The organism is Photobacterium satsumensis (assembly GCF_050336935.1).
Lineage (GTDB): Bacteria > Pseudomonadota > Gammaproteobacteria > Enterobacterales > Vibrionaceae > Photobacterium > Photobacterium satsumensis.
Genome location: NZ_JAKJSK010000023.1, coordinates 1 through 53,862 on the forward strand (window position 1 = coordinate 1; position 53,862 = coordinate 53,862).

At 49.5% G+C, this 53,862-nt stretch carries 48 protein-coding genes and 5 tRNA genes; 31 read left to right on the forward strand and 22 right to left on the reverse strand.

Annotation, left to right across the window (positions count from 1 at the left end):
- Positions 1 to 40 precede the first annotated feature (40 nt).
- From flgN to flgA, 3 genes are all read right to left on the reverse strand, one after another.
- Positions 41 to 475 carry a flagellar export chaperone FlgN gene (gene flgN / locus L4D79_RS28640; protein WP_428657052.1) on the reverse strand — a complete coding sequence of 145 codons (435 nt, stop codon included), beginning with the start codon at positions 473 to 475 and terminating at the stop codon, positions 41 to 43.
- Positions 476 to 539: 64 nt separating this feature from the next.
- Positions 540 to 848: a flagellar biosynthesis anti-sigma factor FlgM gene (gene flgM / locus L4D79_RS28645; protein ID WP_428657054.1), complete on the reverse strand. Its 309-nt coding sequence runs from the start codon at positions 846 to 848 to the stop codon at positions 540 to 542.
- A gap of 69 nt (positions 849 to 917) precedes the next feature.
- Complete coding sequence (gene flgA, locus L4D79_RS28650; RefSeq protein WP_428657056.1) at positions 918 to 1,682, reverse strand: flagellar basal body P-ring formation chaperone FlgA; 765 nt, start codon at positions 1,680 to 1,682, stop codon at positions 918 to 920.
- Positions 1,683 to 1,893: 211 nt separating this feature from the next.
- Here flgA and flgB point away from each other — a divergent pair, with 211 nt between their 5' ends.
- The 14 genes from flgB to L4D79_RS28720 all read left to right on the forward strand — a co-directional run bounded on the left by flgB (position 1,894) and on the right by L4D79_RS28720 (position 14,070).
- Positions 1,894 to 2,259 carry a flagellar basal body rod protein FlgB gene (gene flgB / locus L4D79_RS28655; RefSeq protein WP_428657058.1) on the forward strand — a complete coding sequence of 122 codons (366 nt, stop codon included), beginning with the start codon at positions 1,894 to 1,896 and terminating at the stop codon, positions 2,257 to 2,259.
- Positions 2,260 to 2,265: 6 nt separating this feature from the next.
- Positions 2,266 to 2,688, forward strand: a complete 423-nt coding sequence (gene flgC, locus L4D79_RS28660) for a flagellar basal body rod protein FlgC (RefSeq protein WP_428657060.1) — start codon at positions 2,266 to 2,268, stop codon at positions 2,686 to 2,688.
- Between the two features lie 10 nt (positions 2,689 to 2,698).
- Positions 2,699 to 3,415: a flagellar hook capping FlgD N-terminal domain-containing protein gene (locus L4D79_RS28665; RefSeq protein WP_428657062.1), complete on the forward strand. Its 717-nt coding sequence runs from the start codon at positions 2,699 to 2,701 to the stop codon at positions 3,413 to 3,415.
- 38 nt (positions 3,416 to 3,453) lie between these two features.
- Positions 3,454 to 4,656 (forward strand): flagellar hook protein FlgE, encoded by a 1,203-nt coding sequence (gene flgE, locus L4D79_RS28670; protein WP_428657064.1) that lies wholly within the window; start codon positions 3,454 to 3,456, stop codon positions 4,654 to 4,656.
- A 10-nt stretch (positions 4,657 to 4,666) separates the two neighbouring features.
- Positions 4,667 to 5,398 (forward strand): flagellar basal body rod protein FlgF, encoded by a 732-nt coding sequence (locus L4D79_RS28675; protein ID WP_428657066.1) that lies wholly within the window; start codon positions 4,667 to 4,669, stop codon positions 5,396 to 5,398.
- Between the two features lie 10 nt (positions 5,399 to 5,408).
- Positions 5,409 to 6,194 carry a flagellar basal-body rod protein FlgG gene (gene flgG, locus L4D79_RS28680; protein ID WP_428657068.1) on the forward strand — a complete coding sequence of 262 codons (786 nt, stop codon included), beginning with the start codon at positions 5,409 to 5,411 and terminating at the stop codon, positions 6,192 to 6,194.
- A gap of 3 nt (positions 6,195 to 6,197) precedes the next feature.
- Positions 6,198 to 6,896, forward strand: a complete 699-nt coding sequence (gene flgH / locus L4D79_RS28685; protein WP_428657070.1) for a flagellar basal body L-ring protein FlgH — start codon at positions 6,198 to 6,200, stop codon at positions 6,894 to 6,896.
- A 9-nt stretch (positions 6,897 to 6,905) separates the two neighbouring features.
- Positions 6,906 to 8,027: a flagellar basal body P-ring protein FlgI gene (locus L4D79_RS28690; RefSeq protein WP_428657072.1), complete on the forward strand. Its 1,122-nt coding sequence runs from the start codon at positions 6,906 to 6,908 to the stop codon at positions 8,025 to 8,027.
- 9 nt (positions 8,028 to 8,036) lie between these two features.
- On the forward strand, positions 8,037 to 8,534 hold the full coding sequence (locus L4D79_RS28695; protein WP_428657074.1) for a rod-binding protein: 498 nt from the start codon (positions 8,037 to 8,039) through the stop codon (positions 8,532 to 8,534).
- On the forward strand, positions 8,531 to 9,907 hold the full coding sequence (flgK, locus tag L4D79_RS28700; protein WP_428657076.1) for a flagellar hook-associated protein FlgK: 1,377 nt from the start codon (positions 8,531 to 8,533) through the stop codon (positions 9,905 to 9,907). Before L4D79_RS28695 ends, flgK begins: the two co-directional genes overlap by 4 nt.
- Positions 9,908 to 9,917: 10 nt before the next feature.
- Complete coding sequence (flgL, locus tag L4D79_RS28705) at positions 9,918 to 10,823, forward strand: flagellar hook-associated protein FlgL (protein WP_428657078.1); 906 nt, start codon at positions 9,918 to 9,920, stop codon at positions 10,821 to 10,823.
- 53 nt (positions 10,824 to 10,876) lie between these two features.
- Positions 10,877 to 11,932 carry a hypothetical protein gene (locus L4D79_RS28710; RefSeq protein ID WP_428657080.1) on the forward strand — a complete coding sequence of 352 codons (1,056 nt, stop codon included), beginning with the start codon at positions 10,877 to 10,879 and terminating at the stop codon, positions 11,930 to 11,932.
- 77 nt (positions 11,933 to 12,009) lie between these two features.
- Complete coding sequence (locus L4D79_RS28715; protein ID WP_428657082.1) at positions 12,010 to 12,612, forward strand: hypothetical protein; 603 nt, start codon at positions 12,010 to 12,012, stop codon at positions 12,610 to 12,612.
- A gap of 348 nt (positions 12,613 to 12,960) precedes the next feature.
- The gene (locus L4D79_RS28720; RefSeq protein ID WP_428657084.1) at positions 12,961 to 14,070 is read left to right on the forward strand and encodes a flagellin N-terminal helical domain-containing protein; all 1,110 of its coding nucleotides are present in this window, start codon (positions 12,961 to 12,963) and stop codon (positions 14,068 to 14,070) included.
- Positions 14,071 to 14,204: 134 nt separating this feature from the next.
- Here L4D79_RS28720 and focA read toward each other — a convergent pair whose 3' ends face one another.
- Positions 14,205 to 15,653, reverse strand: a complete 1,449-nt coding sequence (gene focA / locus L4D79_RS28725) for a formate transporter FocA (protein ID WP_428657086.1) — start codon at positions 15,651 to 15,653, stop codon at positions 14,205 to 14,207.
- Between the two features lie 801 nt (positions 15,654 to 16,454).
- On the opposite strand from focA, the gene fliD reads away from it, so the two are divergent.
- Genes fliD through L4D79_RS28765 form a run of 8 tightly spaced genes read left to right on the forward strand, consistent with a single transcriptional unit; the run spans position 16,455 to position 22,662 of the window.
- Positions 16,455 to 17,810: a flagellar filament capping protein FliD gene (fliD, locus tag L4D79_RS28730; protein WP_428657088.1), complete on the forward strand. Its 1,356-nt coding sequence runs from the start codon at positions 16,455 to 16,457 to the stop codon at positions 17,808 to 17,810.
- A gap of 11 nt (positions 17,811 to 17,821) precedes the next feature.
- Entirely contained in the window at positions 17,822 to 18,217 is a 396-nt protein-coding gene (gene fliS, locus L4D79_RS28735) for a flagellar export chaperone FliS (protein ID WP_428657090.1), read from the forward strand.
- Positions 18,207 to 18,521 (forward strand): hypothetical protein, encoded by a 315-nt coding sequence (locus tag L4D79_RS28740; RefSeq protein WP_428657092.1) that lies wholly within the window; start codon positions 18,207 to 18,209, stop codon positions 18,519 to 18,521. The genes fliS and L4D79_RS28740 overlap by 11 nt, the downstream gene beginning before the upstream one ends.
- Positions 18,518 to 19,600: a flagellar hook-length control protein FliK gene (locus L4D79_RS28745; RefSeq protein WP_428657094.1), complete on the forward strand. Its 1,083-nt coding sequence runs from the start codon at positions 18,518 to 18,520 to the stop codon at positions 19,598 to 19,600. The genes L4D79_RS28740 and L4D79_RS28745 overlap by 4 nt, the downstream gene beginning before the upstream one ends.
- 11 nt (positions 19,601 to 19,611) lie before the next feature.
- Positions 19,612 to 20,079, forward strand: a complete 468-nt coding sequence (locus tag L4D79_RS28750) for a flagellar basal body-associated FliL family protein (RefSeq protein WP_428657096.1) — start codon at positions 19,612 to 19,614, stop codon at positions 20,077 to 20,079.
- A gap of 12 nt (positions 20,080 to 20,091) precedes the next feature.
- Entirely contained in the window at positions 20,092 to 20,826 is a 735-nt protein-coding gene (locus L4D79_RS28755; RefSeq protein ID WP_428657098.1) for a FliA/WhiG family RNA polymerase sigma factor, read from the forward strand.
- Between the two features lie 10 nt (positions 20,827 to 20,836).
- Positions 20,837 to 21,694 carry a flagellar motor stator protein MotA gene (gene motA, locus L4D79_RS28760; protein WP_428657100.1) on the forward strand — a complete coding sequence of 286 codons (858 nt, stop codon included), beginning with the start codon at positions 20,837 to 20,839 and terminating at the stop codon, positions 21,692 to 21,694.
- Positions 21,691 to 22,662, forward strand: coding sequence for a flagellar motor protein MotB (locus L4D79_RS28765; RefSeq protein ID WP_428657102.1), 972 nt, complete (start codon positions 21,691 to 21,693; stop codon positions 22,660 to 22,662). Before motA ends, L4D79_RS28765 begins: the two co-directional genes overlap by 4 nt.
- A 191-nt stretch (positions 22,663 to 22,853) precedes the next feature.
- On the opposite strand, the gene L4D79_RS28770 is transcribed toward L4D79_RS28765, so the two are convergent.
- Both L4D79_RS28770 and L4D79_RS28775 read right to left on the reverse strand, forming a co-directional pair.
- Positions 22,854 to 24,386 (reverse strand): hypothetical protein, encoded by a 1,533-nt coding sequence (locus tag L4D79_RS28770; protein ID WP_428657104.1) that lies wholly within the window; start codon positions 24,384 to 24,386, stop codon positions 22,854 to 22,856.
- A 114-nt stretch (positions 24,387 to 24,500) separates the two neighbouring features.
- Positions 24,501 to 25,046, reverse strand: coding sequence for a CBS domain-containing protein (locus L4D79_RS28775; RefSeq protein WP_428657106.1), 546 nt, complete (start codon positions 25,044 to 25,046; stop codon positions 24,501 to 24,503).
- Between the two features lie 613 nt (positions 25,047 to 25,659).
- Between L4D79_RS28775 and L4D79_RS28780 the strand changes: the two genes are divergently transcribed.
- Positions 25,660 to 26,568, forward strand: a complete 909-nt coding sequence (locus L4D79_RS28780) for a LysR substrate-binding domain-containing protein (protein WP_428657108.1) — start codon at positions 25,660 to 25,662, stop codon at positions 26,566 to 26,568.
- A gap of 305 nt (positions 26,569 to 26,873) precedes the next feature.
- On the opposite strand, the gene pflA is transcribed toward L4D79_RS28780, so the two are convergent.
- The 7 genes from pflA to ycaO all read right to left on the reverse strand — a co-directional run bounded on the left by pflA (position 26,874) and on the right by ycaO (position 39,521).
- Positions 26,874 to 27,617 carry a pyruvate formate lyase 1-activating protein gene (gene pflA, locus L4D79_RS28785; RefSeq protein ID WP_428657110.1) on the reverse strand — a complete coding sequence of 248 codons (744 nt, stop codon included), beginning with the start codon at positions 27,615 to 27,617 and terminating at the stop codon, positions 26,874 to 26,876.
- Between the two features lie 107 nt (positions 27,618 to 27,724).
- Positions 27,725 to 28,918: an EAL domain-containing response regulator gene (locus L4D79_RS28790; RefSeq protein WP_428657112.1), complete on the reverse strand. Its 1,194-nt coding sequence runs from the start codon at positions 28,916 to 28,918 to the stop codon at positions 27,725 to 27,727.
- The gene (locus tag L4D79_RS28795) at positions 28,915 to 31,437 is read right to left on the reverse strand and encodes an ATP-binding protein (protein ID WP_428657114.1); all 2,523 of its coding nucleotides are present in this window, start codon (positions 31,435 to 31,437) and stop codon (positions 28,915 to 28,917) included. The genes L4D79_RS28790 and L4D79_RS28795 overlap by 4 nt, the downstream gene beginning before the upstream one ends.
- Complete coding sequence (locus L4D79_RS28800) at positions 31,371 to 32,921, reverse strand: transporter substrate-binding domain-containing protein (protein WP_428657116.1); 1,551 nt, start codon at positions 32,919 to 32,921, stop codon at positions 31,371 to 31,373. The genes L4D79_RS28795 and L4D79_RS28800 overlap by 67 nt, the downstream gene beginning before the upstream one ends.
- A gap of 331 nt (positions 32,922 to 33,252) precedes the next feature.
- Positions 33,253 to 35,529: a formate C-acetyltransferase gene (gene pflB / locus L4D79_RS28805; RefSeq protein WP_428657118.1), complete on the reverse strand. Its 2,277-nt coding sequence runs from the start codon at positions 35,527 to 35,529 to the stop codon at positions 33,253 to 33,255.
- A 204-nt stretch (positions 35,530 to 35,733) separates the two neighbouring features.
- Entirely contained in the window at positions 35,734 to 37,248 is a 1,515-nt protein-coding gene (locus L4D79_RS28810; RefSeq protein ID WP_428657120.1) for a DUF3360 family protein, read from the reverse strand.
- A 515-nt stretch (positions 37,249 to 37,763) separates the two neighbouring features.
- Complete coding sequence (gene ycaO / locus L4D79_RS28815; protein ID WP_428657122.1) at positions 37,764 to 39,521, reverse strand: 30S ribosomal protein S12 methylthiotransferase accessory factor YcaO; 1,758 nt, start codon at positions 39,519 to 39,521, stop codon at positions 37,764 to 37,766.
- 379 nt (positions 39,522 to 39,900) lie between these two features.
- Here ycaO and L4D79_RS28820 point away from each other — a divergent pair, with 379 nt between their 5' ends.
- Together L4D79_RS28820 and L4D79_RS28825 are read left to right on the forward strand one after the other, a co-directional pair.
- Positions 39,901 to 41,256 carry a M20 family metallopeptidase gene (locus L4D79_RS28820; protein WP_428657124.1) on the forward strand — a complete coding sequence of 452 codons (1,356 nt, stop codon included), beginning with the start codon at positions 39,901 to 39,903 and terminating at the stop codon, positions 41,254 to 41,256.
- The gene (locus L4D79_RS28825) at positions 41,253 to 42,734 is read left to right on the forward strand and encodes a YfcC family protein (RefSeq protein ID WP_428657126.1); all 1,482 of its coding nucleotides are present in this window, start codon (positions 41,253 to 41,255) and stop codon (positions 42,732 to 42,734) included. Before L4D79_RS28820 ends, L4D79_RS28825 begins: the two co-directional genes overlap by 4 nt.
- Before the next feature lie 48 nt (positions 42,735 to 42,782).
- On the opposite strand, the gene L4D79_RS28830 is transcribed toward L4D79_RS28825, so the two are convergent.
- A complete protein-coding gene (locus L4D79_RS28830) occupies positions 42,783 to 44,501 on the reverse strand; it encodes an ABC transporter substrate-binding protein (protein ID WP_428657128.1) in 1,719 nt (572 codons plus the stop codon).
- 287 nt (positions 44,502 to 44,788) lie between these two features.
- Here L4D79_RS28830 and L4D79_RS28835 point away from each other — a divergent pair, with 287 nt between their 5' ends.
- From L4D79_RS28835 to L4D79_RS28850, 4 genes are all read left to right on the forward strand, one after another.
- Positions 44,789 to 45,559: an ABC transporter ATP-binding protein gene (locus L4D79_RS28835; RefSeq protein WP_428657130.1), complete on the forward strand. Its 771-nt coding sequence runs from the start codon at positions 44,789 to 44,791 to the stop codon at positions 45,557 to 45,559.
- 145 nt (positions 45,560 to 45,704) lie between these two features.
- Entirely contained in the window at positions 45,705 to 46,481 is a 777-nt protein-coding gene (locus L4D79_RS28840) for an ABC transporter substrate-binding protein (RefSeq protein ID WP_428657132.1), read from the forward strand.
- A gap of 76 nt (positions 46,482 to 46,557) precedes the next feature.
- Positions 46,558 to 47,298 (forward strand): ABC transporter permease, encoded by a 741-nt coding sequence (locus tag L4D79_RS28845; protein WP_428657134.1) that lies wholly within the window; start codon positions 46,558 to 46,560, stop codon positions 47,296 to 47,298.
- A gap of 2 nt (positions 47,299 to 47,300) precedes the next feature.
- A complete protein-coding gene (locus L4D79_RS28850; protein WP_428657136.1) occupies positions 47,301 to 47,978 on the forward strand; it encodes an ABC transporter permease in 678 nt (225 codons plus the stop codon).
- Between the two features lie 68 nt (positions 47,979 to 48,046).
- Here L4D79_RS28850 and grxB read toward each other — a convergent pair whose 3' ends face one another.
- Positions 48,047 to 48,697: a glutaredoxin 2 gene (gene grxB / locus L4D79_RS28855; protein WP_428657138.1), complete on the reverse strand. Its 651-nt coding sequence runs from the start codon at positions 48,695 to 48,697 to the stop codon at positions 48,047 to 48,049.
- A gap of 89 nt (positions 48,698 to 48,786) precedes the next feature.
- A complete protein-coding gene (gene xthA / locus L4D79_RS28860; RefSeq protein WP_428657140.1) occupies positions 48,787 to 49,593 on the reverse strand; it encodes an exodeoxyribonuclease III in 807 nt (268 codons plus the stop codon).
- Positions 49,594 to 49,797: 204 nt separating this feature from the next.
- On the opposite strand from xthA, the gene L4D79_RS28865 reads away from it, so the two are divergent.
- Both L4D79_RS28865 and L4D79_RS28870 read left to right on the forward strand, forming a co-directional pair.
- Positions 49,798 to 50,049 carry a GlsB/YeaQ/YmgE family stress response membrane protein gene (locus L4D79_RS28865; RefSeq protein ID WP_428657142.1) on the forward strand — a complete coding sequence of 84 codons (252 nt, stop codon included), beginning with the start codon at positions 49,798 to 49,800 and terminating at the stop codon, positions 50,047 to 50,049.
- 149 nt (positions 50,050 to 50,198) lie between these two features.
- A complete protein-coding gene (locus L4D79_RS28870) occupies positions 50,199 to 51,161 on the forward strand; it encodes a glutathione S-transferase family protein (RefSeq protein WP_428657144.1) in 963 nt (320 codons plus the stop codon).
- A 30-nt stretch (positions 51,162 to 51,191) separates the two neighbouring features.
- Here L4D79_RS28870 and L4D79_RS28875 read toward each other — a convergent pair whose 3' ends face one another.
- From L4D79_RS28875 to L4D79_RS28900, 6 genes are all read right to left on the reverse strand, one after another.
- Positions 51,192 to 52,904 (reverse strand): response regulator, encoded by a 1,713-nt coding sequence (locus L4D79_RS28875; RefSeq protein WP_428657146.1) that lies wholly within the window; start codon positions 52,902 to 52,904, stop codon positions 51,192 to 51,194.
- 194 nt (positions 52,905 to 53,098) lie between these two features.
- Positions 53,099 to 53,183, reverse strand: a tRNA-Tyr gene (locus L4D79_RS28880).
- A gap of 79 nt (positions 53,184 to 53,262) precedes the next feature.
- Positions 53,263 to 53,347: transfer RNA gene (locus L4D79_RS28885), tRNA-Tyr, on the reverse strand.
- A gap of 81 nt (positions 53,348 to 53,428) precedes the next feature.
- Positions 53,429 to 53,513, reverse strand: a tRNA-Tyr gene (locus L4D79_RS28890).
- Between the two features lie 83 nt (positions 53,514 to 53,596).
- Positions 53,597 to 53,681: transfer RNA gene (locus tag L4D79_RS28895), tRNA-Tyr, on the reverse strand.
- Between the two features lie 83 nt (positions 53,682 to 53,764).
- Positions 53,765 to 53,849, reverse strand: a tRNA-Tyr gene (locus L4D79_RS28900).
- Positions 53,850 to 53,862: the final 13 nt, after the last annotated feature.

Consider the following 53,862-nt stretch of genomic DNA (forward strand, 5'->3'; position numbering starts at 1 on the left):
GGGGGGGGGGGGCATACCCATCAACATCAAGTCATAGGTATTAAGCCGGTTGGTAGGTGGCATCGCTGTCTTGGTGTAGTACCTGAGTGAGGATGTCTTGCTGCATCATCAATAAACGGCTGTTGCGCTCGTTTTGTGCCATGCAGGAATGGACCAAGTCCTTGAGCTGTATCCACTTACGCTCGACGGGTTGGCGATACTGATCGGGTAGGGCAGAGATCAGCCGATTGACGCTAGTCGGGGTGTTGTCCATGCCAAGTTGGTTTAGTAACCCTGTACGCTGATCAGCACGTTGTTGTAATTGCTGAATCAGTTGCTGATGGGGCTCAGCCATCGCGGTGAGCTTGTCGCCATTGCGGTGCAGCATATTATGATGCTGCACCTTCAATAGTTGATGAAGCTGTTGGTAATCCGTCAGATCCCGCTGGATATCTTGAATGAAGCACTTGATGACTGATGCTGACTTTGGGTTCATGGTATTCGTTCCGTGATGTTACTGCCGTAATGTTAAACGGGGGGCTAAACGTCGTGTCAGACAATCAATCGCGGCGGTGGGCGCCGCGGATACTTGCAGCCAAACCATCAAGATCGACTTCATAGCTACCGCTGGCCAGTAAAGTGCGGATTTCATTGACCTTGACCATGTCTACATCCGGAATGCGTTTTAGCTCTTGCTGTAAGTTATCCAGGCTTTGCGCTTGTGGGCTGACATCAGCACTTGGCTTTTTCACTGAAGAGACCGGCGCTGGTGAAGTGGATACCTCACTGCTGGTCGCTTCTGGGGTTTTCTGATGTTTATTTTGGATGGCAGTGGCTAGCTGCAAACCCGCCTTGGTTGACTCGATCATGATAAATCTCCTGACTTCTTCTCTGATACTAAGATTAAACGACCAGCCATTAGCCTTGATTAAATCAATTTAGAAAAGCGTTGTGACCAGTCCGGGCTTGGTGATAGTCGCTGTGATTTCCTTACCTGAGCTGGTGTTTCTCACCCGTATTTGCTGTTCGGCATAGCCTCCTTCTAAAGCGATGCCCTGCATGTTGGCGCTGAACTGTTCATTGCTGGCTTGAATGATCACCTTATCGCCGGCTGAAACCAGGTAAGCAGGACTTAAATGCGAGGGCGAAAGTTGCTGGTCGCGGCGAATTTGCCGTAAGGCACGAAGGCCGGTATAGCCTTGCGGTGAGGCAAAGAACTCCCGGTTGATATTTGCAATATCAGTCGGTTTGAGGGCGATGTCACCGGCGGTGACTACCGCATCCTTGCTTACGGTTCGGGTTGCAAAAGCCACGGGAACGATGACGCTGACATCGGCTTGAACCGTCAATTGCCACGTTGTTGAGCCAGGACAGGTGACGGCAAAGCGCAAGCGGCCTGCAGGGTAACGGCGACGGTCTATGCGCTCTACGATAAGGGGGGAGTCACACTCGGCTAAGCGATGGCTACCACTTGGTAGCCGGATTGAAATCTCAGGTTGGGTGAGTGGCCAGTGATGCTGTTTTGCTGCTCGGCTGACTTCCTTTCCGATAGTGCTTGTTACTTGGCTTTCAATCTGTGCTTCGACCGCCGTATTCGTTGGGGCCGAAGCGGTTTGGGCTGAGGCGGCTTGGGCCGAGGTCGTCAGTGATAGCAGCAAGGCAATGACAAAAGCCGTCGCTGAATTGCGGGTCAATCTAATCATTTGATGTCTTCCATTCTTCTTTTTCCTGTGCACGGAACGGCTTCCGCCTGCTGTTTCCGCTTACCTTCCTGTATCGGAAGTGTTGGTTCCGCTTTAAATCCATATCTTGTTCTGGTTGCTTTTATTTTACCTTAAATCAACAACTTAAAAGTTGGCATGCAATTTGATTGTAAGTGGCCAGTTTACGATTTCTTGCATTCAAGGACACCAAATGGGGATCAACTTTGACAAAGCCCTCGGGATTCACCCGCACACTTTAAACCTTCGTACCGAACGTGCCAAGGTGCTGGCCGGTAACTTGGCGAATGTGGATACACCGGGATTCAAAGCGCGAGATTTTGATTTTCAGGCTGCGATTGCCGCTGTGGAAGCGCAGAGCTTGGGAGGGCAGGTACAGCCCCAAGCTGCAACTGCATTGCAGTATCGCAACCCTTACAACAATACGATGGATGGCAATACCGTAGAACTGGGGGTTGAGCAGGCGCATTACGCTCAAAATGCCATGGATTTCGAAACCAGCCTGACTTTTTTGAACATGAAATTCCAAGGGCTGGCGACAGCCATTCAAGGACAGTAATTCATTATGTCATTTAGTGATATCTACCAAATTGCCGGCTCGGCAATGACCGCGCAAACTCTGCGCCTTAATACTATTGCCAGTAACTTGGCCAATGCCGATGCAGGTTCAACTACCGAAGCGGGCACGTATCGCAGCCGCAAGCCCGTATTTTCGACGGTGTATGAAAACAGCCAGTTTCAGACTAACCAGAGCGCCGGTGCTCGGGTAAAAGTGATGGATGTGGTACCGGTCGAAGGTGAGTTGTCACGCCGCTATGAGCCAAGTAACCCAATTGCTGATGCCGATGGTTACGTGTTCTATCCCAATGTGGATGTGGTGTCGGAAATGGCCGACATGATGTCAGCGTCGCGCAGTTTTGAAACCAGTGTTGATGTCCTTGGGCGTGCTCGCAGCATGCAACAGGGCCTGTTGAAGCTAGGCCAGTAAGGATCCCCCGATGAGCACTCCCTATGTGACCAACAGCAATGGCGCGACAACGACAAGTGGCCAAGACCCGATAGCCAGCAACGGCCAGCAGGACAATACCTTCCTGACCCTGATGATTGCGCAGATCCAAAATCAGACGCCATTGGATCCACTTGATACCACCCAGTTCATGACCCAGCTGGCACAGATGACCCAGGTGGAAACGATGCAGAACATGAATAGCACCGTCGTCAACCAGATGGTGCTGCTCGACAACATTCAGGTACTGACCACGGCCGGTATGGTTGGCCAAGACGTCCGTGTGACGACCGATACCCTGGAGCTGGAAGGCAATCCATTGAATGCAGTGATAGAGCTCGACAGTGCGGTCGACGATCTCAAAGTGGAGATCCGCAATGATGCCGGTGAACTGGTGGAAACCATTGAACTGGGCGCGAACAGTGAAGGTGAAGTGGCCTTTGCCATTGATCCTAAATCATTGGGTCTGAAAGACGGCCAGTACGATCTCACTGTGGTGACCAATGACAGCGACTATAAACCGGATGTCATGGTGGCAGGCACCATCGAGAAAATGCGCATTCCACCGGGCGGTGGCTCACCAGAATTTTTGATCTCTGGCGTGGGCTATGTGCCGTTTTTCAATGTTAACCAGTACGGCGATACGCAAGGTTCGGATTCTCAGTCTCCGGAACCGACCCCTTTATTTACGTTGGCTGGCCGCCGTTAGAGCGGTTTGCAAATATCTAGGTTAGAAGAGAAATAATAATGAGCTTTAACATTGCAATGAGTGGTTTGAATACCACCTCTCAGGAATTGAACACCATCAGTAACAACATCGCTAACGTCTCGACGGTGGGTTTTAAGTCATCACGCGCAGAATTCTCGGCGCTGATGAACGGTGGCATGGGCGGCGGTGTTGAGCTAGCCAGCTTATCCCAGTCCTTCAATGAAGGCGGCTTTAGCATGACAGGCCGCAACACCGATTTGGCGATTGGTGGCAATGGCATGTTTGTCCTTCAGGGGGATGACGGTGCCTACACCTATTCCCGTGCGGGTATGTTCAACCAAGACAAAGACAACTTCTTGGTGAATAGCGCAGGTCTGCGCCTGCAAGGCTACACCACAGATAGCAATGGCAACCTGCTAACCGGCTCTATGGGCGATATTCAAGTATCGAATGGCTCGGTAGCGGCACAAGCGACTGACCGTGTGGATTTCGCCGCTAACCTCGATGCTGGCGCGTCTGAGATTGTCGATGAAAATGGCGATCGTATTCCGTTTGACCCAGAAGATAGCGACAGCTTCAACTCGTCATACACGACTACCGTTTATGACTCTCTGGGCAATGAGCACACCTTGACCCAGTACTTTGTCAAAACCGGTGAAAACGAGTGGGAAGTGCACTACGCCATGAACGGTGAAGTGATGGAAGACGAAAGCGGTCAAGCTTTGGAGTTCGATGAGAGCGGCAAGCTGGTTGAACCAACGGGCAACATCAGCCTGTCTTTTGCCCCGGAAGGCGCTGCTGAGATGAACATTGCTCTTTCTATGTCCGGTACCACCCAATACGGAAGCGAATTTGCGGTATCGACCAACCGCAGCAATGGCCATACCGCCGGTGAACTGACCGGCATCACTATCGATGACAGCGGTATGGTCTTTGCTAACTACAGCAACGGTGAGCAGATGATGCAAGGCCAAGTCGTATTGGCTGATTTCCCGAATACCGGTGGCTTAATGCAGGTCGGCAATACCGGTTGGTCGGCCACACAAGCATCGGGTCAGCCACTGATTGGCGTTCCGGGTACTGGTACGTTGGGTGGCCTGTACTCGGGCTACATTGAGGAATCCAACGTTGACTTGACCGGTGAGCTGGTAGGCCTGATGACGGCGCAGCGTAACTATCAGGCCAATGCCCAATCACTATCAACCCAGCAGCAGCTCACCCAAGTGCTGTTCAATATGTAAGGGCGATAGTGTGGATCGTTTGATTTATACCGCAGCAAGCGGCGCAGGGCGTGTTTTCAACGCCCAGCAGGTACGGGCGAATAACCTTGCCAACATCAATACCCATGGTTTCCGTGCCGATATGGAGCGTGCCCAGGCTTTCTCTGTACCGGGCAATGGCTTTGACAGCCGTACCATGGTTGAAGCCCAGTCGGCGGGTACCCGTTTTGATGCTGCGGAACTACAAACCACTGGTCGCGATCTGGACTTGGCTATTCGTGGCGGCGGTTTCTTTACTGTCCAGTTACCTGAGGGTGATGAAGCTTATACCCGCTCGGGGGCGATTGAGCGCACCGAAAATGGAGATCTGATGATTGGCGGTCTCCCCGTGCTTGCTGATGGCGGCGATATCATGAATGTCCCGCTTTATAGCAGCATCGAGTTTGGTGATAACGGGCTGGTTAATATTGTGCCTGAAGGTGAGGTACTGGCGGTTGAAGTCGGCCGTTTGAAATTGGTGAACCCGCCGGTGCAGGACTTGGGTAAGTTGGAAAACGGCCTGTTTGTGACCAACGGACGTGAACCGCTTAATGACGATGAAAGCGTAATGATGGTATCGGGCTTTCTTGAGCAGAGTAACGTGGTAGCGGTTGAGGAAATGGTGGCATCCATGCAGCTGAGCCGTAACTTCGAAATGCAGCTGAAGATGATGCAGACCGCAGAAAAAATTGCAGAAGCAGGCAATCGCCTGATCAGAGCGTAAGGGATAAGAGATGAACGCAGCACTATGGATCAGTAAAACCGGTTTGGCCGCTCAAGACACCAAAATGGCGACCATTTCCAACAACCTCGCCAACGTGAACACCGTGGGCTACAAACGCGATCGCGTGGCATTTGAAGATCTGTTCTATCAAATCCAGCGCCAGCCAGGCGCCATGGCCGATGAAGTCAATGAATTACCAACCGGTATCCAGCTAGGTTCGGGTGTCCGCGTTGTGGGTACCCAGAAGGTCTTTACCGAGGGAATGTACCAAACCACGAATCAGAGCTTGGATGTGGCCATTGATGGTCAAGGCTTCTTTGAGTTGGAAACCCCAGATGGTGAGCAGGCGTTTACCCGTAACGGCCAGTTCCATATGAACTCTGATGGCTTGCTCGTGAATACTCAAGGCTTGCCGCTGGCACAGCAAATCCAAGTACCGGAAGATGCAGAAACTATCACTATCGGTAGCGACGGTATCGTAACGGCCAAGATTGCCAATGACGATATGCCACAGGAAATCGGCCAGATCACCTTGGCAAACTTTATCAATCCGGCCGGCCTTGAAGCGCTTGGCGGTAACCTATTCCGTGCCACAGCATCGAGCGGTGATGTGATTGACGGTATCGCCGGTGAAGGGGCATTTGGTCAGCTTAAGCAAGGGGTACTGGAAGGCTCGAATGTGCAGGTGGTCGAGGAGATGGTCGATATGATCACCACCCAGCGCGGCTACGAGATGAATGCAAAGGCACTGTCTTCGTCGGATGAGATGTTGCAGTACATTTCTCAGGTACTGTAAGCCATGCCAAGACTGACGAAGGTTAAAACCGTGAGGCGTTTGGGAGCATGGCTGGCCGCCATGCTTCTGGCCGGTTGTTCATCCACTCCCTCGTTGATGGACGAGCGACCGGCACCGGATGACTTGGATTATGCGCCGCCGATGCTTGATTACTCATTGCCGGATGCCCGCAGTGGGTCGGTTTATCGTGACGGCTATATGTGGACTCTGTTTCAGGATCGCCGTGCCTACCGCGTTGGTGACATGCTGACGGTATCACTGGATGAAGATACCCGCTCGAGCAAGCAGGCTAATACCAACTTTGGTAAAAACGCCAGTGGTGGCTTGATGGGCAGTTTTGCGACTGGATCCAGCAGCGGCAGCGCCAGTGGCGATATTTCGGGTAACCGGGATTTTCGCGGCAGTTCAGCCAGCTCGCAACGGAATTCCCTGAGTGGCTCCATTACTGTCATGGTACATGAAGTGCTGCCTAACGGTGTGTTGCGGATTAAAGGGGAAAAGTGGATCCGCCTTAACCAAGGTGATGAATTTATTCGTCTTGATGGCTTGGTGCGGGGAGACGATATCGATAACGGTAACCAGATCTCTTCCCAGCGCGTCGGTGATGCACGGATCACCTATTCTCAAAGCGGTGTACTGGCCGATGCCAACGACGCAGGTTGGTTAACTAAGCTGTTTGTTAATCCGCTGTTCCCACTCTAACGAGGCATTATGTTTAAGCAACTTATCATCTTATTGACGGTGCTGGTCGTGCCTTTCCTATTTGTCGAAGCAGCCAGTGCCGAAGCCAATGAGCGTCACTTGATTGACTTGGTCGATATTCAGGGGCTGCGGGAAAACCAATTGATCGGTTATGGCCTTGTTGTCGGCCTTGATGGTACCGGTGATCGTAACCAGGTGAAGTTCACCAGCCAGTCGGTGACCAACATGTTGCGTCAGTTTGGCCTGCAGCTACCGGAAAAAATTGACCCCAAACTGCGTAATGTCGCGGCGGTCAGTGTCCACGCGTCTATTCCGCCATTGGCCGGGCCGGGCCAAACCATCGATGTAACGGTATCGTCTATCGGTGATGCCAAGAGCCTACGCGGCGGCAGCTTGGTCATGACCCCACTGCGGGCGATTGATGGCCAAATCTATGCGGTTGCCCAAGGCAGCTTGGTGGTCGCTGGCGTGAAAGCCGAAGGCCGTTCTGGCTCGAGTATTACGGTTAACGTGCCGACCACCGGCCGTATTCCCGGTGGCGCGATTGTCGAAGATGAGATCCCGTCAGACTTTAGCTCTCAGTCGAAAGTCACCTTGAACCTACTACGACCGAACTTCACTACCGCGCGCAATATCTCCCGTCAAATTGACGAGGTATTTGGCCCGGATACAGCAATGGCATTGAGTAACGCCCGGGTCGAGGTTTATGCGCCGCAGGACTTTGAGCAACGGGTGATTTTCATGTCGATGTTGGAAGATATGACCGTCGATATCGGTCGCCAGCGGGCAAGAGTGGTGTTTAACAGCCGCACCGGTACGGTTGTCGTTGGCAATGGCGTGCGTATTGGTCGGGCTGCCGTCAGTCACGGCAACCTGACGGTGACCATTGCCGAATCGTTCAACGTCAGCCAGCCCAATGCGTTTGGCGGAGGGAATACTGTCGTTACTCCGGATAGTGAGATCGATATCAATTACGAACGCAACCCAATGTTCATCTGGCCGGAAGGCGTTGAGTTGGAAACCATTGTTTCCGCCGTTAACAGCCTAGGAGCCTCGCCCGATGACTTGATTGCCATTCTTCAGGCTCTGCATGCTTCAGGTGCCTTGGATGCAGAATTGGTTGTGATTTAAGGACAACGAATGACAGTAACTGTTTTACCGGTCAACACCATGGCACTTCAGCCAATGGCGACCAGCCGCATTGCGGCAAATTCCACGATGGGAACGGTGACCACATTCGACAGCCGCCAGTTGGCGGATCTGAAAGGCAGTGATGACGCGCAGCAGGCCATCCAAACGGTGGCCGAGCAGTTTGAATCGCTGTTCTTGCAGATGGTACTCAAGCAAATGCGTCAAGCCAGCGAGGCACTCAATAGCGATGATGACAATGCCTTGTTCGGAAGCCGTGAACATAAGACTTACCAGGCGTTTTTCGATGGCCAAGTGGCGATAGAAATGTCAAAAAGCCAGCTTGGCCTGGCGGAAGTGATTGTCCGCCAGCTTGGTGGTGAGTCGGCGTTTAAGGAAGCAGAAAATGAGGTCGCTTTAACTTCAAGTAAGGCAGAGCAAGGTCCGATAGCGGGCAGCGCATTTAGCCAGTCTTTGCTGCATTTTAACCGTGAGGGCTCTAACGTATGAGTTTGATGAATATCGGCTTGTCTGGACTTCAGGCAAGCCAAGTGGGCATGAATGTTACCGCCCAAAACGTGGCTAACATCAATACCCCAGGCTATAGCCGCCAGCAGATGCATCTATCGGCGATTGGCTCAACCAGCATGAGTATGAAAGATTCGGGTAACGGGGTGTCGGTCAGTGCGATCCGCCGGGTCACTGACCAGTACCAGACCAACCAGGTTTTCCGTGCCGGATCGATGCTGGGGGCGGCCTCGACCTCTGCCCAGCAGCTCAAGCGTTTGGAGACCTTGCTATCAGGCGATTCAATGGATCTCAGCCAAGGTTTTGACAGCTTTTTCTCGGCGCTCAATGGTGCCAGTGTGTCACCTTATGGCTCGGCCCACCGCTCGCTGATCATCAGTGAAGCGGAAGCCTTGGGTAATCGCTTCAACCAGTTGAGCAGCTCGCTGGATGGCCAGTACAGTGATCTATCCCAGCAGCGAAGCAGTGCGGTCGCCAGTGCCAACAGCATGCTGTCCAACATCAGCAAACTCAATGATGAAATCCGCAAAGGCGAAGCCTCTGGCGCGAATACCTCCGCCCTTCAGGATGAGCGAGATGTGTTGATTGCCGAGTTGTCGGAAATTGTTGATGTCCGGATTACCGATGCCGGTGACGGCACTCTTGATATTGCCCTGCCCAATGGCCAGCCGTTGGTGATGGGCAATCAAGTGGCTCAGTTCAGCTTGGAATCGGATCCGAACAATCCGCGCAGCGAGGTATTGTCGCTGTCACTCAATGGTCAAAGCTTCCCGCTGGATGATGATATCGGTGGCAAGCTGGGGGCGCTGGCGGAATATGAAAAGGATGTACTGATCCCAACCCAAGAGGCGATCAATGATATTGCCTTTGAGTTCGCCCAAGCCTTTAACGATCAATTGGCCGAAGGTTTTGATTTAAACGGCGATCCGGGCAAACCGTTGTTTGTCTTTGACCCGGAAAACCCAGCGTCAACACTTTCGATTAACCCAGACTTCAAACCGGAAGACTTGGCGCTGTCTGGTGATGGCACCCCAGGTAATACCGACAACCTGCTTAAACTTATTGAAATTAAAGACCAAGAGTTTGAAATTGGTGATCTGGGATCGCAAACACTGGGCAGTGCGTTCAATTCCTTGCTGGGTGATATCGCAGTGAAAAGCCGTCAGGCGCAGTCGGACCACGATGCTGCCAGTAATATCTACCTGCAGGCAACGATTGAAAAATCGGCGACCAGCGGGGTTAACCTCGATGAAGAAGCGGTGAGCCTGATGATGTATCAGCAAGCCTATCAGGCCAACATGCAGGTGATTAACGCATCGAACCAAGTGTTTGCGTCAATCATGCAGCTATTCTAAGGAAACCGTCATGCGTGTAAGTACCAACCAATATAGCCAGATGATGTCTGGTAGCCTGAGCCAAAACTCCTTGGGCATCAATAAAATCATGCAGCAGATGGCTACCGGCAAGCGCTTGTTGGTGCCCTCTGATGATCCGATGGCCTCGACGCGGGTGATGAACCTAAAGCGTGAACAGGCAGCCATCGAACAATACATGGGTAACATTGAACAAGCGGATGTGGCACTCAAAAAGCAGGAAACCTACCTAAGTAGCGGGGTGGATGTACTGCATCAAATACGAGATTTGATGCTATGGGCCGGTAACGGTGCCAATGGCCCCGATGAGCTAGCCGCGATGGCGAACGAACTAGAGCACTTGCAAGACAGCTTGGTGAGCTTGGTTAATGCTAAAGATGAAAACGGTAAGTACATCTTTTCGGGTAACGAAGTTAACACTCAGCCGCTGGTGAAGGACGAGGAAGGCAACTGGATTTACCAAGGTGATACCGGTGTGCGTGAAGTGGTGGTTGGCGATGGCGTGACGATTCAGCTCAACGTCAATGCCCAAGATATGTTCTTCTCGGGTGGCATGGATATCTTCAACCAGCTGGATGAGCTGGTTGATGCGTTGCGTGACCCGGACTATGTGCTGGAAGATAGCGATTTGATCGGTCGTAGTCTGGATGTTCTGGATGAGACGATGTTGTCGGTATCGGGCACGGTCACTAGCTTGGGTAGCCGCCAGAATGCCTTGACGACCATGCAGGACGGCCACAGTGAGGTTGAGTTATTCAATAATGATTTGATTGGCCAGCTGGAAGATCTCGATTATGCGGATGCCATGGTGCAATACAACAATTACCTGTTGGCACTGCAAGCAACCCAGTCAACCTATGCCAAAACAGCCAGCTTGTCTTTGTTTAGTATTATGTAATATTGGCCCTGCCGTTTACCACTGCAGGGCATTTTTGGATTGATGGAAAACACATGGTTTCTCAGGTAAATGATCTTCGCTCGGCAGCGGCCGGTGCCAGTCGCCAGCAGCAGATAATTGCAAGGCCAGCCAACAAAACGGTCGCGGTACCTGATAACAAGCAGCCGGATCCATTGCGCCTGTCGCAAACCCTGACCCCTGAACATACCCGTCAGCACAGTTTGATCCAGCGCGCCCAGCACAAGGTCGCGGCTTCCCGGGTGGCGGAATCGAGTCTCAATGACATTGGAAAAAATCTTGCCCAGCTGAGCAAACGGGTAGAGTTTGCCATGCGTGCTGGTAGTGCATCGCCAAAGATCACCGCGGATATTGAGCAACTCGCGTCTCGGATGGAGCAGCGGCTGGAGCAGGCGACGTATAAAGATCAGCCGGTAATTAGCCGTCAGCTTAAACCGGTTTTTCACGGTGAGCCGCGTACTGCTTTCCAAATCAAGGGGCTGGATACCAAGCGCGGCAGTCCGCGTGATGAGACCTTGATATTTAGTCTTGCTAAAGGGGGCGCCAATGCCGTACCGGTCAAATTGGGTGCTAATGCCACACCAGAGCAGCAAGCGATGCAGTTTCGCCAGGCGCTCAATGAGCACGGCATCGGGGTATCGCTCAACAAGCAGCGCCAATTGGTTTTCTCGACCAATGAAGCAGACTGGCAGCATTTATCGCAGAAAATGCGGGTAGTCGGCCAGGGCGATCGTTTTCCGGCAGGTCAGCCAAATCGGGTCAAATTAGAGACGATTGAAGCTAGGTTCGAGCCGCAGAAATGGCAGACTGATAAAGAGCACTTGCGTCAGACGTTGGTACAAACCCAGCAGATGATGAAGCAAATCAAATCCAGCATTCAAGAACTCCGAATGCATAACCAGGATGTAATGCAGCGGATAGATACCATTAACCAGCGTAACCGCTATTTGAGCGATCAGGTATTGGATAATGCTGATGCCGATTTGTCGCAAATCCTGCCAACCGGTGATAACTTTACCTCGGCGTTCCAAAACCTGAAGGTACAAGCCAATGCCCATCGCCAAACCGTGGTATCTTTACTTCGCGAATAAGTAAGCGATGGTAAGAAAAGGAATTTGCCACTAGGTACCCATAACAGCTAGTGGCAAGCTGATATCGAGGGAGCACCATGTTGTCACCTATTTCTGCGGCGATAAACAAATTACTGCGAATTGAGCCCCAGCAACTAAAAGCAGAGCAATTTACCCCGCCACTGGCGCAAGAAACCAAGCAAGGCGCTAATCAACAGCCCTCTAGCCAAACCAATACCTCGACTCCTCAAACGATGCCACAAGCCCAGTGGCAAGTTGTCCGTATGCTGGCAAATTCATCAGGTCTCTCTCTGGGACAAACTCAAGCCTATAGCGTGCAAGCATTGCAATCGCCGAGCTTCCGCCTTGCCGGCGGGGAAGGGGAGCTGCAACTGCGCCTGCAGGTTGAAGGGCAGCCTCATACTATCCGCTGGCAAGTTAACCAAGGAGAAGCGCAACTGCTGAGCTCGACGTTGCCTGCTGCCTTATCTCTGGCGCTGCTGCCAACCATCGATCAAGGTTGGCGCCTGGTCGCCAAAGGTTTTTTACACCACGAACCATTGCAGTTACTGTGGACCCCCTATGGCAATACGGCCAAAGAGGGCGCAACCACTCAATCCGCTATTTCCCTCAAGGTGTGGTTGCGCACCGGCTTTATTATCATGGTTATCGTATTCTCTCTCTGTTACTGGCTTTTTTAATGTCGCCTACCGCCGTATTAATCTTTTTGGCCTGTCTTTAATTGCGTTATATCGCATTCACGTCTTTATAGAAGCATTTTTAAATAAATTAGTAGTAATGACGCAGGGAATAATAATTTGCCTATTGCCTATTGCCTATTGCCTATTGCCTATTGCCTATTGCCTATTGCCTATTGCCTATTGCCTATTGCCTATTGCCTATTGCTATTTTTAATTTAAGAAAAAATTATTTTTGTCGATGTCGAGGAAATAATAAAAAATTGGCAAAAGACGGTTTAAGGGGAGAGGTAAGGTGTCGTTTTATAGAGGTGTAGACACTAAGCCGAATATTAAACAGAGGGCAATAACATGCTATCGATGCACACGAACTACACGTCTCTAATTACTCAGAACAACCTTAACAAAACATCAGGTGCAATGGATCAGGCGATGCAGCGCATCTCTACTGGCTTCCGTATTAACTCAGCGTCTGACGATGCTGCGGGCCTACAGATTGCCACTCGCCTACAATCTCAAGTGAACGGTTTAGGTGTTGCTCAGCGTAACTCACAAGATGCTATCTCTATGCTGCAAACGGCAGAAGGTGCATTCGACGAGATGACCAACATCGGTCACCGCATGAAAGACCTAGCAACGCAAGCAGCGAACGGCACCAACTCTGAAAACGAGCATGATGCAATGCAATCAGAGTGGAACCAGTTGGTTAACGAGCTAGAAAGCGTTATCGACAACACTCAATACGGTTCAGGCAACAACCTGTTTGGTGCTGGTGGCCTGTTCGACCAAGACATCACATTCCAAATCGGTGCAACTACTGACGAAACACTGACTATCAACATTGCTCAGTCTCTTTCTGATGTGCGCGATACGATTGGTGATCTTAAAGGACTTGATCTAGGCGCTGGACCTGTAGGTGACCTAGATGGCCACACAAATTACGCTGATGCAAGTGCTGCTGGTTGGGAAGCAAGTGTTGATCAAGCCCTAGCTGGTGGTTGGGAGCCAACTGACCCTGCTGAAGCAGCTACTGAATGGGCTGCGCTTATTGCTGCTGGCGGTGCTGCTTTTGAAACTGCAAACGAAGCGGCTTTCGATGTCGCTCTAGCTGAAGTACAAGAACCTTCAGGCGCTGCTCAAGCAATGGACATGGTTGATGCACTTCTTAACGGCCGTGTTGAAGAGCTTGATGACCAAGGTGCTGTTGATGTTGAAGCGCGTACAGGCATCGGCGCCATCCGCTCTGAGCTAGGTGCGAACATCAACCGTCTTGACCACACTATTGTTAACCTTGGCAACATGCAAGAGAACACGGAAATGGCGAAAGGTCGTATCATGGATACTGACTACGCGGTTGAATCTTCAAACATGATGAAGAACCAGATGCTAACGCAGATGAGCATGTCTATGCTGTCTCAAGCGAACGGCATGTCTGGTATGGTAATGAGCTTGGTTGGTTAATTAGCCAAGCGGCTAATTCGTCCAAGCTTCTATACAGAGTATATAAAGCGTAATCAAACCACTCCACATAAAACAAAACCGCAGCCTTGGCTGCGGTTTTTTATTTGTATCTTACTGACAACACGACTTTTTTATTATACTGCTTCCAGCCGTGAGACTTCTTGAATCGTACCATTCTGGTAGACATTGCGCAGCTCGGCCATCACACTCTCGCGGGTGACGGTGCCAATGAACTGGCCATTATCTAGCACAGCCAGAATACGTGGTTTACTCACTTTCAACGCTTTAACGCGTTCTTCCAAGGGAAGGGCGCTAGTGCTGGTGGCGATCCCCATTGCTGAAGTCGGGTACAGCTGCTCTTTATCAATGCACATGTATTCGACGATATCGGCCAGGCGATCAGTTGCGTCCACGGCAACGACATCACGCTTCATCACGTCGACCACTTTTGTCCCCGCGGCTGGCTGGTAATCTTGATACCACAGTTCTTTCATCACATCGTACATCGAAAGGAAGCCGACCAGATGGCCATGGACATCGCAAACCGGCGCGCCAGAGATGTTTTCTTCTAGCAGCATATCAATCGCTTTCGGGATCTGTGTTTCGGCTGACAGTGTGATCGGCTGTGTATTGGTAACGTCTTTGACAGTAAGGTGTGACAGCATATCTGACTCCTTGGCTGATTCGATTTCCACGCTCTGGGTGATAGAACGGATGTTCGCTGCCTTTAATTCGGGGCGGCGGAAGATACACCAGTTGGCGAGGCCGACTAATACTGCGCCACCGACAATATTGCCTAACGTAACCGGCAGTAAGTTAGCCATTAGAAAGGTCGGGATATTCAGATCACTGTATTGTGCCGGGTTGGCAGAGACCATTTGCCAAAATTGCTCAGGGGCGAAATTCTGGATAGTGATACCCAGCGGCACCATAAACATATTGGCGACTGAGTGCTCGAAACCACTGGAGACGAACATGGATACCGGCAGCACCATTAGCATGGCTTTGGTTAGGGCGTTGGCAGAGCTGAAGGTCATCCAAATAGCCAAGCAAACAAGCAGGTTACACAGCACGCCTAAAGAGAAGGCCTGTATTGGGGTGTGATGGAGTTTATGCTGGGCGATGTTGAGGGCATTGAGGCCCCATTGACCGTTGTTGAGCATAAACATGCCGGCAGCACTGATTAGCAGCAGCATAAACATGGCACCGATAAAGTTACCGATGTACACCTTGGCCCACAGCGAGAGCATCTTTTTAAGGCTGATCTGGCGGTTAGCCCAAGAAATACTGGACAGTACCGAGCTGGTAAACAGTTCACCACCACACAGCACGATCAATATCAGACCCATGCTGAAAACCATACCACCGACCAAGCGGCTGAGACCCCATCCGGTCGTCGCGCTTCCAGTGGTAACTGTGATGTAAAATACGAAAGCGAGGCCGATAAAAGCCCCCGCCATAATAGCCAGACCCAGCGTCATACTGCTGGTTTTCTTGGCCTTGCTTAGCGCGAACTTTTCCGCTTCCGCCATCATTTCTTTCGGCGAAAACAGCTGATTATTGCTCGAATCTACGTTACTCATGCTTACCCCAAGTGTTACCTATCCCTTCCTTCGGCAGTCGCCGTTTGAAGCTTGAACTTCCCTATCAAGCCATATGCCCAAGTTACAGGCGACGCAATGATAAGAAAAATTGATAGCAATATAAAGCTGATTCATAATTTCTTATATGAAATATATGATTACAATTTCGTATATTGCGACATAAGTAGAAATGGTGGGTGTGCACCTTGGTGCACTTAAGGGTGGGATCGACATAGTCGCTCTAGTTGGGGCGTTAGCGAAAAAAAACGCGGTTAGAAGCGGCTGAGGCGACGATAAAACGGTCAAAAGTATAACTGACAAATATGTTATTAAATGTGTCTAGTGTGTCGGGGTGATAGGTTTAGAGGCCGTTATGGATCGGCGATTGTGCCGCCAATTAATGCTAATAGTAATGGCATGCAGGTGTTTAATGTTGTCGACTTGGCACAAAATAAAGTCACCGCCGTTTTGTCGTGTCATGGTTATTTTTTTCTCTCTTTTATCTCCTCTAAATACCCAATAAATCATTAAGAACCACTCTGGTTATGTCGCTTAATATCCATAACAAGGTCAGCGTTACTAAGCGGAATAGTTTTATTTCCGCTAGCGGAAATAAAACTTCCGCTTGTTATGTAACGGCTGAATAACGTATTTACTCGTTTGGCGTTATAGCCGTAAAAATAATCAGATTTGGCGTTAGTTAGCGATATTTTACTTATTTTAAAGTTGGAACAACTTTTGCTTAGGTTGTTCACTATAAAGTGCAATGCGCTAATTCGAGCTAAGTTGAGGAGAAATTTAATGTCAATGATGGACCCTGCTTCTTTAGCAATGCAGATGGTGATGATCCAGCGTCAACCGTTTGATATCCAATATGCTAGCCAACAGTCAATGTATCAAACGCAGTTAGATGCGTGGAAAGATATCGATTCTGCTTTCAGCAGCTTTTCATCAGCGCTGGAAAAAATGAATACGGCGAATAACAGTTTTGTCAAAAATAACGCTACCACGAGTGATGAAGGGTATATCAATGCTTCAGCAAGTAATTTTGCCCGCCATGGTAGCTATGACTTATTTGTCAAACAACTGGCAACGGCCCAGCAAGAAGCCTTCACTTTAAAAGGGGATGAGCTGCCAACGGACGGTGTGATCACCATTGAAGTCCCTGATGGCGAGACCATTGAAATCGACTTTTCGACCTTCAACCCTGATGGCGATAAGGATCTTCATGATTTGGCTGACTACATTAATGAGTTCGATGAAGGCGTATCGGCCTCGATAGTGAGTTCCAATGGTGATGTTAGCCTGATCCTCAGCAGTACTGAAACGGGAGAAGCAAATGCCTTTAATGTCTCGTTTGATCAAGGCATGGGTGACTACTTCCAGCCACCACAGGTATTGAGCAAAGCCCAAGATGCCATCGTAATGATGGGCAGTGAGGATGGGTTGGAAATTCGTAGCAGCGATAACACCATCGATGATGCTATTTCCGGAGTGACCCTTGAACTGACCAAAGCCCATGAGTCGGGCGATAAGCCACTGACACTGGTTGTGGGGGGCGATACCGAAGCGTCAACAGAAGCGGTTGAAGAGTTTGTTGATGCTTACAACAAGCTGATGAATACCATCCTCAAGCACACCATGACCGATTACCAAATCGAAAATGATGAGGGTGATGACGATGATGAGGATAGTGTCAAAATCACCAAAGCAGGTGCCCTTGCCAGTGATTCAACCGCCCGTGGTCTCAAAAACATGCTTAATAACCTGACCCGCGGTCAGTTCGATGAGGGCAGCCTATATAGCATAGGTATTGAAGCCAACCGTGATGGCACCTTGAAAATCGACAGTGAGCGATTTGAACAAGCGCTTACTGAGACCCCTGAAAAAATCGATGCCATTTTCTTTGGCGACAACGGCGTGATGACCTCGCTGGAAACGGCGATCGAACCTTATACCGGCTCGGCTAACTCGGGTAACAACCTGCTGAAAAGCCGTCAGGATACCCTGCAAGGCAATATTGATCGCGTTGACGACAAAAAAGAGCAACTCGATTACCGCATGGAAAAAACCTACAACCGCTACTTGCGCCAATACACCGCAATGCAGCAAACCATGATGCAGATGGAATCGACCGGTTCCATGTTTATGTTTTAGAGGAACAAGTAATGTTAATGGATGATTCTGGCTTCGAGGCATACCAGCAAGTTGATGTCGAAGCGCAAGCAGCGGCAGCTAGCCCATATCAGTTGGTATTAATGTTGGTTGACGGTTTTATGGATAACTTAGCCCGTGCCGAAGGCCATATGGAAGCCAACCGATTGAAAGAAAAAGGTGAATCTATCGGTAAATGTATCGATATCATCGGCGGGCTGAACAGTGCATTGGATATGCGTCAGGGCGGTGAGTTGGCCCTGAAAATGAACCAGTTGTATGACTTTTGCAGCATGCGTCTGTTTGAAGCCAGCGTCCATAACGATGCCGATAAGTTGGCGGAAGTCCGTTCCGTGATGGGCAATATCCAAGAGGGGTGGCATAACTTCGGAGCCACGCATGAAGGTTAATACGAGCCAAGTCAGGCAACTCACCGTGCAGCTTAACCAGAGCTACAAGCGTAAAGAGTGGCAGGCAGTGCGCAAGATTGATAAGGAAATATTCACTATGCTGGCGGATCTTAAAGATCAGCCAGCGGTTGCCGAGTCACTGCGCCGTGACATCCTCCAGCTAAAAAAAGTGCATCTAGCGGCCATGACAGCCTGCGAAATGGAAAAAGAACACCTTGGCCAAATGTTGGCGAAGTTTCAAAACCAGCGTGAAGGGGTGTCGGAATACCAGCAGGTCGAGATGGCTGGAGGCTTTATCCGATGAGCCATATTGCAATGTCTACGCCGCCAGGAAGTACTCAAGCCCCAGCCTCGCGCCTTTCATCGGTACAAACGGGAGAAGGCGGCTCTTGGTTTGACAGCTTCGCTGCTGTGCTTGGCTTGGGGGCTGAACAACCCGTCGAAACCGCGATGACAGAAGAAACTAACCCATATTGGTTCGATCTCTACGACCAGCTCAAAGGGTTGGCGGAAGGTGAAGACTGGGTATTCAGCAGCGCCCACCCACTTATGGAACAGCTGCCACCCGACGGGCAGTTTCGCTTGATCAATATTACCAATGAGCTAAGCGGCGATGTTCGTGAACAACTGCTAGCCATGATGCGCAGTGCTGATGGCTTGCAAAGTGCGTCGGTGCAGTTGGGGCCGGCGCAACCGGGGATCCCACATTATTTGGCTGCAAACGGAACGGCTCAGGGAGAGTCTTTGTCGTTTGAGCAGGCGATTGAGCGAGTGATTTCCAACGCGATGACACCAGTCAGGCAGGAAACGACCAACCCTGTTTTACTTCAACAACTCGCGCAAGCAAGCAGCTTTACTTCCTTATCGTTGCAAGACTCACCGAATACAGCAGCACTTGCTGCTGATGCGCAATCCAATCAAGCCTCTGTTTCTCGTGCTGAATGGGCACCGGTCCGCATGGCGGAAAACCAGCAGCAGTGGGGGCAACAGCTGGTCTCGGTACTCAAAGAGCGGGTGCAGATGCACCTTAACCAAGATGTCCAGCATGCCCGTATCAGGCTCGACCCGCCTCACCTGGGTAGCTTGGAGTTATCGGTCAAGATGGAAAACAACAAGGTACAGGTTCATATCTCTGCAGCAGATCCCGCCTTGCGCGAAGCAGCACAGCAGGGGGCTGAGCGGTTGCGGGCTGAGCTTGAAGGTAAGCAGCTAGCAGGCGCGATGGTTGATGTAGATGTAAGCGACCAATCGCACCGGCAACCGTTTGAACACTCGGAAGACATGCTGCTGGCGACCCAGCCAGCAGTTGAAGAATCAGGCGGGTATGAATCCACCGAATTCTTATCAAAGACGGATCAATACCGTCTCACACGTATGGTGTAAGGAAAATAATAATGGCTAGAACAAACGTAATGAGCACCAAAGTGATTCTGGCGGCACTTGCTGCCTCGGTGCTTATTGCCCTCTCATCGATTGCAACCTACGCATTTATCGTCAACGACAAGTCGGCAGAGTTCAGTGTTTTTACTCGAGCAGAGGCAAGTAACCGTGCCCATTTCATGAACCTTGATAAGTTTGTCATCACCATTGATGGTGAAGAGAGAACACACTATCTGATGCTTGAGCTGGCACTAAAAACCAATTCTTCGAAAGCCCATGACCAGCTGATTGAGTTCAAGCCACTTGCCCGCAATGTTTTGCTGAAAATGTTTAGCCAAAGCACCTTTGAAGAGCTGCGCCAGATGAACGAAATCGACCGGTTGCAAACAGAGGTACTGGGACAACTTCGGCTGGCAATGGCATTGAATGGATATGCCCACCAGATCGAAGAAGTGTTGTTTACCAAGCTCGTGCTGCAATAAAGGAAGGAAATCATGGTAGAAGCACAGCAATTACCGTTTGAGGATGAGTATGCCCAGTGGCAAACGAAACCTTCACTCAATAATGAAGAGCAGATTTTGCGCCAGCATTTGAAGTTGGTGAAGCGTATTGTTCAACAACTCCATCACCACGCATCGGGCTGTATGGGGCTCGATGATATGGAGCAAATTGGTTTGCTTGGCTTGCTTGAAGCAACTCGCCGTTATGGTGAGATGGATGAAAATTTTCGCTTCTTTGCTGCCCGCCGCGTCCGCGGGGCGATCTTGGATGAATTGCGTCGTCGAGATTGGCGTCCGCGTCAATTGCGTCAGCAAGTCCATGAGCTCAATAAAGTATCCAAGTTGTTGACCAAGCAGTTGAAGCGCCAGCCGAGTGAGCATGAATTGGCGAAAGCAATGAACATCAGCTTGGAAGAATGTAACCGCCTGCTTTATGCCGCCCAGGCGGAGGAGCTGTATAGCCTGGAGCAACTATTTGAGTCAGACAGTTCAAGTGTTGATTTTGGAGAGGCTGATAACAACCTCCAGCAGTTGATCAATGATGATTTGCTCAAGCATGTGTTGTCTCAGTTGCCCAAGCGTGAACAGCTTATTTTGGATTTCTATTACCAAAAAGAGCTTAGCTTGAAGGAAATAGCCATTGTGGTAGGCCTCAGTGAGGCCCGGATCTGCCAGCTTCATAAGCAGGCAATCAAACAAATGAACGCCATGATTAAGAGCTTGATGTAGGAGAAAAGTAATGCAAAAAATAATCGGTGTCTTAATCATTATTATTTGTGTGTTTGGTGGTTTTGTGCTCGCGGGGGGCTATCTCGGCACCATGTGGCAGCCGGCTGAACTGATGATCATTTTAGGTGCCGGTGCTGGTGCACTGGCTATCGGTAACCCGCACCATGTGATTGTTGATATGTGGCATCAGGCCCGTGGGGTGGTGGCCAAGCGCGATGAGCGCAAGCTCTACCGTGAACTGCTTTCACTGATGTACCACCTGCTTGAGCAGGTGCGACAAAACGGGATGCGGGTGCTTGATGAACATATCGAAGAGCCGCACCAGAGCAGCTTGTTCCTGAGTTACCCTGAAGTGCTGGAATACCCTAAACTGGTGACCTTTATTACTGATAACTTCCGCTTGATGGCGATGGGTAAAATCACCGCCCATGAGTTAGAAAGCATGCTGGAACAAGAACTGGAGGCTATCGAAGAAGATTTGATGGAACCTTCCCACTCCATGCACCGTATTGCTGAGGCGATGCCGGGCTTTGGTATTTTGGCTGCGGTCATGGGGATTGTGATCACCATGACCAATATCGATGGCGATATGGCGCAAATCGGGATCAGTGTGGCCCATGCCTTGGTGGGGACCTTTCTGGGTATTTTCTTCTGTTACTGCGTGTTTGATCCACTCAGTACTGCCATGGCCAATCAGGTCAAGCGCGAGCTGTCTGCCTTTGAGTGTGTTAAAGCCATGATGGTGAGTTATACCGCGGGTAAACCGGCCTTGGTTGCGGCGGACTCAGGCCGTAAGTTGATGCTACTGGATGTGAAACCGACTTTTGCCGAGATGGAAGGCTGGGTAACACAACAGGTGTTCCAATGATAAGGGGCAATACCGCAGAGACGGTCATCATAAAAAAACGCCGCAGCCGCGCTAAAGCGGCTCGCCATGGCGGAGCATGGAAAGTTGCCTTTGCCGACTTCACTTTGGCGATGATGGCTTTTTTTATGGTGATGTGGGTATTGCAGGTGACTACCGATGATGAAAAGCAACGTATTGTTGGCCGCTTGAGTGGCCAACAACAGTTGTTGCCGCATGATGATATGTTCATGGACAACAGCCCGTTTGCGGTTGATCTCGGTGGTAAAGCACTGCCAGGCTTACAGAGCCAGCAGCCGAGTAACCCGCAAAATTTGGGCAACTCGCTGACCATCAATGTGGTGGATGGTGATGGCAACAACTTTGGTGGGCTGGGGGAGGAAGGGTCTTCACTTGTGCCTGGGCGCTATGAAAGTCACGAGCAGATGGTTGTACTGGGCGAGTACTTGAAAGATGTCAGTGAATTTCTGTCTGCCAGCAACCAGTTGTCGGTGGAAGTGGTACCGCAAGGGCTTCGGGTACTGGTGAACGATGACAATGAAAAGCCGATGTTCAAACTGGGAGGGGCAGAGCTGACACCGTTTTTTGAAGATTTGCTGTTAGCCATTGCACCAACGTTTGCCACCATTGAAAACCCGATCATGATTTCCGGCCATGCGGATGCCAGTGGCTTTAGCCGTGGTTCGATGGGCAACAACTGGGCTTTGTCTGGTGAGCGTGCACAAAAAGCGAGGGAAGTGCTGGAGTATGGCGGTATGCCAAGCGAGCGCGTTGCTCAGGTAACGGCAATGTCCGATACGATGCTGCTCGATGAAGACGCACCCTATAGCCATTTGAACCGACGTATCGAAATCTTGGTGCTAACCTCGGATACTGAAGAGCAGCTGCAGTTGCTGTTTGGCCGGGATGAGGGCGGGTCTTCGCTGGAGGCCGCTAAACAAGCTGCTTATGCTAACCAACCGGTAAGCTAAACCCTAAACCTTGTTAGCTAAATTTAAATACAATGTCAGCGTGCTAGGTGACGACCCAAGCCTGTCCAATATGTAATGGGCAGGCTTTTTTATTGCAATAAAAAGGGGCTGATTAAATCAGCCCCTTGCTTTCATTTAGCTCGTATTTCATCAAGTCCGTTAAGAATATCTCGCGGGACTTGTCGACCTTATTAAATCATCAAGGTCGAGGAAATAACGCCTATCAAACCAGCACTTGCCAGTACCGTCACTGCTTTCTCTGCCATTTTGCCATTGCTTTCAGCCGCTTTGCCGAACATCGCGAAGACAAATGGGTGGACCAGGAAGGTCATTGCAAAGGTAAAGGTGATAAGGCTTGCCGCTGTCGCACCAAACATCCCTTCTTGTACTGCAGCAAATAGACCGAAGTGAGAGAGACCGGAAGCTGCAGACATAGATGCATGCTCAAGCGACATACCGGCTACGCTTAGCAGCGTGAAGCTACCGAACACGGCCATGATCTGCCAGCCTAGTGAGAATAACATTAGGCCTTTCACTTCTGTCTTTTCACAGCCCTGAGCCGAACGCAGGCTTTTCAGTGCAAGGATAACAAACGCTGCGCCCGCCAAAATCAGTGGTAATGTCCAGCCGACCATTAGCGCTCCGCGCTCTGCACTTGCTGCCAAAATCGTGAATACGAAGATGTGACCGGCAAATGGAATGTTAATCATAATCGGAGCACGAGAAGCGGCTGTGCGGCCGAAGTCGCCCGCAGTACATGCGCCGGTTAGACCTGAGTGAGACAGGCCCCCTGCCAAACCGGGTGCCAGGTTACGTAAATGGTTCGATTTACCGACGAAGATTAGCAGCGCAAGGCCACCGAACATCCAGAATATCTGACCGGAGAAACCGTACACAATAACACTCTGAAGACCCGGGATACCGAAGGCTTCAACCATGTGAGAACCGCCAACCAGAAAGCTGCCTGATAGCACCAGTGGGATACCTGCAAATAGCAGGGCATTCATGGTTGGGCCATGCTTCCATTTTGGTAGCGCCGCCCCCAAGCCCGAAGACAGGATCATCGCAAAGAAGATCTGCGGTAGGCCGATAATTGACGAGATCGCAGTGGATAGCATTAGCGAGAAGTTCAAGACAACAATAATCGCAATAACTTCAAATAGACCCTTGCGGATGTATTGTGCTTTGTTGGAAATCACGGCTTTGCGGTCAATGAGAATAAACGCCAGTGCCAGGCAGATGTAAGAGAGGAGTAGGAAAGACTCACCCATGGCGAAGTCAGAGGTACGATCTGAAATCAGAGCATCAGCAGTCTGGATACCGATGAGCAATAGGAATGCACGGATAATATACGTTAATTGCGTACTGCTTGTTCCCAATACCACTTCCTGGGCGGAAGGGGCAAAGAAGTCACACTCTTCATCAAAGTCCTGTTTAGACAGCAGGCGTCTAATTTCCTGTCCTCCAACGAAGAATGAGGCGATCAATGCAATTACGGTTGTCTGGCCGATCAGTGCAACAACAGGGAACTGTTCTAAGCCCGGTGTCGCCATGCCGCTGTGTACCAATAGTGATCCTAGCGCGAGGCCAAACACAACGATAACCAACAACGATGAATACTTAGTCCCTGCAACGAGGGTACGGGCAACCAATACCATAATTGTTAAAGCGGCTATCGCGATAATAAAATGGTTAAAAGCAAAAAGATGGGAAACTTGTTCCATTTTAACTCCAAAAACTCTTACGATCTGCTCACAGGCGCGCCTCATGTCTAAGAAACATGAAGTTCCAATATTCGTGTTAGGCTGGCCGTGGGCGAATGACTTATTCGTTACCGGTTAGGTAACAACCTGTGGGGCAACATTTTCAGCGACTGGCGCTGGTGTCGTCGCATCATTGAATAGGGCGCGAAGGGCTTTCAACACTTCCTGGCGGGATACCACACCGACATATTTACCGCTTTCCAGAACCGGTAGAATTTGTGGCTTGTTAACCTTGATTGATTTAGCTCGCTCTTCAAGCGACAAGGTTGTCATTTGCGTCGCGTAGCCCATAGCGGTCGTTGGGTATAGTTGTTCTTTGTCCAGAGCTAAAAACTCCAGAGCATCTGTCAGACGATCTTCGATATCCATGGTAACCAAATCGGTTTTCATGAGATTGCCTACGGTTACATCCTCATCAGGTAGGTAGTCTTGGCACCACATTTCGATCATGATGTCGTGGGCAGATAGAAAACCAACTAGATTGCCATTTGCATCACAAACGGGTGCACCGTTAATGTGGTTTTTGGACAATACATCGATAGCCGAAGGCAAACTTGTTTCAAGACTCAACGTCGGGGCTTGCGTATTTACAATGTCTCTCACTGTAAGTAAAGCGCTCATAACAATCTCCTAAATTCAAAATCAACACTGTTGCGGTAACTCGTCAGAGTCATTGAAAAATGGCTCATTAAGCTGTTGACGGGAATGTTACTCAGCACTGGCGTATTAGTAAAATTGATTTTGTTTAGATTGTCATTCAGTTTTCCTGATACTTTGTTTGAAAATATTTCAGGATATATCTTTTCAAGACGTCATCAATTTAGATGATAGAGGTGATGGGGGCATTGAGATTGTGGGTTTATTAATCAAACAGTTAAAGCGATTGCTATGAGGGTTAACGCTGATACCTATCAATAATATTGATTGTAATTGATTGTTTAATAAGTTTATCTTGGTTTGAGTGCTATGCTTCATTCGGGGAATATCAAACAGACTCTACCGGTGAGCATTTGTTTACAGTTTTTCGAGTCTTTACTGGGATATATCCGCTGATGTGCATACGGTATACATTACCCGGCAGTTAAAACTTGATACAATATTGGCTAAGTTTATCGAGCAATCAGATTTATTGATTGGCAAAAATAGCCAAGCGCTAGGTATATAAACAAGTCATTTGGGTATATACGTTACTTTATCGGCGCTGGGCCTACCCGTTGTAAATCTAGGAGTAAAAGTGCGTTATTCGTTGAAACAGTTATCAGTGTTTGATGCGGTTGCTGAGTTGGGCAGTGTTAGCCAAGCTGCTGAAAGGTTGGGGGTTACCCAGTCTGCTGCAAGTATGTCTCTTAGCCAATTAGAAAAACTGCTTGGACGAGATCTTTTCGTACGTCAGGGAAAGGATATGCGCTTAAGCCATTGGGGCAATTGGTTGCGACCAAAGGCGCGGCGTTTATTGCAAGATGCCGAGCAGATTGAAGCGGGCTTTTACGATCAACACCTTTTCAGCGGTAGTATCACGATTGGTGCCAGCCAAACACCGGCCGAGCATTTGGTTCCAGAGCTTATCAGTATTCTTGATACTGACTTTCCGGAAGTCAGAACAGGGCTGGAAGTAAAAAGTAGCCAAGGTATTATTGAGGGTGTGCTTAACTACAAATACGACATCGGCATTATTGAAGGCCGTTGTGATGACAACCGCACCCATCAGGAAGAGTGGTGCCGCGATCACCTTGTCGTTGTTAGTGCTGCTCATCACCCTTTTGCTAAGAATTCTCGAGTCAGCCTAGCGCAATTAGAGCAAGCACAGTGGGTACTGCGTGAAGGTGGTGCTGGAACACGTGCGATTTTTGAGAGTGCAATGGTACCGTTGATCCCGGATTTGGATGTGTGGCGTGAATACTCCCATGTACCGGTGATCCGTTCTATGGTTTCCAACGGCCATTACCTAACCTGCTTACCTTATTTGGATGTAGCACCGTATATTGAGCGGGGTGAACTCGCCGCTTTGAATGTACCTGAGTTAAAAATGGATCGGGCGATATCATTTATCTGGCGCAAGGAGATGGGTGACCACCCGCTGCTGGAGTGCATCAAGCGCGAAGGCCACAGAATGATGAAAAACCATAAACTCAAGTCTTCTTGAGGCAGCGATTCAGTCTTTCTAGTTAGGAAGAGTCGTATTGGCGGTATTGCTTAGTGGGTAAGTCATACCGCTTTTATTTATATGCCATCTAGCTCAGTTTAATTGATAGCATATATCTAATTAACTAATGGGTCAGTAAGTCATCGATCACAGTGGTCATTTGATGCTGGAATAACCAGAAGCCCTCTTTATCCTCACTAAGCCATATTACTGCAATTTACTGATATTTATATTTTTTATGATTTATATCGGCCAGAGACAATAAAGGAGAGCCTGTGCTCTCCTTTATGTTAGCTAAATGAATTTTAGTAAATTACTTTGGCTTCTGTGTAGCTGCTGATGATCTCTTTCACTTTTTCCATCACTTCTTTTGATGGTGGCTTAACACCTGTCAGTTGGTAATCAAAACCCATCGCTTCCCATTTGTGCTCGCCGAGCTGGTGATAAGGCAGAAGCTCGACTTTTTCGATGTTGTCCATGTCTTTGATGAAGTCACCCAGCAGGTGAGCAGAGCGCTCATCATCAGTATACCCTGGCACAACAACATAGCGGATCCAGGTTTTTTGGCCGCGTTGGTGCAGGTAGCGAGCAAAGTCCAATACACGCTTGTTGGGTACGCCAACAAGGTTTTGGTGGATACTGTCATCCATTTGCTTAAGGTCAAGCATCACTAAGTCAGATGCGTCGAGCACTTCATCAACTACGTCTGTGTGTTTGCGGATATAGCCGTTGGTATCTAGGCAAGTATGGATACCTTCTGTTTGTGCTGCGCGGAAGAAGTCACGAACAAACTCTGGCTGTAACATGGCCTCGCCACCGGACGCGGTGACACCACCACCGGATGACTTCATGAAGAAGCGGTATGATTTCGCTTCATTGATCAGCTCTTCAACAGTGATTTCCTTACCATCATGGAGATCCCAGGTATCACGGTTGTGGCAATATTGGCAGCGCATGAGGCAGCCTTGCATGAAGACGATGAAACGAATACCGGGACCGTCGACAGTACCACAGGACTCAAAAGAGTGGATTCGACCTTTTACTGACATTACTTAGCTTCTCCGCTTGGGGGCGTGTTTTACCTGTTATTTTATTACAAAACAGACGTTCAAAATAGCGAAAAAGCACCTAAAAAGTAAGGATACTACTCGTTGTATTAGAGAACCGCTGCTGGTTGTTTGTCTTTCCAACGGTGGTGCCAGCGAGGTAATTGATCGTATGGCATAGGTCGGCCAATAAAGTAGCCTTGTGCATAGTTGCATCCCATTTGGTGCAGGGCCTGCCATTGGTCGTGATGCTCGATGCCTTCGGCAATGGTCGCCAATGATAATCTGCTGGCCAGAAGCAGGCTGGCTTCAATAATAGCCCCGGCACTCTTGCTACCGGGCAGTGCCTGAACAAACCCCATGTCCAGTTTAAGTGATTCGAAAGGCAGTTGATCGAGTTGCTTCAGTGAAGAATACCCTGTTCCGAAGTCATCGATAGAAAGCTTGAAGCCGTACATACCTAATCGAGCGGCTGCTTCTAGGCTAGGGCCGGTATGCTCGATGGCATCCGATTCGGTGATCTCAAAAGACAAGGTCTGGCTGAGCGTCGGGAAATCTTGTGTCAGCTCAATGACACTATCGACAAACCCTTTGCTGATCAGGGTATGAGGGGTGATATTCACGGCAACCCATCGGCCGTCAAAAGCTGGCAGGTTGGTGATAAGATGGCGGATAATCAGCAAGGCCAGCTCATCTTCTTTACCCATTTTTTCGATGAGGGGAAGGAATTGCCCCGGAGCAAGTAGGCCAAATTCAGGGTGCGCCATGCGGATCAGTGCTTCGTTACCGCACCAATTGCCCGACACCATATCGACGATGGGCTGGTAATAAGGCTGCAACCATTGGTGTTCGAAGGCTAATAGGATATCGGCCTCACGAACTTGCTGGCAGGGCTGGCTCGTCCGTACAGGCTTCGGGCGGGAAAGATATTGCTGTGCCTTGTTCAGCAAAGTGTGTATCTGGGTTTGTTGGGCGGGTTTATCCAGGCTGCCGACAACGGTCAGCTGGTAGCTTTTGCACATTTGGCTGACGGAATGGATGACCTCGGGGCTAGCAGCACTTGAGATGATAATCACGCCATCAAAAGGTAATTTTGCTAAATGGCTGAGGAAGGTGATCCCATCCATCTCAGGCATATTCAAATCGCAAACAAGCACATCGGGCAATGAGACCTGAATTTTGTCCAACGCTTCTTTGCCGGTAGAGGCGACGTCGACGAGGCTATTATGACCCCATGCTCTCTCAAGCTGGTTGCGCAGGACAAGCTGCTGGAAGGGGTGATCTTCAACGAGTAATATTTTCATGAGAGTTGTCGTACTTGGCGCCTTAAGTCATCGAGCATTGCATGTATAGGTTCAATGGATATCATATTAACCTTACTGCATATAGATTGTTTTTCAATTAATTCACACTGCTCTGCCATTTCCTGGTACTCCATCATCCGTGCTGCCCCTTTCATACGGTGGCTGATCAAAAGGATGGTATCGCTGTTTTGGCTGTGTATTGCTGTTGACAGTGCTTCCAGATCGTCTACACAGCTATTCATATATTGTTTGATAAAGTGCGTGCAGGTTTCTAAGTCACCGAACATCGTTGTGATCGTATCGATATTGATCGGCCCTGCATGCCGTTTGATCTCTGGGTTATCTTGCTGGGTGCCGACAGTAAAAACGGTTTGCTCGGTATCGCTGTCACTATGATGCGGCGAAAGGACAAGCCAGTCGGAGAGTTTTTCTGACAGGGTATCGAGCGATACCGGCTTGGTCAGGAAGTCATCGAATTGATAGTGTTCGATATGCGCCTTGGCATCAGCAGCAGTATTGGCCGTTAAGGCAATCACAGGTAAGTAGAAGTGCTGTGTGTTACTCGCTAACGGTGTGGCTTGTTGTTGGCGTATGGCTTTGACAAGGCCGTAGCCATCAAGCTCCGGCATGTGGCAGTCGGAGATCAGTAAGGCATACTGCTGTGAGTGAAGCGCTTGAAGCGCCTCAAGGCCATTGCTAACAATATCGGCATAGAAGCCAAGAGCCTGTAGCTGCTGTCTGATAATTTGCTGGTTGATAGGATGGTCTTCGGCAACCAGCAATAAACGCTTTTGAGCCATCGCGGTCTCCCTATCAATACAGGTACTTGCCATTGGCATCGTGCCGAGCTGCTGAAGGGAAGGTTGTTGAAGTGAAGACGGCTGAAGGCAAGGTGCTGAAGGGACGTTGGCCAACGCTTGCAGCAATTGCTGTGGTACCAGCGGAAAATTACCAATGACCCAGCCTTGGTGACAAGGCTCAGCGGACAACAAGGGACTATCGGCTAAATAGATCACCTTAGGAGGTAGCTTCAGTTTGGTTTCGATAGCCTCTATCTTCGCTTGCCAACGCTGCGGCATGAGAACGACATCGTACAGCCCGTCACTGATGGTTGCCCAAGAAGGGCTATCATCATTCAGCTCCACCACGTCACAGTGCCAATAGCTGAGATACTGGACCAACAGCGAGGTGCTATCTTTCTCTATATCAAAGAGCCCACAGCGTAAATCCATTGATAGCTGCTGTTGCAGCGCAATCCGCTTTGCTGGCAAGGAAAAGCGGAAGATAGACCCCTCACCCAAGGTACTGAAGGCTGTGATATCGCCACCCATCAGGTGGACCAGTTGGCGGCAAATAGAGAGCCCGAGCCCGGTACCGCTGAAGCGTCGCTCGCTGCTGGCATCGGCTTGCTCGAACGGTTGGAACAGTTTACCGAGATCGTCTTCGCTGATCCCGATGCCACTGTCAGAGACGCTAATTTGCAGAGTTTGTTGCTGCGGAGTCTCTTCAATGACATTGACGGAGACGGCAATCTCTCCCTGCTCGGTAAATTTGGCGGCGTTGTTCAACAGGTTGTTGAGAACCTGCCTGAGCCGGAGCGGATCGCAGTGGAGTTGATCGGCAATATTGGGTGCCAGCCACAACCGAAACCCAAGCCCTTTTTGCTGGGCATAAATAGCATGAGGCTGAATAAGTTCGGAGACCAAATCCGCTATCGAGCAAGGGGCTGGCGACAAGGTCAGTTTACCGGCTTCAATTTTCGAGAAATCCAGTACATCATTGACAATATTAAGCAGGTTCTTGGCCGAGAGATCGAGGTGGTTGTGCAGACCCCTAGCATGGAGATCATGGCGGATGTGGGGCTCTAGCAATTCCAGCATGCTCAGAATACCGCTTATTGGTGTGCGGATCTCATGGCTCATCATCGCCAAGAACCGGGACTTGGCTTGGGCCGCCGTCTCCGCCTCTCGCCGGGCGCGCTCTAGCTCAAGCTGCTGTTGCTTCATGATGGTAATATCGATCAGGATACTGGTCCATTGCCAACCATTGTCAATTTGAACGACCTGACTGCGGATCTCCAACCAGCGTTGCTGGCCGGCAGGGGATTGTAGCTGAAGCTCGGTTTGCCAATACCCGTGTTCGACCGCACGGTAAAATTCGCTGAATAAGCGTTTGTGGTCGCTACGCTGGCGAAGCAACTCAATCAACCGTTGCGGGTTTTCCTTGAATTCGTCTGCCGAAAACCCCGTGAACTGATGGATATTCTCGCTGATAAACTGCACGCTGATATCTTCCGGATCTTGGCTGTGCTGGGTGTGCTGCATCAAAATACCGTCAACATTATTGGTGAGGTAGGTGAGTTTCTCCTCGATCGCCTTCCGCTGCTGGACTTCGTTGGTCAGCTTCCTGTTCCAATAAGCAAAGGAGGTGACAATTGCACAGATCACCCCGATCAGCGAGATAGCCATAGGGCCAGCCGATTGGCTGAAATGCCACTGTTGAGGGTGACGGTTTGCCATTTATGCTGAATATCGGTCAGTTCGCTCGGTGAGATATTTGCCAATGATTTGTTGAAGATACTGGTCACTAGCGTGTTGTCTTTGGCAATGGCAAAGCCAACAGGTAGGCTGTTGTTATCCAGCTCCGAGGCGATGATCCTGAGTTTGCCAAGGTAGTTGCCTTGCAGTAGGCGCGAGGCACTGGAGAGGGAGATCACGGCATAGTCGGCTTCACCGCCGATAACGGCATTGAGCAACGGCTCGTTATCGTTATAGATGATGATGGGGTTATCGCTGTATTGTTGTCGGGTTAGGATCTCGCCGAATTTCTGGGCCACGACGGCAATTTTGGCCGAGTGGCGGATATATTCCCGCTTGTTTTCCACTGCCGTGACCATCACCCACTTCTCTTCGCTGTAGGGCTGGGAGCAACTGAAATATCTCAACCGCTCCGGGGTACAGGTCACAGCGGCGACAGCATCGATAGTCCCGGTATTGAGGTGTTCGAGTATATCGTTGAAATTGCTGTTGGCGATCGGCACTAAAGTGATATTCAGTTGTTTGGCCAGAATATGCAGCACATCCGCTGATATGCCTCCCATCAGCCCGTTTTGATCAGTGAACTGGTAGGGGAAGTCATTGGGGTGGTAAGCCACCTTGAGGGAAGAGCGCGACTCTACCCATTGGGCTTCGGCTGGATTGAGATGTAGCAGGTGCTGGTGAGAAATCAGTTGCTTTTGCTTGTTTGACAGCCAGGTGTCGTAAATACCTTCTAGCTGCTGTTGCGAGACTTGTTCCAGCCTTTGGTTCAGCATAGTGATCAGTTCTGGCTGATCTTTTCTTGCCGCGATATAGAGCCGCTCATAGGGAATATCTTCAAGTAGGCTCAGCGAGAATCGCTTGTCCGACTTATGGTAGCGCTGCATATTATCAAGGGTGATGGCATTGCCTATATAGGCATCGGCCTTGCCTGCCATCACGGCGGTAAAGGCATCTTCGCTGGTGGCGGTAGGGGTAACAATCGGATTGTTGCCGGCCAGTTGCCTGATTTGCTCTTCAATCGCAAACCCCTCCTCGACAGCAATCACCTTACTTCCCAGCTGGTGGATACTGCGTAGGTTCTTGGTATCGGTGATAGCCGCCATCGGAATGGTGATCAGCGGCTTGGAAAATAGCATGGTCTGTTGGCGGTTATAGGTTGAGGATACCCCAACCAGGAGATCGATATCGTTGTTGTGAAAAGCGGTTAGGACATCAGAGAACGTGGGGTAGATGGTGGTTTCAGTTTGGTGTCCGCTTTCCTGGATAATTTCATGGACAAGGGATGGCAATAAGCCGGACACATGGCCTTTTTGGGAGACAAAGGTAAAAGGGGCCCAGTCAAAAGCAGGGTAACCAATACGAATGTTTTTTTCTGCGGTTCTAACCGGTGTTGAGGTTGGAGGCTCCGCCCAAGCGCGTGGGAATACAATAAACAGAAACAGGATAGTGAGCTTTCGTATCATTTCAGGAAAGCCCCTTGTACAGAAAAGCGCCCTGACGGTGCAAGACCTCTGGGGAGCGTTGAGCAAATTGTCTATTGAGCGGCATGTTAATTCTTATTTGGGCTGCGCGAGTATGGCTTGTGTAAGCCAAGCCTATTTTATTTGAGTTGTTTAGCGCGAATAGTAGAGAAAATGTTACTCCTTTGCAATACGGCGTTTGGTATATTGAGTGTTAGCGAGGAATAAAATAAACCGGTTTGATAAAGCGGATAGACAGGCAATAAAAAAGCCGATCTTTGCAGATCGGCTTTTCTTCTCATTGCCTATGACAGCAATGGCCTAAGGCTCTAAATTATAGAGACTCAGTGAAAGTACGAGCGATAACGTCTTTCTGCTGTTCTGCAGTTAGAGAGTTAAAGCGTACAGCGTAACCCGATACACGGATAGTTAGCTGTGGGTACTTCTCAGGGTGCTTAACAGCGTCTTCTAGCGTTTCGCGGTTAAGAACGTTAACGTTCAGGTGCTGACCACCTTCGATGCCAGACTCGTGGTGGAAGTAACCATCCATAAGACCTGCAAGGTTAGAACGCTGAGTATCCTGCTCTTTACCTAGTGCGTTAGGTACGATAGAGAAGGTGTAAGAGATACCGTCTTTCGCATCAGCAAATGGTAGTTTACCTACTGAAGTTAGAGACGCTACCGCACCTTTCTCATCACGACCGTGCATTGGGTTTGCACCTGGTGCGAATGGTGCACCGGCTTGACGACCGTCAGGCGTGTTACCCGTCTTCTTACCGTATACCACGTTTGAAGTGATAGTCAGGATAGACTGAGTAGGAACCGCATCACGGTAAGTCTTAAGCTTACGGATCTTGTTCATGAAGCTAGAAACAAGTTCACAAGCGATGTCATCAACGCGAGAGTCGTTGTTACCGAACTTAGGATAGTCGCCTTCGATAGCGAAGTCGATTGCGATACCGTCTTCGTCACGTACTGGCTTAACTTTAGCGTACTTGATAGCAGCTAGTGAGTCAGCAGCAACAGAAAGACCAGCGATACCACAAGCCATAGTACGGCGAACGTCACGGTCGTGTAGAGCCATAAGCGCTGCTTCGTAGCTGTACTTGTCGTGTGAGTAGTGGATTGCGTTCAGTGCAGTCACGTACTGAGTTGCTAGCCAGTCCATTAGGCTGTCTAGACCAGCGTATACTTTGTCGAAGTCTAGCACTTCGTCAAGCATTGGCTCTGCCTTTGGACCAACCTGAATTTTCAGCTTCTCGTCCACACCACCGTTGATTACGTATAGTAGTGTTTTAGCAAGGTTTGCACGCGCGCCGAAGAACTGCATGTGCTTACCGATAACCATTGGTGATACACAACAAGCGATAGCGTAGTCATCGTTGTCGAAATCAGGACGCATTAGGTCGTCGTTTTCGTACTGGATAGAAGAAGTATCGATAGATACCTTCGCACAGAAACGCTTGAAGCCGTCAGGTAGCTGCTCAGACCATAGAACAGTGATGTTCGGCTCTGGAGAAGGACCCATAGTGTATAGCGTGTTTAGGAAACGGAAGTTAGTACGCGATACTAGCGTACGACCGTCAACACCCATACCACCCATTGATTCTGTTGCCCAGATTGGGTCACCAGAGAATAGCTCATCGTACTCAGGAGTACGTAGGAAACGAACCATACGTAGTTTCATTACGAAGTGGTCGATCATTTCCTGAGCTTGAACTTCAGTGATCTTACCTGCCGCGATATCACGCTCGATGTAGATATCTAGGAAAGTAGACGTACGGCCTAGAGACATTGCCGCGCCGTTCTGAGATTTAACCGCTGCTAGGTAGCCGAAGTATAGCCACTGGATAGCTTCTTGTGCGTTAGTTGCAGGCTCAGAAATGTCACAGCCGTATTTCGCTGCCATTTCTTTCATTTGACCTAGTGCACGGTGCTGCTCTTGAATCTCTTCACGAAGCTGCATAGTCATCTGTAGGTCATCGCCCTTCTCTAGTTTCTCTTGTAGAGAATGGAATTGAGCAACTTTTTCCTTGATTAGGAAGTCGATTCCGTAAAGAGCAACACGACGGTAGTCACCGATGATACGACCACGGCCGTATGCATCAGGAAGACCTGTTAGAACACCAGACTTACGACACTTAAGGATGTCTGGAGAGTAAACGTCGAAAACGCCTTGGTTGTGCGTTTTACGGTACTCAGAGAAGATCTTAGATACTTGTGGGTCAAGAGTACGGCCGTACGCTTTACAAGAACCTTCGATCATGCGCACACCGCCGTTAGGCATGATTGCACGCTTAAGAGGCGCTTCAGTCTGAAGACCAACGATAGTCTCTAGATCTTTGTTGATGTAACCTGCGTCGTGAGCAGTAATGGTAGAGACAAGAGAAGTATCAAAATCAACAGGAGCGTGAGTGCTGTTTTCCTGCTTGATACCTTCCATTACCTGATCCCAAAGCTTGTTAGTTGCTTCAGTACCTTCAGTAACTAGGAAAGACTCATCACCCTCATATGGAGTGTAGTTTTTCTGGATAAAGTCGCGAACGTTAACGTCGTTCTGCCATTCGCCTGCAGCGAACCCTTCCCAAGCTTTAGCAAATTGCTCTGCCATGACATACCTACCTTTTTAGTAGAAAAAACACGTACTGCGGTGACTGTTGAGCCAGCCTCACCAAATGGTGAACAGCACACTTTATATAAACAATAATACGGATAACCAAACAACGTGTCAGGATAGTGACGGCTTGATTATTCGTATTAGTGCTATCGGCACTAATGGAGTAGGGCAGTGCATGCACTGCCCTGTATACATTTCTTACAGTAGCGCTGGAATACCGTATTGGCCTTCAAGCATACCGACTGCCAGCATCGCAACCAAACAAATGATTAGCGCGCCTGCTGGAATGATGATTTTATCAACAACTGACAGCTTAGCTGCACGTTCTTTGTTACCGATTAGACCATTGTTGTCCAGCAGCATGGTTAGTGCCCATGCTAGAACAGGGTTAGCAACGATTGCTGCGAACACACAGATACCAGCAGCCTGTGAGTCTTTGGTGTCTTTCACCATCTGAACACCCGCTTCCAGAAGCGGCAGGAATACACCTACAAGCAGTGCGATACGCATTACTGGTGGCCATACTGCTACGTCCATTGGGAAACCAAGGATCGCGACGATGATACACATCACACCCAGCAGAATTGCACCTGCTGGAATTGGACGCTTGGCGATACCCGCAGGGATAATATACGTACCCCAAGATGAAGTGATGTTACAACCACCTACCGCTGTACCTACCATCTGGCGTAGTGAACAGGTTGTCATGGTGTCATCAACGTCCATCAGAACGCGGTCAGTGCCTTTCGGGTAGTTCAGCTCTTGGAAGATACGGTGACCAAGGAAGTCTGGTGACCACATTGCTACCGCAAGAATTGCAAACGGAAGTGAAGCAATGAACTGCTCAATACCTGGAAGACCAAGCATCCAACCTTGCTCTGTACTACCCCACCAGTACACTGGGTTTAGGTTAGGCAAACCTGTTTCGGTTTCGAATACTAGGTCAAAGCCCGCACCAAGTGCAAGGGAAACCAGTAAACCGGTTATCGCACAAGCTGGAATCGCCAGCCAACGCTTGTTAACTTTGGCTAGGTAGGCGTAAAGAATAATGTTTACAGCCAGCACGACCAAGCCGATGTAGCCCAAGCTACCTTGTGCAACATCCGCACTCTGAAGGCCGACAGCCCAAGACTGGATATCGCTGATCTGGCTCATTGCCCCGGTAAAACCGAGGAAGATGAGCAGGCCACCGGCAACCCCCTCACTGGTGAGGTTAACTAGCTTCGAACCACCCTTGAAGTAACTCAGCAACAGGCCGAAGACACCAATAAGGATAGCCAGCGCAAGTGGGTGGGCACCAGCAAGGGCAATGGTACCGATCAACGGGATCATTGGACCGTGGTTACCCGCCAAGTTGGCGCGTGGGTTAAAAAATCCCGAGGCAAGAATACAAAAAAGAAGGGCTGGGATTAGCATTTCAACACGGGCAACTTCGATGGCAAATGTTTTGCCAAGTTCCACGTGATCCCAAGCTGCCGTCAGGCCATCAGCCCAAGACATAGCAACCGATGAGTACATCGCGATAATTGCAATCGTACCCGCTAGCGCAGGAACCAGATCTTCAAGCTCAAAACGGAAGTCACGGCCAGGAAGGTTTAGCTTCCAGCGGCGCGGTTTCATAATTTTCAGCTCATGATCAAGATAGTCGGAACGACTAGCGAAGTCAGATGCAGGGCGGTGTTGCTCCTGATAACTTCTTTCTTGTGATGACATAAGTGCCTCGTTCTACATTAAAAAATAATTATTATTTATATTGTTGGTTGAAACTGACCCAACAAATCTGCCTATTGTATGAATTTAAGCCAAGCAGTTGTTAAGTGTAATTTAATTTCACCAAATTTGGCTGCAGTGTACCGCTTGTCCATTTAAATGGAATTGATCTCGATCACTCTCGCTAAAATTTTGTAAGTAAATCACCAAAAAAAATTGAGTGGAAATAGCAATTGTTGCGAAATATGAAAGAAACTTTATAACAAAAGTAAATTTGTGAAATGTGAGCTGTCCCGTATTTTTGTTTTTATAGCATTGTTTTTATTGTGGTTATTAGTTTGAAGTGCGTTTTTGTCGGGCTACAGGCGTGTTACCTAAAAAGTAGCAGCAAAGTGAAAGCAATTTGCATAATGCATTCAACTTTTTTTGAATGAAATGAAAGCGCGGATATGTAATCAAAGTACAGAATGAGCCCAGCCTGATAGATTACAGTCTGGGCTCAACGTTGCAATTTTAGCTTAGTTCTGCGTTTTTGCTGTTTGCAGCTTATGGTATGACTGCAGCAATTTTTGGTGGGCTGGGAATTGACTCATGGCCAGATCGCCCGCCGCAAGGCCATAGAAGCGCACGCTGCCTTCAATTGAGCCCCAAGCGGCGGCGACAGTCTCTGCGCCGAACTCACGCTCGAACTCAGCTTTTAACGTGGCTGGGTCATGTTCTTCGTCCAGGGCCAACTTTAGGCTGTCGACTAGGCAGTGGAAGAAGTTGGCTCGATCAGCGCTGTAAGCTGATGCATTAAAGCCAATACTCCATTGTGCGTATTCCTGAGCCAACTCAAGATCGCCGCCCGCCAATGCAATCAAACATTTCAGTTCACCGACTCGCAGGGTTTGCCATGCATCACCGGTGTCGGGCGCCATGCCAAGCATTGCATGTAGGAGTGTGTTGTCGTCGAACTCTTCTTCGACAATATGGAACATTTCAGCGTACTGCTCCGCATCCCACTCAATGGCCGGAAGCGCCAGCAGCACCTCGCGTAACTCCAAGGCGATATTGTTGTTGGCGTCAATCAGATCTTCTACCGGAGCCACTTCAGACCAGCCCGGTACGATAATACGGCAGCAATTCACACCAAGGTGGTCGTGATCGGCGATGTAGACATCGGCGCCTTCAGCATGCAATAGGCCGACCAAATGATTGAAGTGCTCTTCAGAGGTACCGTTGATGTTCCAGTCGGCGAAATCAAAACTGGGTTCAGGCTGGAACAGCGTCGGTGAAACTAAGCCTGCTGACTCTGCTAACTGGTTTTCCGGAGCGTAGTCAATATTACTTGCTGAGGCGTTGGCAGAATGCACAAGGAGAACATGAAGCTCATCAAGGCTTTGGCCCTGCAACAGCTCAGTGATAGCGCGCTCGAAAGCAATCTCGAAACAAGGGTGCGCACCGAAAGATGAGAAACTCGCACTATTGTCTGGGTTGGAGAGTGCGATGCAGACCACTGGGTACTTACCGCCAAGGGAAGCATCATAGCTTTTAATTTGGAACCCTTTCGCTTTGAGTGCGTCTATTGAACCCTGGATTTTGGCAAACCGGGTAAGCACTGGTTCTGGGATTTCCGGCAGGCTGATTTTCTTGTCAATCACGCGGCTTTTGATCTTACGCTCGATGATATCGGTTAGGGCCTGAGTGCGGGCGTCGAATCGACTATTACCTGTGGATATACCCTTTGAGGCGTACAAGTTGCCGATGATGTTGACCGGCATGTAGATCGTTTCCTTGTCGCTTTGGCGTTCGAACGGCAGGGTGCAGATCCCGCGTTCCATGTTGCTCGATTGCAGGTCGACCAGATCGGTTCCCAATAGCTCAAGGGTAGGATCGTAAAACTGGGTCAGGCGCTCATCCAAAATGTCTTCTGGAGGTAAGTTTTCCTCAAGATCGATGGGGAACCACTTTTCGTTCGGGTAATGGACGAATTCGCCATTGGCAATCGCTTCGCCCAAATAGTAGTCGTTGTAGAAGTCGTTGGTTGCCAGGCGCGCGAGATAGTCGCCAAGAGCTGATGCCAGAGCGGCCTTTTGGCTTGTCCCCTTACCGTTGCTGACGTTCATTGGTGCATCTATATCACGGAGCTGCACAGACCAGACATTGGGAAGCGGGTTGTGCCACGAGGCACTTTCAATGCTGTCAATATTGAAGCCAAGAGCTTGGAGTTGAGTTTGGAAACGCTCAATGGTTTCTTCTAGCGCGGCGTCTTTACCGGTTATAAATGTTGTCATTATCGATCTCGTCACAAGACAGGAGGTTGAATGGCGCGAAGTATAACTAATTATGAACAAGATGCCTAAATGTGGCCGGAATAGGAACGCGATACGATTCAGTTCTCGGCTTTACCGAACATATTGATGAAATGCGGAGTTGCGCTATTTGACGTCACTTGGCGAAGGAAACATTTTGTCGATATTTTGACCGCAGTCCCATCTTGTGCGGGCGACCAGTGAAAGTAGTCACAGTTATTCCCTATTTCTTGTAGCAGAATGAATTGGTCAGACGAGCTCCAACTAACTAATAATTCTGATTTAAAATAGATATTCACTACTTATGTCGGTGGGCGTTCGTCTATGCAGACAAAAGTAGATGAAATCAAAGAGGGATACGATGAAAGCAACAATAGCATCAAATATCGACGCGCTGCGTGATGACTATATTGCCGCAGTGACGCGTTTGGTGGCGATACCCAGTGTGTACCAGGAGGATGATAGCGGTAAGCCGTTTGGCAAGCCGATTGACGACTGTTTGGATGAAACACTGAAGTTATGCCATGACCTTGGGTTTGCCATCTATAAGGATCACAAAGGATATTACGGCTATGCCGAAATCGGTGATGGCGAGCAAATGATAGGGGTATTGGGCCATTTGGATGTGGTACCAACCGGTGACATGTCGGCTTGGCATTCCGATCCGTTTAGTCCTGAGATCCGCGATGGTCGTTTATATGGGCGCGGAACCCAAGACGACAAAGGGCCAACGCTGGCCGCCATTTATGCGGTGAAGGCCCTGCTGGATAGCGGTGTGGTGTTGAATAAACGCGTCCGCTTTATTTTCGGCACTGATGAAGAAACCTTGTGGCGCTGTATCGACCGCTATTTGGAAAAAGAAGAAGTGCCAAGTTGCGGCTTCACACCTGATTCCGCCTTCCCACTTATTCATGCCGAAAAAATGCTGATCCAATCTTGGCTGCATGGCCCTGGTGATAATTTACTTTCGCTTGAATGTGGTGGCGCCCTCAATGCGGTGCCAGAGCTGGCCAAATATGAAGGTCCGCTATGGGAAGAGTTGGCCGCCAAGCTCGATGAGCTGGGTTATGACTTTACCGCAGAAGATGCCGAGGTAACGGTATTTGGCAAGGCTGCGCACTCTGCTGCCAGCGATACCAAAGGGGTCAACGCGATTGCCCGCCTGTGTTTGGCGTTAAGCAGCATAGGGGTGACTCACCCGGCGATTAAATTTGTCGCCGAGCAAGTAGGTGAAGATGCCAATGCCAAAGAGATCTTCGGTCCTATCGAAGATGTCAGTGGCCGTTTGACCTTCAATGTTGCCCAACTTGAGCTCAGTGAGCAGGCAAGCAAGATCGGGATTGATATCCGAGTGCCAGTCTCGTTCGAGAAAGCGGACTTCGATAATGATATTCAGGCCGTCGCCGAGCAGTACGGTTTGCGCTACGAGGAATTTGATGTGCTACCTTCCTTGTATGTGCCTGCAGAAAGCCCGGTGATCCAAACCCTGATGAACGCTTACCAAGAGATCAGCGGGGATATGGACAGCGAGCCGATGACATCCGGTGGGGCAACCTATGCCCGTGCGATACCGAATTGTGTGGCCTATGGGGCAATTTTCCCTGGCCGCGACAAGGTAGAACACATGCCGAATGAATATTTGATTATTGATGACATGCTCAAAGCAATGAATGTGTATGCCAACGCGATTTATCAGCTGCAGGGAGTAGAGCTATGACCACGACCACAGAGGCTGGCAAAATGAAACGATCTTTCAAAATGCCGACTGTTTATACCATTCTTTTTTCCATTATCGCCCTTGTTGCCTTGCTGACATGGATCATGCCAGCGGGTAAGTACGACTATCTGGTCAATGGGACTGATGTGGTGATCCCCGCGGCTGAAGTGCTGGATTACGACGGCGGTGAGCGGTTACTTCCCATTCCCGGTACCTACCAAGAGCTGGAATCCTCGCCTCAGGGGATGATCGATATCTTGATGGCCCCGATAAAGGGCTTCCACAAGGCCGTTGATGTTGCACTGTTTGTGCTGGTGATTGGTGGTTTCCTTGCCGTGACCATGCGCACTGGTGCGATGGACTCCGGTGTGGCGGCGATTGTCCGTAAATTCCGTGGCCGCGAGCAGATGATGATCCCGGTATTGATCACCTTGTTTGCACTGGGTGGCTCTACCTACGGGATGGCTGAAGAAACTGTGGCCTTCTGGGCGGTGATCCTGCCGGTAATGGCGGTGGCGGGCTACGACCGTATGGTAGCTGCAGGGATCATCCTGTTGGGCTCAGGGGTCGGTGTACTTGCCTCAACCGTTAACCCATTTGCGACCGGTATTGCTTCCGGGTTTGCCGGCTTGCCAATCGGTGACGGTATCGTACTTCGTGTTGTCCAGCTCGCGATTTTGATTGTGTTGGCATCGTGGTACGTCATGCGCTATGCCTCAAAGGTCAAAGCGGATAAAGCCAACTCGGTACTGGCGGATATCGAGTTCAACGATGAATTCTCCCATGTCAGTGAAGATACCGGCGAGTTCACTACCAAGCAGAAGTGGACCATGGGGATCTTCTTTGGTGCCTTCTTGGTCATGATCTACGGTGTTATTCCTTGGGAAGACATGGGCATCACCGCGATCCCAACGCTGTGGTGGTGGTTCGATGAGCTGTCTACCTTGTTCTTGGCGTCAGCTATCTTGATTGCGGTTATCAACCGTATGCCTGAAGGGGATTTCATCAAGACCTTCATCGAAGGGGCTAAGGATCTGATCGGCGTGGCACTGGTGGTTGCGGTTGCTCGTGGTATCTATGTGGTGATGGATAACGGTGTGATCATCGATACTATCCTGAACTGGGCAGAAGGTGTGGTGACCGGCCTGTCTTCAGGTGTATTTGTGGTCGTGACGTACTTTGTCCATATCGTGCTGAGCTTCTTTATTCCATCGACCTCTGGCTTGGCAACGGTCTCTATGCCGCTGATGGCACCGCTGGCTGACTTCTCGGGCATTGGCCGTGATTTAATTATCACCGCTTACCAGTCTGCGAGTGGTTGGATCAACATCTTTGCTCCAACGGCTGGCCACTTGGTTGCTGGTTTGGCATTGGCGAAAATCCCTTACGAGCGCTTCCTGAAATGGGTGATGCCGTTTGTGGTTATGGTGTTGGGTGTCACTGTTGTGCTGCTGTTTGTTGGTGCGGCAATGGCGTAAGTCGTATTCCGGCTAATCTAAAAAAAGCGAGCCTCATGGCTCGCTTTTTTATTGATGCTTTTTGGGCCTCAAGGCGAGCACATGTAGCAGGCGTTCGGGGGCTTGTGGCCAGATCAACGGGCTGGCAACCGGATTATCTTTGGTAAACCAGCCTTCGAAGTTACGGGTATTGTACTGGTAGAACTCGACGGTGTTGTATAGCGGAACGGTGACTTGCTGGCTGGCTATGATCTGGTTGAGCTCACGAATGATCTGGTGACGTTGTTGGTTGGTTGTCGCGATCGGAAATTGTGTCAGTAGCCTATCGACCCGTGGGTTTTGGTAATAATGCATCGCATAACGCGGGTAGTGAGGAGCCTGATAGGTGCTGTTGAACGCCGTATCAAAGTACTTGAATGGGGTAGGCCCCTGTGGGTAGTTAGTAATCGCCAGCTGGTAGTCGGCATGGGCGAGGCGGTCATTGAATTGTAGGAAGTCAGCCTGAACAGAGGTCACATTGATCCCGACTTGGCGCAGCATTTCGCTGATCAACTGGGCCGTCGTATTGAAATCAGACCAACCTTTTGGAGTGATAATCGTCAGTACTAACGGCTTACCACCCGGTAGATCACGCCACCCGTCGCCATTGCTGTCGGTTAGGTTGATGCGATCGAGCAGATCTTTTGCCAGCATCGGATTATAGGAGACATAGGGGCGGTACTTTTCGGTGATCATAGGATCGGCCCAGGAGCGGAAGCGTTCGCTCATTCCCGAGGCATAGCGGGATGGCTCACCTTGTCCGAAAGCGGCAATATCGATCAATAGCTGGCGCTGCAAGGTCATCGAGATTGCGCGGCGAAATTCAACATGGTTGAACAGTTCACGCACATCAGGATCGGCAACCTTATAGTTAAACATCAAGCTGACGTTGCTGGCGGGTGGTAGCCAGTATTTGAAGTCAGGTGAATAGGACGCGTAATGGCGCTCGATATCGGGGATAAAACTGCCCGTCCAGTCGAACTCACCCTTAGAAATTCTTGAAATGAAATCATCGTTGGTGGTGACTTTTGGGTAGCGCAAGCAATCAATATGTAGGCTGTCTGCTTGCCAATACTCGGGATTGGCACACTGTAAGTAACCGTTTTCATCCAGTGCTTGTATGTCGGTAAAAGGGCCGGTGCCGATGGGGTCTGAGTTGGTGAATTGGGCAAAATTATCCACCAACTGCCATTGGTGTTTTGGCACGATGGGAAGCAAAACAAGGGTGTAGGCGACCAGAGCATTAGGCTTTTTCAGCCTGAAATGTACCTCATTTTTGTTACGTTTTTCGACAGACTCAACCCATTGCCCAATGCCATGTGAGTCAAGTTCTGGATATTTAAGCGCAATGGAAAATGAGAAAATAACATCATCGGCACTGAATGGTTTTCCATCCGACCAGCTCACTCCTTCACGAAGCGAAAAACTGATCCCCATTAAATCTTTGTCGAGTTGGTAACCCGTCGCCAGGCGGTATTCAGGCTTGTTGTTTTGCAGCGTATTGAAGATGACTAAAGGCTCAAACATGAACTCATGCGTTGTAGGCATGCTTGCTTTGGAAAAGGGATTAAAGTTGGCAGTTACCGCATCTTTATATTCCGGCACCACGGTCAGAATTGTTACAGATTGTGGCTGGGAGGCATATGAATAGCTAAACGGATAAAACGTGCTAAAAACAAACAGTAACAGACTGGCGATGTAGCACGCCGAGCGTGTTGAATTTACTGTAATTATTGATTTATCAAACATATTTAACCCAGCTATCTATTTTCCCACTTAAATTACCGCATGCTGGTAAATAGTTCAATGTAGGTGAAATACACGTTAGTCGCTGTTTTATTCTTAAAATGTGACTGGTTATTCTTCCTTTGTGCTGGTTAATGAAATGTTGCCAAATTTTATTTCTAGTGATACCGTCGATAAAAGTGTTCGCAAAACAGGCAGCCTTTTGCCTTTTTTGTGCAGCGAGATCCCACTCATTCAAAGATACGGTGAGGGGATATTGGTAATTCACGGAGTAACAGGAGTTGGCGCACATGGCAGGTGAAGTGGCGCTTGATGTAAGGGATTTGCATAAGTCTTTTGGTCAGAACGAAGTCCTTAAAGGTATATCGTTAACGGCCCACCGTGGTGATGTAATTTCGATTATTGGCTCTTCCGGTTCGGGGAAGAGTACTTTTCTGCGTTGTATCAACCTACTTGAAATACCGACTCAGGGCGAGATCTGGGTCAACGGTGAACTGATTAAAATGAAAAATAATCGACAGGGAGAATTTCTTCCTGTTGATGAAAAACAAGTGCAGCGCATTCGTTCCCGCCTCGCGATGGTTTTTCAGGGCTTTAACCTATGGTCACACATGACTGTGTTGGGCAACGTTATCGAGGCCCCTGTCCACGTGTTGGGAGTGCCCAAGGCCGAGGCAATTGAACGTGGTGAGGCATTGCTGAAAAAGGTCGGCCTGTATGAGCGCCGTAATTATTATCCTGGCCATTTATCGGGTGGGCAGCAGCAACGTGCCGCGATTGCCCGGGCCCTGGCAGTAGACCCTGAAGTCATGCTGTTCGATGAACCGACATCGGCCCTTGACCCAGAGTTGGTGGGTGAAGTATTGGGGGTAATGCAAGACTTGGCACAAGAAGGCCGGACCATGCTGGTGGTGACCCACGAGATGGCCTTTGCCCGTGATGTATCAAATCAGGTGATGTTCCTGCATCAGGGGAAAGTGGAGGAGCAGGGCGATCCAGCCAAGCTGTTCTCGAATCCAGAGTCGGAGCGTCTCCAACAGTTTATTTCATCGATCTACTAAGCAAACTTGCAACAAGCAACTCATATAGCAATTCATATTGTAACGAGTGACCCAGGGGACCTGTTTGGGGATAGGAAACCAGCGAGATGAAGGGCCACAAGTGAAGTGCAATACAACAGGACTAAAAGTACAGCAGGAGTAAATAATGAAAAAATGGATTTTGGCAGCAGCGGTAGTGACAGCATTGGGTACCACAGCGGTACAGGCAAAAGAGTGGAAAACAGTGCGCTTCGGAATTGAAGGTGCTTATCCTCCGTTTAGCTGGACCGAGCCAAACGGCGAGCTACGTGGCTTCGATGTGGATATGGCCAATGCGCTGTGTAAAGAGCTGGAAGCCGAATGTAAAATCGTTGCACAAGACTGGGATGGCATTATCCCATCACTGCTAGCGCGCAAGTACGATGCCATTATCGCGGCGATGTCTATTACCGAAGAGCGTAAGAAACGTGTCGACTTTACGGGTAAGTACGCCTTGATCCCAAACAAGTTTGTTGCCAAGAAAGGCACTGATATCGACTTCACCAAAGAAGGGCTTGATGGTGTCAAAGTGGGTGTTCAGCGTGCGACGACTCACGACAAATACCTAACCGATAACTTTGATGGTTCGGTGGAAATTGTTCGCTACGGCTCATTTGATGACGCTTACCTTGACCTGAAAGCAGGCCGTATAGCCACTGTTCTGGGTGATGCTTCAGCGCTTGAAGAAGGCTTGCTGAACAAGCCGGGTGGTGATGGCTATGAGTTTATCGGCCCATCGCTGACGGATCCGAAATGGTTCGGTGACGGCTTTGGTATTGCGGTTCGCAAGCAAGACAAAGATCTGACCAAGCAGCTTGATGAAGCCATCAAATCATTGCGTGAAAAAGGGGTTTACCAGCAAATCGCATCGAAGTACTTTGCTTACGATGTTTACGGTGACTAATCAGTAGAACCTTGCTGTGATCCTGAAAGGTAGCCTTTTAGGGTCACTCTCCTAAGCAGTAAGAAGGAGCTTCCTTTTGATTGATTTGAAAGGTTATGAATGGTCACTGGTGGAAGGGGCATGGCTTACCCTGCAAGTCGCTTTGCTATCACTGGTGCTGGCGATGGTGCTGGGTATGCTGGGGGCACTGGCAAAGCTATCCCCTTACCGCTGGGCGCGGGCTATTGCCACTTTCTATACCACGGTGATCCGTGGCATTCCTGATCTGGTATTGATGATGCTGATCTTCTTTGGCGGCCAGATGCTGCTCAACGATAGCCTCTACCGGATCAATGAGTTTCTCAATGGTCATTTCACATCTTCGGATCCAAACCATGAATGGACCGCCTATCTACCCGATTATATTGAAATCAGCCCGTTTATCGCCGGGATCTTAACGATTGGCTTTATCTTCGGCGCCTACATGGCAGAGACCTTCCGTGGTGCGATTATGGCTGTCGACAAAGGGGAGCTGGAAGCAGGTAAAGCCTATGGTATGAGTGGCTTCCTTTCTTTTCGCCGTATCTTGCTGCCGCAGATGGTTCGCCATGCCTTGCCGGGATTCGGCAACAACTGGCTGGTATTGCTGAAAACCACCGCTCTGGTGTCGGTGATCGGGCTTGATGACATGGTGCGTAAAGGTTCGCTGGCGGCAGGGACGACTCAAATGCCATTTACCTTCTATATGGCTGTAGCGGTTATTTTCCTTCTCTTTACCTCGCTCTCGACCACTGGCCTAAAGTGGGCAGAGCGTAGATTCAGTATTCACACGAGGTAGGTATGGACTTTAGTATTCTGACTGACTCGTGGCCAATTTATTGGCAGGGGTTGTATACCACGGTATGGCTGGTGGCCGTTGCTTTGGTGGTTGGCTTGGTGATTGCGATTCCGATAGGCATTGCTCGTAACAGCAAGATGCCATTGGTTTATCTTCCTGCGTGGGCGTTTATCTACTTTTTCCGTGGTACGCCGCTGCTGATCCAGCTGTACTTGATTTATTACGGTTTGAGCCAATTGATTATTGTGCAAGGCACATTGTGGCAGGAGGCGTGGTTTTGTGCGCTAGTAGCCTTTGTGCTCAATACCGCAGCCTATACCGCAGAGATTGTCCGTGGTTCGATAAACAGTATGCCAAAAGGCGAAATTGAAGCGGCCAAGGCGTATGGCATGAGCCACGCTCAGGCTTTCCGTCGGATCATTTTGCCAAGCTCACTGCGCCGTGCGTTGCCGGCTTACAGTAACGAGGTGATCTTCATGCTTCATGGCTCGGCGGTGGCCGGTATCGTGACGATTGTTGATCTCACCGGGGCGGCGAAAATCGTTAATTCCCGCTATTACGCGCCGTTTGAGTCTTACTTGTTTGCCGGTATGTTCTACATGATACTGACGTTCATCATCCTGTGGGGGTTCCGCAAGCTTGAGGGACGTTGGATGAGGCACTTGCGGCCATTGTCGTAATGACCCTGTCAGTGAACGGTATAAAAAAGCCCAGCCAACTGGCTGGGCTTCTTGTTTCTGTAATCCGGTTACACCGCGATATCGTCATATAGCGATGTTGACGTCAATGCGGCAACTTCATCAATGTACTGGCGGATACGGCCAGGAAACTGGACGCCTTTAACTACCGTCAGGTTGCGTAGCGACGGGAACAGATTGACGTCGTCGTAGCTCAGGACATTGTTACGCTCAGATGGCAACTGAAGCCAAGATAACAGTTCAAAGGAGGCATTGAGCTCGATCAGGTATTCCTCGGTCTTGCCGAAGGCATCTTCAAAGTCCTGCTCGATCATGGCGGTTTTGTTCTTGGTAAACCACGCCTTGGCTTCTTCGCATTGGAATTCAGGTAGTTCGACCTTCATCCAGCGCGGGTATAGCAAGCGGCTGCTGAATGGGCGGGCGATATTCGACCAAGTGCTGATGTTGTTATCATTGCTACCGGTTGCCAATACCGGATTGCTATCAAGGGCGTCGATATACGCGGCGATATCCAAACTTTCAGCCATGTAGCTGCCATCTTCTTTTTGCAAGATAGGCACGAGGTTCGCGCCGACCTTGTTGATACGTGCATCCACGTCATGGTTCTGCAGGTATACCAGTTCAATATCAGCCTTCTTCAGGCCTGCCACCATCATGGCCTTGATACAGAAAGGGCAGTGATCAAATACAAACAGTTTCATCTTCTCTCCTTGTGAGTCAACTTGCGCACTGAATTGCCAGTGAGGGGAAGTCGCTTCCCGCTCACTGATGTAACTTGCTTAATCGGGTCTTACTTGAAGGTTGACCAAATCGGCGCGTGGTCAGAGGGTTTTTCGATACCACGCAGTTCGTAGTCGATGCCCGCTTCAACGCAGCGTTCAGCCAGGGAAGGCGTAGCCAGAACCACATCAATGCGCAGGCCACGGTTATCGACAAAGCCTTTAGAGCGGTAGTCAAACCACGAGAACTGATCGTCAACCTCAGGGTGAAGCTGGCGGAAGGTATCAATAAAGCCCCAGTCCAGCAGCGTTTTCAGCCATTCGCGCTCGATCGGCTGGAACGAACACTTGCCCGTTTTCAGCCAGCGCTTGGCGTTGGCTGGGCCGATACCGATATCCAGATCAATTGAGCTTATGTTGATATCACCCATCACAATGACGTCTTCATCGTTGTTGTGGTGATCGTTGAGGTAAGTCATCAGGTCGGCGTAGAATTTCTCTTTGGCCGGGAACTTGGTCTCGTGACTGATGTTGTCGCCCTGTGGGAAGTAGCCGTTCAATACCGTTACCTTGCGGCCATCTTCTTGTTCGAAGGTGGCCATGATCATACGACGCTGGGCTTCTTCGTCATCGGTTGGGAAACCTTTACGTACTTCAATTGGCTCTTGCTTACACAGCATTGCCACGCCGTAATGGGCTTTTTGACCATGGTGGTAGACTTTGTAGCCCATGGCTTCGACATCTTCAATCGGGAAGGCTTCGTCGTGGACTTTGATTTCTTGAAGTCCAATCACGTCAGGCTGGTGTTTGTCTATCAGGGCTTGCAGTTGGTGAAGGCGAGCGCGAAGGCCGTTGATATTGAAGGAGATGACTTTCATTATTTTATCCAATCTGATTTGGTCATAGGACTATTTTGTCCCGAGCAATGTTATCGATACTAACACACATTACGAAAGCCATTGAACAGGCTGAAGTACAAAGGAGGACGAGGGGTTCGGTATTGCTAGTATTTGTCCAAGCCGTAAAACCTCGACTAAGCTCAAGCTTGATCGACTTACTATGAAGCAAAGCGAGGTCAGCATATGGGTGTTATTTCGTGGATTATTTTAGGACTCATCGCCGGTGCAGTGGCGAAGTGGTTGATGCCCGGGGATGATGGTGGCGGTTGGATAGCAACAATGGGGTTAGGTATTGCCGGTGCTTTCGTCGGAGGCTGGGTAGGATCGTTTATTGGCCTTGGCGCGGCAACCGGCGTCAATTTTGGTAGTTTGGTGACAGCGACGTTCGGAGCGTTGATCTTGTTGTTCGTTTATAACAAGTTCATACGGAAATAATGTAGCAGGCCTGGCTGGGTAGTCGTTGAAGTTGTTCAAGTAAGTTGATTATCTTGTTCAGTTTCAGCCACCGGACATTTTGCAAGCCGCTTCCTATAATCGATGCATAGTTGAAAAGAGACGTAAACGGTTTAAACGAGGAGCGGCTGATGGGCAAGTTAGTGAAAGGTGTTTGGCATGATGTTTGGTATGACACAGAAAACAACAAGGGCGAGTTTATCCGTGAGGATGCCGGGTTTCGCAATTGGCTAACCGCCGACGGTCGTACAGGGCCCAATGGTGAAGCCGGTTTCAAGGCTGAATCAGGCCGCTATCACCTTTATGTCTCGCTGGCTTGTCCGTGGGCGCACCGCACGCTGATTTTCCGCGCGCTCAAAGGCTTGGCGCCTCATATTGGCGTTACCGTTGTTAGCCCGGATATGCAGACCAAGGGCTGGGAGTTTTCACAACCTGAGCCCCTGTATGGTTTTGAATGCCTGCACCAGGTTTATACCAAGGCCAAGAGGGATTATACCGGCCGGGTAACGGTACCTGTGCTTTGGGATAAGAAAACAGAAACCATTGTCAGCAATGAGTCGTCTGAAATTATCCGGATGTTTAATGACGCATTCAATGACATCACGGGCGATCAGCAGGACTTCTATCCTCATGCTTTGCGTCAGGAAATTGAGCAGTGGAATGACTTTATTTATCCCAATATTAATAACGGAGTCTACCGTTGCGGCTTTGCCACTACCCAAGAGGCGTATGAGGAGGCTTTCGATAGCCTGTTCCATGCCCTCGATAAGCTGGATAGCCACTTGGCGACAAGCCGGTATTTGGTGGGAAATAGGCTAACAGAAGCGGACTGGCGCTTGTTTACAACGTTAGTTCGATTTGATGCGGTGTATGTTGGCCATTTCAAATGTAACCTCAAGCAGATTGCTGACTATCCGCATATTCAGGGCTACCTCAAAGAGCTCTACCAGTACCCTGCAGTGGCGGAAACGGTCGATATGTACCATATCAAACGTCATTATTACTTCAGCCACGGTATGATCAACCCAACCGGCATTGTCCCCAAGGGCCCAGAGCTGGATCTATTGTCGCCGCATGGCCGTGATAGCCTGTAACCACGGTTTTTTATTCAGCCGCTCCAATGCCTATCCAGCGTTTTCTGCCTCAAGGAAACGTTGGGTTTGTTTTTTGTAGGTGAGTGCCACTTTGTGCTGGTGAGGTGATGCCTTCTTACTGGTCATGCCTTCTAAAATCTGCTTGCGCCAGGTTTCCAAATCGCCAGGTAGCGGCATGGAGCTAATGGCCTTCATGCTGCTTCTAATTTCCCTTTCATTGCCCATATTAAGCTCAAGCATACATTGCAGGTAACCTAGGTTGGCTTCGCTGCAAAGTGGATATTCATGGACAATGTTCTGGTACCGGACGAAGGCTTGCTCTGAGGAAGTAGGTAAAAGGGTATAGGCCTCTTTCAGTTGGCTCTCAAGCTGCTTGATCCGTTCGGCAAGATGGGTTTGTTGTTTGATGTCGTTGAGCCTGTTTTGGCTGTGGCCATCGAAACGGTTTCTTTTATCAATGGCTTGCATGCAAGTGTTGATCAGCTGGGTTTCACCGAAATGGACCAATAACGGGAGGACGTCAGCGATAACAACAGATGGTAGCTTGGGAATCCTATCGAAGAATTGGGATAGACCCAGCAGCATTCTTCGCTTGGCTTTTAAAGGCTGTGCATTAGCCAGCAACAACCGGCTCATGACAATATGGCTGTAGGTGGTTAGAAACGGCTCCTGGGCGGCCATCACTCTTGAATAGGCACGGTTGTTGATTCGTTGCAGCTCGGTCTTGAGTCGTTGTCGGTTGGCCAAGGATGTCTGATTGAAATACAGCTGCTCGAAAATAGCCATGTATTCGGCTAGGCAGATAATCCAATCGACATCGATGATTGGAAGGTGATTGGCAAGATTGTGTCCTGCCTTAATAACTTGATCATTACGGTCGAGATCTGCTGCAAGCTGGGCAACTTTGAGGGCACGATGACTAATACTCGGGGTGAGTTTGAGCGCCTTTTGCGCTGACTCCAGAGCATCATAATAGGCTTTGTCTTGCTCTTGGTAGATAGCAAGGTAGTCATAGAGCTCGATGTGTAGTGGTGACTGCTGAAGCTGGCATTCCAATATATGGATTGCTGGCTTTATTTGGTTATTGTGGTGAAGTATCTTCGCTAATATAAGGCTTAACTTTGGTGACGGGTGGTGCTTCTTCAGTATGTTGGCGTACTTTTCGGCTTGTAGCCATTGGCCGTCTTCAATCAATAAATCCAGCAGAAGCCCTTCAAGTTTGTGATGGTAGCCAGCATGCATCAGCTGCTTTTTACACAGGTTGATGGCTTTGTCTCTGTCTTGATTGATGAGAGCTTTATAAACCGGGGTTCTCAAGGCGCATTCATTGAGGGTTGCGGTTAATTTTGCTTTAACGATTTCTGTTGTGATCGGCTTGGCCATGAAGCTGTCTGGCTCAACGGACATGCTGGTCAAAATAACTTCGGCGGAATGATCACCGGAAATCATGATAATGCCACAATAGGGGGAGATGAGTTTTTTACGGCGAAGTAAGTTAATCAGCTCGGTACCTGTGAGTGGCCCTTCCAGATGATAATCGATAAGTAAGACATCAAAGGCATTATGTTCACAATGCTGTTGCGCCTGCTGGTGATCGAGTGCGGTATCGACGTGGGTTAATCCAATTTGCTGCAAAATTGACTTAAGCATAGTGGTGGCTAAGCGCTGGTCGTCGACAATCAAGGCCTTCACTGCATGCAGGGGCAATACTTGTCCTCGTAATTGGCTTTGATTTATTGGCATTTCCCTGTCCTAAAACCATATGCTACTGATTGAATCATAGGCATACAAAAAGACATTTGCAAAATAAGGGTATTAAGTTTGTGAGTTGAAAGTAGAATTTTGAATGTATCATTGGGAGTCATAGAGGGAACAGGGATGAAGGGAGAAAGAAGGTATGAAAAAAGCCAGTAGTTTTCACTACTGGCTTGGAATGATGGTGGAGGGAGATGGATTCGAACCATCGAAGGCGGAGCCGTCAGATTTACAGTCTGATCCCTTTGGCCACTCGGGAACCCCTCCACGGGGTATTGCTAATTGTTTGGCTTTAAAAGCCAGAAAACTGTTGGCCACTCTTGCGAGTTAACAATTTTCGAAATGATGGTGGAGGGAGATGGATTCGAACCATCGAAGGCAGAGCCGTCAGATTTACAGTCTGATCCCTTTGGCCACTCGGGAACCCCTCCACGGGGTGTTGCTAATTGTTTGGCTTTTAAAGCCAGAAAACTGTTTGGCCACTCTTACGAGTTAAACAATTTTCAAAATGATGGTGGAGGGAGATGGATTCGAACCATCGAAGGCGGAGCCGTCAGATTTACAGTCTGATCCCTTTGGCCACTCGGGAACCCCTCCACGGGGTGTTGCTAATTGTTGGCTTTATTACTAAGCCAGAAAACTGTTGGCCACTCTTRCGAGTAAAACAATTTTCGAAATGATGGTGGAGGGAGATGGATTCGAACCATCGAAGGCAGAGCCGTCAGATTTACAGTCTGATCCCTTTGGCCACTCGGGAACCCCTCCACGGGGTGTTGCTAATTGTTGGCTTTATTACTAAGCCAGAAAACTGTTGGCCACTCWTACGAGTAAAACAATTTTCGAAATGATGGTGGAGGGAGATGGATTCGAACCATCGAAGGCAGAGCCGTCAGATTTACAGTCTGATCCCTTTGGCCACTCGGGAACCCCTCCACGGGGTGTTGCT

Coding starts and splice junctions, on each gene's coding strand:
- flgN (WP_428657052.1), bottom strand. CDS start 475: ATGAACCCAAAGTCAGCATCAGTCATCAAGTGCTTCATTCAAGATATC.
- flgM (WP_428657054.1), bottom strand. CDS start 848: ATGATCGAGTCAACCAAGGCGGGTTTGCAGCTAGCCACTGCCATCCAA.
- flgA (WP_428657056.1), bottom strand. CDS start 1,682: ATGATTAGATTGACCCGCAATTCAGCGACGGCTTTTGTCATTGCCTTG.
- flgB (WP_428657058.1), top strand. CDS start 1,894: ATGGGGATCAACTTTGACAAAGCCCTCGGGATTCACCCGCACACTTTA.
- flgC (WP_428657060.1), top strand. CDS start 2,266: ATGTCATTTAGTGATATCTACCAAATTGCCGGCTCGGCAATGACCGCG.
- L4D79_RS28665 (WP_428657062.1), top strand. CDS start 2,699: ATGAGCACTCCCTATGTGACCAACAGCAATGGCGCGACAACGACAAGT.
- flgE (WP_428657064.1), top strand. CDS start 3,454: ATGAGCTTTAACATTGCAATGAGTGGTTTGAATACCACCTCTCAGGAA.
- flgG (WP_428657068.1), top strand. CDS start 5,409: ATGAACGCAGCACTATGGATCAGTAAAACCGGTTTGGCCGCTCAAGAC.
- flgH (WP_428657070.1), top strand. CDS start 6,198: ATGCCAAGACTGACGAAGGTTAAAACCGTGAGGCGTTTGGGAGCATGG.
- L4D79_RS28690 (WP_428657072.1), top strand. CDS start 6,906: ATGTTTAAGCAACTTATCATCTTATTGACGGTGCTGGTCGTGCCTTTC.
- L4D79_RS28695 (WP_428657074.1), top strand. CDS start 8,037: ATGACAGTAACTGTTTTACCGGTCAACACCATGGCACTTCAGCCAATG.
- flgK (WP_428657076.1), top strand. CDS start 8,531: ATGAGTTTGATGAATATCGGCTTGTCTGGACTTCAGGCAAGCCAAGTG.
- flgL (WP_428657078.1), top strand. CDS start 9,918: ATGCGTGTAAGTACCAACCAATATAGCCAGATGATGTCTGGTAGCCTG.
- L4D79_RS28710 (WP_428657080.1), top strand. CDS start 10,877: ATGGTTTCTCAGGTAAATGATCTTCGCTCGGCAGCGGCCGGTGCCAGT.
- L4D79_RS28715 (WP_428657082.1), top strand. CDS start 12,010: ATGTTGTCACCTATTTCTGCGGCGATAAACAAATTACTGCGAATTGAG.
- L4D79_RS28720 (WP_428657084.1), top strand. CDS start 12,961: ATGCTATCGATGCACACGAACTACACGTCTCTAATTACTCAGAACAAC.
- focA (WP_428657086.1), bottom strand. CDS start 15,653: ATGAGTAACGTAGATTCGAGCAATAATCAGCTGTTTTCGCCGAAAGAA.
- fliD (WP_428657088.1), top strand. CDS start 16,455: ATGTCAATGATGGACCCTGCTTCTTTAGCAATGCAGATGGTGATGATC.
- fliS (WP_428657090.1), top strand. CDS start 17,822: ATGTTAATGGATGATTCTGGCTTCGAGGCATACCAGCAAGTTGATGTC.
- L4D79_RS28740 (WP_428657092.1), top strand. CDS start 18,207: ATGAAGGTTAATACGAGCCAAGTCAGGCAACTCACCGTGCAGCTTAAC.
- L4D79_RS28745 (WP_428657094.1), top strand. CDS start 18,518: ATGAGCCATATTGCAATGTCTACGCCGCCAGGAAGTACTCAAGCCCCA.
- L4D79_RS28750 (WP_428657096.1), top strand. CDS start 19,612: ATGGCTAGAACAAACGTAATGAGCACCAAAGTGATTCTGGCGGCACTT.
- L4D79_RS28755 (WP_428657098.1), top strand. CDS start 20,092: ATGGTAGAAGCACAGCAATTACCGTTTGAGGATGAGTATGCCCAGTGG.
- motA (WP_428657100.1), top strand. CDS start 20,837: ATGCAAAAAATAATCGGTGTCTTAATCATTATTATTTGTGTGTTTGGT.
- L4D79_RS28765 (WP_428657102.1), top strand. CDS start 21,691: ATGATAAGGGGCAATACCGCAGAGACGGTCATCATAAAAAAACGCCGC.
- L4D79_RS28770 (WP_428657104.1), bottom strand. CDS start 24,386: ATGGAACAAGTTTCCCATCTTTTTGCTTTTAACCATTTTATTATCGCG.
- L4D79_RS28775 (WP_428657106.1), bottom strand. CDS start 25,046: ATGAGCGCTTTACTTACAGTGAGAGACATTGTAAATACGCAAGCCCCG.
- pflA (WP_428657110.1), bottom strand. CDS start 27,617: ATGTCAGTAAAAGGTCGAATCCACTCTTTTGAGTCCTGTGGTACTGTC.
- L4D79_RS28790 (WP_428657112.1), bottom strand. CDS start 28,918: ATGAAAATATTACTCGTTGAAGATCACCCCTTCCAGCAGCTTGTCCTG.
- L4D79_RS28795 (WP_428657114.1), bottom strand. CDS start 31,437: ATGGCAAACCGTCACCCTCAACAGTGGCATTTCAGCCAATCGGCTGGC.
- L4D79_RS28800 (WP_428657116.1), bottom strand. CDS start 32,921: ATGATACGAAAGCTCACTATCCTGTTTCTGTTTATTGTATTCCCACGC.
- pflB (WP_428657118.1), bottom strand. CDS start 35,529: ATGGCAGAGCAATTTGCTAAAGCTTGGGAAGGGTTCGCTGCAGGCGAA.
- L4D79_RS28810 (WP_428657120.1), bottom strand. CDS start 37,248: ATGTCATCACAAGAAAGAAGTTATCAGGAGCAACACCGCCCTGCATCT.
- ycaO (WP_428657122.1), bottom strand. CDS start 39,521: ATGACAACATTTATAACCGGTAAAGACGCCGCGCTAGAAGAAACCATT.
- L4D79_RS28820 (WP_428657124.1), top strand. CDS start 39,901: ATGAAAGCAACAATAGCATCAAATATCGACGCGCTGCGTGATGACTAT.
- L4D79_RS28825 (WP_428657126.1), top strand. CDS start 41,253: ATGACCACGACCACAGAGGCTGGCAAAATGAAACGATCTTTCAAAATG.
- L4D79_RS28830 (WP_428657128.1), bottom strand. CDS start 44,501: ATGTTTGATAAATCAATAATTACAGTAAATTCAACACGCTCGGCGTGC.
- L4D79_RS28835 (WP_428657130.1), top strand. CDS start 44,789: ATGGCAGGTGAAGTGGCGCTTGATGTAAGGGATTTGCATAAGTCTTTT.
- L4D79_RS28840 (WP_428657132.1), top strand. CDS start 45,705: ATGAAAAAATGGATTTTGGCAGCAGCGGTAGTGACAGCATTGGGTACC.
- L4D79_RS28850 (WP_428657136.1), top strand. CDS start 47,301: ATGGACTTTAGTATTCTGACTGACTCGTGGCCAATTTATTGGCAGGGG.
- grxB (WP_428657138.1), bottom strand. CDS start 48,697: ATGAAACTGTTTGTATTTGATCACTGCCCTTTCTGTATCAAGGCCATG.
- xthA (WP_428657140.1), bottom strand. CDS start 49,593: ATGAAAGTCATCTCCTTCAATATCAACGGCCTTCGCGCTCGCCTTCAC.
- L4D79_RS28865 (WP_428657142.1), top strand. CDS start 49,798: ATGGGTGTTATTTCGTGGATTATTTTAGGACTCATCGCCGGTGCAGTG.
- L4D79_RS28870 (WP_428657144.1), top strand. CDS start 50,199: ATGGGCAAGTTAGTGAAAGGTGTTTGGCATGATGTTTGGTATGACACA.
- L4D79_RS28875 (WP_428657146.1), bottom strand. CDS start 52,904: ATGCCAATAAATCAAAGCCAATTACGAGGACAAGTATTGCCCCTGCAT.